Genomic DNA, 57,671 nt, shown 5'->3' on the forward strand with positions numbered 1-57,671 from the left:
CCTTAGAAATACTTGGAATTTCATAAAAAACTACAGCGGATAATCCCAAATATTTTGAAAAAGGAAACCAATATTCCAAGAGTAAAAGCTGTTTAATTTTTCTTTTTAATGATGAGGTGTCTCAGATCACGGCTTTCGGAAATACGGTCCATTTCAGATTCAGAAAGTTCATGGATATCCTCTCTGATCAGGTTATAATTCCTGTTTACCTGCGCATTGTCCAGGATACGAATCGGCTCGATTTCCCTGTAGTTGTTTGTTTCCTGCTGCAGTGCATTATGATCATTTAAAACCTCGCAGTGGAATGTCTTAAGGTCAATTTTACAGTCCGGATTATCGGCAGTCATACCCACAAATTCACCTGAACTTAATGACGCTATTTTTGAGGCCGGGACTGCGTATTCCAATTGTCTGGAACGGCTTATCGAGGTATCGGAGCTATTGATGGAAAGACTTTCACGTTCCTGCATTATTTTTCCAAAACGCTCGGAGAGCTGTTTTGCGGTATCGCCGGTCACCTGTCCTGAAACAATATTTCCGGTAATGTTCATAATCACATCTGCCTGCTCACGGCCGTAATCTTTTTTGAGCTGGCTGAGGTCCTGTATACCTAAAGTTGTACTAACTTTATTGCTTCGGGCAGTGGCAATAAGACTGTCGATATTATTGAGATAAACTGTCGGGAACTCGTCAAAAATAAGGCTGCTTTTAAGTTTATCTTTACGGTTTGCCAGTTTTATCAGTCTGCTGATATAGAGCGACAGCACCGCTCCGTAGGTTTGGATTTTCTGCGGGTTATTTCCCATGCAGACAATTTTAGGGGCATCAGGATTATTGATGTCAAGAGTGAAATCATTTCCGGAAAGTACGTAGTAAAGCTGGGGGGAAGAGAGCCTTGCCATTGAAATTTTAGCAGATGCTATCTGCCCCTCTAACTGCTCTGATGCATTATTTAAAAATGCACTGACAAATGGATTGATCAGCACCTCAATCTCTTTTTCAGAACGCAGTAAAGTAAAAAGAATTTTATAATCCAGCTGCATGAGTTCAATTACATGGGGCAGGGTGCAGAATTCACCGTCATTGAATTTTCTGAGATACCAGATCACTGCGGTGAGGAAATTAATAGGGGACTCAACGAAAAAGTCGCCCTGCTTTTTAATCCATTCGCGGTTAAGTCCCAAGAGAATTGTCCGGGCAGATTCAGCGGCATCGGTAATGTCTGTCATGGAAGCGGGGTCGAGCGGATTACACCTGTGGGTGCGGGTTAGATCGTCAAAATTAATGACATAAAATGCCGGCATAACTTTATACAAATGTCTGTATTTTAAGTAGGTATTGTATACGATTTTGGTCAGGTCATCAAACTTAAAATCATAAACAAACATACTAAAGCCTTTGGCAATATGCTGGGTAATGATATGACGTATAACAAAATAAGATTTCCCGGATCCTGGTGACCCGCAGACCAGAATTCCCCTGAAAGGATTTATGATATTAATCCAGTTTTTTCGGATTTTATCACGCAAATAATACCGGGCTGGAAGATTAACGGAATACTCATTCTCAAGAAGTCTTTCCTCCTGAGGAAAAGTTTCATTTTCCTTGTTGAAAATATCACGAGAGTTTAAACTTCTCCTTATAATTCTTGTCAATAATGTGCCTGCAGTAATGATAAAAAGCAAGCCCAAAGATGTTGTTACTACATAGAGCAGAAAAACAATTTTTATATTATACTGGACCTGCAAAATAAACCAGCTTGCAAAATAAAAAAGCATTCCTGCAATGAGAAAAATCAGAGCTGTTTTCAGTTTCAGCTTTTCGTCTTTTCGTCCTTTTGCACCCAGAAGAGATATAAAAACAAATAGGAGCGCGAGCAGTTTGGATTGGTGAAAAAAACTGAATAATCCCGCTTTATAAATATTTTCAAGAATTTTGTCGCTGAATTGTGACACAAGACCAATCTGCCTGAAAACCTGATAGCCGTAATAATAAAAATGTATTCCTAAAAGTATGATGCTGATAAGGCGTGTCATGTCTAAAATTTTTCTCAGTGCCTGTTCATTTTCCCCTGTGTTCATAACTGTAAATTTTAAATGATTAATTATTAGAGAGTCCTTTTCTTTTTCTGTTTTTCTTTTTTCTTTTGAATTCTTTCGGGATATGTCCGGAGTAAAATTCTTTTTCAGTGAGTATGTGTATGAGCTCCTGCAGACCAGTTCCAGAAATTTTCTTTGAGTCGAGTATTTCCTGTATTTCCAAAAGTGTTTTTATTTCGGGAGAAAGCTGCCTGTTTTTAATTTCATTTTCTGAAACACTGCAATTCTTGGAGATTGCTGCGGCAGAGAATTCTTTTCCAAGCTCACTTCCGTTACAAACATGTTTTGTAATATGGTCAACATAGGTAAGTCCATATAATAACCCGTCTGAAGAAAGTCGTTTTACCATAGAGATACCCATCTTATCCAATTCAGATTCCAGCTGGGACAGCGTAGCTTTATTATCCTGGAAAACGTTCCTGATGACATTTTTAATACGAGTACCGGGGCTGGAATTTTTTAGTTTATTTTCTACAAACTTTTTGTCCAGAAATTTAAGCGTCGGCTTGTTGTAAAAATCACTTGCTTTTATCGGCACTCCAGTATATTTTCCATCGCTGCCCACTATGCGATAAATAAGGCCTCCAGCTTTAAATGTCCTCGATTTTTCCGAACCTCGACTAGCAGAAACATTATAAAGATTAAGCACCGCATTGAGCTGTGCAAGACTTTTAAACTGATAATTGTCCAGTACAAAATCCAGCACTCTTGAAACAGCTTTTTTGGACTGTATTTTGCCATACTGCACACTGGTTGTATCAATTTGTTTCAGCTCATTGTAAATTTCTTTTTCCCTGCCTTGTGCTTTTACAAGATTAAAGTCGTTCTCTATCTTAATCCGCGCTGCTTCAGACTGATTTCTGCCGATATTCTGCATATCAATCCTTTTACCGTCCGGTTTCACTTTTATTGAAACTATATGAATGTGCGGATGTGCGGCATCGAAATGCTGATATACTAAATAGGGCTGCTGGCCAAATCCGATTTCAGACATATAATTTTGGGCAATATTTATTAATTTTTCAGCGTTCAGGTCTTTTTCCGAAGGATGAAAATTGAGTGAAATATGCACACTTCCGCGTTTCACATTTTCGTTTAATTCAAGCTGATTTACCAGTTGATTTATTTTAAATGCCGAGGTCATCTTATCATGATCTGCAGGATAATTTTCAGCGCCGATACATTTTGCTGCACCTTCAGAAACCTTACTTTCATTGTAATGAAAAACGCGGCGGACTGACTGTCCTGTTTTTATTACGGCAACCATTTTTCAATGAGTTTAAGCATAGAAAATTTTATGGATTCAATGGATTCAAACAGCTTGTTTTTATCTTCCTGAGATGATAAAATCCATTTCTGGAATTCAGAAATCTGATGGAGCGAATGCAGTTTTTTTACTGCCTGATTATAATTATTTCCAATAGCATTCAGCTCTGTTCTGAGCTTTGAGATTTCTAAAAGAAGATCGTCCACGGACTGATTGCGGTACTTTAAAACAACAGGTTTTCCAATCAGATTTTTCCGGGCGTAATCACTTAGTTTTGGACAGAGTGATTTCTCAAATCCATTGTGTAAAAGTTTCATTTCATCGGGTGTCAGACGCAGATGAATCCATCTGGTCCGATTGGTGTTTTTCTCTTTCATTTTGTATCCTTTTCATTTCTAACACAGTTTTAAGTCTTCAAAAGTCTCTGCCAGCGAGTTCCGAGCGAATAGGCAGCCAGATATCGGTTGTGATACAACCGGACATCTGGCCGACTGCAAAAAAAACAGCAGTCTTTCAGCTTTCAGGAAAATTTTCAGAACGTTTAAAGTATAAAGCCAGTTTTAAGTTCTATTAAATTTCTAAAAACTTGTAAACCTAAACGAAGTTACCTAACAAGTTTGGAATAAGTCGATGATGAGTATATTATACTTATCAAACTCTTAAGGTGTATTTCTATCTTTATACTATTGATTATTAATTTAAAACGATGAAATTATGAGTGAGAAAAATGTGGCTGCTAAGGTTTTTGATACGATTATGAGTATCCCTGGCATGAATGAAATGGTGAGAGTGGATTTGAAGATTTCACGTAAAAATGTATTATTATTGAGTCATTTAATTGAGAAGGGACTGTTGCTTGAAAATGATAAATCAAGCCTTCTTGGGAACATCACGGCAGATGGATTAGAAGAACTTAAAAATTTGTCGCAAGAGTGTCTACAGAAAGCTGGTCTTGTGGAACTCAATGATAAACTTTTGAGTTTCAGCCAGTCTAGATGATGATAGTTTAAGTGATAAAAAGTTGAAAATGCTTTATGAATGTTGTGCATTTATAAAGCATTTTTTTATAAAAATGTTTCTGAACTAAAATTGCCTGTTTTGGAAACTTATTGGCTTGATTTTGAAACGTTCTGTGTGAAAATTCTGAATTACTTTTGTATTGTTAATTTCTTCTGATTTAACGCGAATGTATAAAAATAAGAAATGAATCATGAACTTAAATTTTAATAAAAAAAGTGTTTTTGTACAAATAGTATGTTTACTATTTATCTTGCTATTTGTTTATGCAGCTGTAAGTAAATTATTGGATTTTGAAAATTTTACTGTGCAACTGGCCCAGTCTCCGCTGCTCAGCGCGCATGCCTCATGGGTATCCATATTTGTTCCGGCAGCAGAACTCTTTACCGTTTTATTGCTGTTAATTCCCAGACACAGGATCAAGGGATTGTATTGCTGCCTTAATCTAATGATTATGTTTACCGTATACATATTTATTGTACTGCATTACAGTTCGTTTGTTCCCTGCTCGTGCGGAGGCGTACTGGCCAAAATGAGCTGGAATGCCCACCTGCTTTTCAATATCCTGTTTGTTGTCTTGGCCATCCTGGCAATAGCGTGGAAAAACTGCCATAGAAAAAGCAAGGCTTTTGCAGAATATGTATATGAGATGAAATGGATTGGAGGCAGTTTTTGTTTCAGTGTACTGACTGTTTTGCTGTTGTTCCTTTCTTCTGAAAAGATTATGCATAATGACAATCCCTTTATCAGGCGTTATCCCATACACCCTGCAGAATTCATTTACGATGTGGATTTAAAGTTCAATTCCTATTATTTTTCAGGCTCGACCGGCAGTACGATTTATCTGGGCAATTTTACTTCTCCATCCCGCATATTGGCAATCAATGAAAATAATAAGAAAGAGAAAATTTTCAATATAACTTTTGATCCTAAAGACATTCCATTCAGGGCAGTCACAATTGCTGTTCGCGATTCCACCTTTTATTTGTCCGATGGAAGTGTTCCGGCCGTCTTCAGCGGCAGGATCAAAGACTGGAAAATAACAAATGAGTTCAAGGGAGTTCCTTATTTTACAAAAGTTGTTCCTCTGGATAGCAAGAGCATCGTATTTAGATCCAACAACGCAAAAAATTCGGCGAATGTACTGGGTATTTTTGATGCTGAATCCAATACTAAAATACAGTACAAAAGAAACTTATTGCAAGGGCAGATTGACGGGATTTTTGATACTGACGGATCACTATTATACAGTTCAGAACAAAAGAAAATTATTTATCTCTATTTATACAGAAATGAATTTATAGTTGCAGACCGAAACGGTGACCTTTCCTACAGAGGCCATACTATCGATACCATTAAACACGTCAAGATAAAAGTTGCCTCCATAAAAAATGATATGGAAAGGATGATTTCATCTCCTTCCTATCCGGTGAATGCAAAGGCTGCAGTCTGCAGCAATCTGCTGTTTGTGAATTCCAAAATAAAGGGCAGATTTGAAAACAGCAGGCTTTGGGAGCAATCTTATATTATTGATGTCTATGACATAAAAAAGAATATTTACCTATTGAGTTTTCCTGTTTACCATACAGGAAAAGAAAAGCTGAGTGGATTTTTGGTTACACCGACAAATTTGTATGCCCTTATCGGGAACCGCATCTCAGTGTATAAATTAAATGAGGCAATCAAGAAGGAAATGCAGCCTAAGTAAAGGCTATATTAAATTGTAAAATATACCGGCCGGTGTCAGGAGCAAGATCGAAAACCTGTAGAAAAAAGTAGATCAAATTATAATTTAAAAATTTATATCATGAAGACTTTATTTTTAAAAAACATGCTGCCAGCAGGTGTAATCGCCTTGGCTGTATCTGGAGCATTTTTCACAACTTCCATGCAGAATGCACCAAAAAACAATGCCGGATTGAGGTTTGGCTATAATGCCATTGCCGGCAAATGCGGAAACATTGAAGTAAACTGTGATGATGTTCCCAGTGATGATATGTGCCATATTTCGGGAACTACCGGACCTCTTGCATATGACAAGCAAGCAGGCAACAACTGTGTAAATGCACTGTGGCACAGAGAAGAATAATCTATTAAAAAGACAATGCAGTTCCATTTAGGAACTGCATTGTTTTATTTTATTTAATTCCTTTGAGGATCCAATCTTCGGACTGTTTTCCTTTTAAGAAGAAATCAAACCACTGTAATGTTCTTTTTGTGATGTCGATCTGGTTGGGTTCACGCAACAAAAGATGGCCTTCTTCAGGGTAGAGCAGCATGATACTTTTTTTTCCGAGCCGCCTTAGTGCCAAGTAATATTCAAAGCTTTGATGCGGATCCACCTGCGTATCATTTTTGCCGCTCCATATCAAAATGGGTGTTCGAATATTTTTGACATATGACAGCGGTGAATTGGAAAAATAAGATTCGGGTGCCTCATAAGGCGTCTTTCCCATTGCCCATTGTTCATTTCCAAACCTCCACATATCGGGCCTTCCTGTAAGGCTGTTTATATTGTGATAAAAACTGTTGAGGTCTGTAATAGCTCCGCTGCTGATTACTGCCGCAAACAGGTCGGTCTGAGTCACGATGAACGAAGTTTCATAACCGCCGAAAGAATGGCCCATAAGACCTATTTTTGCCGGATCTACAAGCCCCATGCCAATCACTTTTTTGGTTGCCGAAACAACACAGTCAACGGCCGAATGTCCAGGGCTCCCAACTTCTAATGACAAATCGGGCTTAAAGACGAAATAATTCTCAGATGTAAATAAAGTTGTGTTGTTTCCGCTTAAGTCATTTAAGGCTGGATTGACATACTTATGCAATTGCTTTGACTGCAGATCATAAATAGTTACAATCATCGGATATTTTATTTTCGGGTCATAATCAGCTGGATAATAAAGGGCACCTTTTAAACACTTTCCTGCAGAATTCTTGTATTCGATCAAAATAGATCTTCCCCAAAAATATTTTTCCTGCTGCGGATTGCTTCTATAAAAGCAGCTAGGGTCAGCGTCTTGCGATTTATATAACAGCCTAGGGGACACATCATATTTCTGCTCCCTGAAAAAGAGTTTTTTCTTATCTATTCCATAATTCAGCTGATTAATAAGGCTTTGTTCGTAGACGATTGGTTTTTCGCCGGTTTCTTCCGTCCACTTGAAATAGCCTGTTTTGCCGTCTTCACCTTCTGCGCGTAAAAATTGCTGCTTTTGGATATCAATATTTCGAACAATCAGGCCATCATATTTCAACTTTACCCCTATCGAATTTGGCATCGCAGCAATACGGAACTTAATTTTTGACTCCCTTCCATGGGTTAATCTTCTGCTGGATTTTCCGTTGGGAGCTACTGCCCAGATATCATATTGATCGTAAAGTAGAATTTCATTATCATTGAGGCTCCAGCCCGGACTGCCGCATACTGATTCAGGATTAAGATCATATTCTTTTGCGGAAAAGCCGACACCAAGCCTGCCAGTAATATTTGTATGTGTGCGGAGTTCAAAGTTGTAGATCCACCAGTTTTTTTCCTTGAAATAAGCAAAGTATTTTCCACCTGGCGACGCTAACAGATTTTCATATTCTAAGGGATGATTCTCAAGCAGTAGTGTCTTCTCGAAAGTCTGAAGGTTCAAAATATAAAAGTCCCTCGGGGCATAATAATCGAATTGCGGCTCGTACTGTTTTGGATTTGAGACTATGGCATTTTTAAAATCTCCAGTCAGCATAACTTTTGGAAATTCAGCTGTAGCCACTGCCCGTATGGAGTCCGATTTAGGGCTCCACATAACAACCTTGGGCAACAGATCAGGGTCACCAAAACTTTTCAGCTGCAGGTAAGTTATCTTGTCATTGGCATTCCATATTTCAACACCAGACTCGAGGGCTGCCAATGGCATTTTTTCATTTTCCCGAACCGAGAAAAATAATTTTTGAAGGTCATCAGAAATAAGAATCTGGTTTGAATTTTCATATACAATGTATGCATTTTTTGGAAAGCCGGGATGTGATGCGCTGCTGAATTGGCTTAGTTTGTCTTCTGTCGGCAAATAGTAGAACAGACCGTTGATTTTCTTATCGGCGGACTCCGAATAAAATGATAATGCCTGCCCGCTTTTATGCCATGTCAATCCCTTAAAATGATCTTTGCTGCTTCGGACAACCCATTTCGAAGAGTGGATTTTTTTAAGGCTAAGATGAAATACTGCCTCTTTTGTATTCTCTGAAATGCAATAGGCAAGACGGCCTGCCTGATCACTGATTTGAAAATCGGAAACATCATTAATTTCGACCTTGTCTGAATTTTTCAGTGATTGTATCTTTAATATTTTTCCAGATGTTCCTGTACCTGTGAGCACAATGAGATGATCTGTTTGTTGGCAGTAAGCATGCTTTTGGACATTGTCGATCTCTTCGCGTTTTCCTGTTTTTAAATTTAGGATCTGAAGGCTGTTTCCAATCTGGCAGATGAAAAAATTTTTCATCGTGAAGCTGCCCTCACCAGCACGCGGGATGCTGTATTTTTTATTGCTTGAAGGATTAAAAATAAATAAAGTGTCGCTGCCGTCTTTATATTCCATTTTGAAGCTTGCCCAATTTTCATCCGGAGACACCTTCTCTAGGTTCAGTTCTCCCCATAAATGATAATCTGCGGCAATGAGTTTCTTTTTTTGAATTACCTGCCCCATTAGGGGGCAGGTTTCCAAAGGAAAAACAAATACTAAAACAAAATATAAAACTAAAATTAAAATCTTGCGTAAAATCAGTGCATTCGTTGCTATTTTACAGGTCTTTTTATTTTTATGCATGTACATATTAATTTAATATCCAGGATTTTGGGGCCTTAGATTTGGGTTTACGGCTAGTTCAGCCTGCGGTAAAGGAAACAGGCGGTCAGCGGTATCCCAGCCGGGCTTAACAGTACTAAGTACTGCATCAAGTTTTCCGAATCGTTTCAGATCGAAAAAGCGGTGGCCGTATTCGCTAAAATATTCCCATCTTCGTTCAGTGAGCACAGCGTCCAAAATTTCCTGCCGGCCAGCTGCCTGTGTATTTCCTAATCCCGAACGGTTTCTGATCTTGTTGAGATCTTCCTTGGCTCCGATCAGGTCGCCCTGCATCGCTCTGGCTTCTGCTCTTATCAGATACAGCTCGGCTGTGCGGAAAACAACAGCATATTCTTTTGAAGCGGGCGTAAAATTTTTCTCATGATACTTAAAGGCATGATAATAGGTCGCGGCTCCCTTTGACACGGCCTTTATCCAATTTACCCTGCGAAGATCTGCTGGGGCAAAGGACGCAACCAGATTATTGTTCAATGAAAGGGAAGGAGGCGGGACAGAGGTAAAAATAAAGTAAGATCCGTCAGCTGTATTTTGGCCTTCGAGTTCCGATTGCAGCTGCCAGATCGTTTCCTTTGAATGTATCAAAAAGACATTGGTGCTGCTTTCCAATCCGTACAGGCTTGTCTGATTCAGGACTGCTGATGCTGCGTTTGAGGCCTGAGGATAAGCTCCGTCATATAGAAAAACTCTTGCCAGTAAAGCCTGTGCGGCAGCAGCATTAGGCAGCGTACGTTCTTCGCTCAGATAGTCGGGAGACAAAAGGGGAATCGCATTCTGGAGATCCAGAATTACTGCCTTGTAAACGTCTTTGATAGAGGTTCTGGAAAGGGTGCTGTTCATTTTATAATCGGTCTGAGCGACATAAGGGATATCCCCAAAGATATTGGCAAGATAAAAGTGCATCAATGCGCGAATAAATAATGACTGACCTATTAATTGATTTTTCTGCTGCAAGGTCAAGTTTTTGCTCGCCTGGGAGCCTTGGATAATATTATTGGCGGCGTATATCTGATTATAAGCTGCATTCCAATATCCGGAAACATAAGTGCTGCTTGGCAGAAGCGAATTGTGGTAGAAAGTATAGCCTTGCTTAGCCGGATTTTCAATAGTAACAAGTTCATCAGCATAATTTCCCAGCTGATTCGAAATGCCCAATGGAGCACCGCATAAAATTCCTTTGTCCCTGACTGTTGAATAAATATTTGTCATTGCGGCATTGGCAGTATTGTAATCCTCAAAAACGGCTTCCGCAGTTAATTGTGATTTTGGCAGATCAACCTCGACAAAGGAGTCACAGGAGAAAAGCAGGCCCAGAAGCATGAACAACAGCAATTGCGCCAATAAGTTATGTATTGTTTTCATCTTATTATGTTTAGAATATTAATTGAACTGCGGCAGTTACCACTTTGAGGGGAGGCAGATAGCCGTAGGAAATAAATTCAGGATCACCGTCATTATATTTGGTGAAAGTCAGCAGATTCTGTCCTTGCAGCATAATTTTGCATTTGGTCTGTTTTAAATTCAATGGAATATCGTAGGACAGGGATATGTTTTTTAACCGGATATAGGATGCATCGACAATAAGGCCTGTACTCTCGGTGTAGAGATAATCTCCATTTAATACATCGTTATTGTAGCCGGTGGTATATATCTGATAGGGGGCGGTATCGTTAGGCTGCCGCCAGCTACCGCTCATTCGTTCCTGCACGTTGAGCATCTGGCCTGCCGCTCCCATAGGATATGACCTGTTTTTCTGCTTGACGAACTGAAACAGGAAATCCAATGCCAGGCCTTTGTAAGCCAGCTGATTCTGAAGGCCACCATAAAATTTTGGATTCAAATCTACTACTGCCTGTTTGTCTTCAGGGAAAGTGATTTTTCCGTCCTTATTCAGATCTTCAAATTCGTAAATTCCAGTCTGCGGATTTACTCCTATAAAATTATAGAGCAGATCAATGTTCAGAGGCTGACCGATTCTGTACTGCTGACCGTAGGTTGAGGATTCCAGATTGGGAAAGTCAAGGAGTTTATTTTTTGCAAAAGTCAAATTCAGGCTGCTTGTCCAATTAAAACTGCCATTGGCAATATTGAGTGCGCGCAGGGTCATTTCCAAGCCGCTGTTTTCCACCACTGCATGCAAATTGGACTGCAGTGTTGTAAAACCGGTTGTTCCGGGAAGAGGTACGCCGGCCAGCTGATTCGAAGAGCGGTTCTGATACCATGCCAGACTTGTGCTGATGCGATCTTTGAGGAAACCAAGTTCAAGTGCGGCCTCAAATTTTTTATTGGTTTCCCAGCCGAAATCGGGATTGAAGAGCCTTGAAGGCGCAAGTCCAGAAACGCCGCTGTAAATTTTACCAGAAGTTGTAAAGGTGTTCATAAACATATAATCTCCGATTTGGTCGCTCCCCGTAATTCCATAGCTCGACCTTAATTTTCCGAAGCTCAGCCATGAGCTGTCCGTAAGGAAACTTTCTTTGGAAAACAGCCATGCGGCCCCAAGGGCTCCGAAATTGGCGAACTGATTTCCCGGGCCGAACCTGCTTGAACCGTCCCTTCTGCCGGTAAGGTTGAAAATATAACGCTGTTTGAAATTGTAGTTTATTCTCCCGAAAAATGCCTGATACTTGTACACTACCTGGTCGTCGGTATAGACGGTAATTCTTTTTGCTGCAGCCAGATTATAGATCAGGCTGTTGGAAACAAATCCAGTTCCGGACTGATAAATTTTATTGGTAGTCTGGCTCTGAAAGGTAGATCCCAAGAGGATTTCGAGTCTTCCCCCGCCCACTGGTTTCTGCCAGCTGATCTGCGGTTCGGCAATCCAGGAATTTCGCTTGGTGTCGTTCAGATAAAGAAAGGAATCCTCGCTGGTGATGCCATAGGAGGGATCGTAGGTAGTCGAGGGAATAATTCTGGTTTCGCTGTTGACTAAATCGGTGAAGCCAAAGCTGCTTTTAAGGATCAGTCCAGGCCAGAGTTCATAGGACAGCAGTGTATTGGCCAGAAGGTCGTTGGTTTTGGATTCGAATTTGCTGTTCAGCTTGCCAAGCGGATTGCTCCACGTTCCGTTCTCCCAGTTCAACTGGCCGTCAGCAGTATAGAGTGCAGGAGCATTCGGGGGAAGGTACCGCGCCTCGTTTGTAAAATCGTAAGCCGGCAGGTCATTATCCTGGATGTTATATCCTGCAGTAAATGATATTTTGAATTTATTATTATCAGAATGATGGTTGAGATTCAGCTGTCCGCCTCCTTTTTTGTAGAGAAAGCTTCCAGGAAATACAGTCGATTCCCTTTGAAAATTTCCGCTGATCAGGAACTGGGTGTTTTCAGAACCTCCCGAGAGGGTACCCTGAATATCGGAAATCTGCGCTTTGCCGCCAAGAAGCTCTTTCTGCCAGTCGGTATTGCGGTTTTGATCCCAGGTGCCATTAATGTCGTAGTCATATATGCCATACTCGGTGAGTCCGTCGTTTATAAATGCCTGCTTTCTCATGGCTAAATACTGCTGGGTATTCATGAGCTTCAGAAATCTGGTTACGGTTCCGACTCCTGTTGACGATACTATGCTGAAGGCAGTCTTTCCAGTTTTGCCTTTTTTGGTTGTGATCAGCACCACGCCGTTTGCACCTCTAGACCCGTAAATAGAAGTAGCGTCGGCATCCTTCAAAACTTCGATGTTCTCAATATTGTCAGGATTGATGCTGTTCAAGGGACTCACCAGGGTGGGATAAACGCCTGTGCCGGTAACATAGGAGCCGACGGGATCAGACGAGTAAGGCACGCCATCGATTATATACAGAGGGGAGTTGCCGTCGCTTCTAAGACTGTTCTGTCCTCTGATTTTGATGTCAAAACCGCCTCCGGGAACACCAGAAGTCTGTATTATATTGACCCCTGCCATGCGGCCCTGCATGGCCGCAAGAACATTGGTGACAGGCTGTGTTTCTATATCTTTGGAGGTAATCCGGGAAATACTCCCCGTACGGTCGCTTTCCTTTACGGAATAATAACCAGCATTTACCCGGACCTCCTGTAATGTTGTAGTATCATACTCCAGTTTAATGTTAATTTCAACTCTATTATTTACAGGTACTACTTTAGTTTTGAATCCTATAAAAGATACGAAAAGAGTATCATTGGGATCGGCTGAAATACTGAATTGTCCATTGTAATCGGTAATGGTACCATTTTTATTGCCTTTTACGACAATTGTAACTCCTGGCAGAGGAAAATTTCCATCCATAACGATCCCTTGTACGCGATGTTGTTGAAAAATAGGACTAAAATGCCGGGAAGAATTTGCGGCAAACGAAGACGAAAAAGTAAACAGAATTGCCGTAAAAATTAGGCAATAAAGAGCTTTTCCATCCTTGTAAAATGAAAAATAATTCATAATATTGGGATTGGTTAGTTAAATAGAAGTTTGATTAGCTAAGGTTCTCTGCTCTAGTTTGGTCGCTGCAGCAGGGAACCATTTTTTATGCATTAAGTAAATAACAAAATGACATGATGAGGTGTTGTTTTTTCGATAGTTTGTTAGTTTTTGTTTAAAGTTATAGAATGGCGAACTAACTTAAAATTTGAAAGAAGTGCTATGAATTACTGAGTTTAGTATAAAAAAAAATGGCATGGAACTCAGCTTAAATCGACTTAAAGGTACTGGTATACCCGCACACGAAATAAGTGAGCCCACGCCAATGACGTGAGCATCTTACTTATCATCCCGTGTGCAAAAATTACCAGTTTTATAAGTCGGGATTCAAAGCGAATGCTTCAAATATTTTAATGAAGTATCGCAAATATATGGATTCAGTTACAAATATAACAAAAAAAAGTAAAACTGGCACTATCGTGCCAATAAAATTGCAGAATAATTTTTTTATTTGTTAATATGTCAGAGAAGTCAGGTATAAATAGCAATTCAAGTACGAACAAAGAGCTAGCAAAAGTTTTTTTGCTAGATAAGTTGGTATGCAATTTTATTAATGACGAATGGATTTTAGAAGAAAAATCAAATCTGTCCCAAAGCCAAGAGCTTGGTATTCACCCACATGTTTTAAGAAAGATTAGAGAAAATGATGGTTACCGTATACCAATGTCAACTTTAGCAATAATGTGTTTTTATAAAAAAGTAAAATTATCAGAATTTTTTACTTTAATCGAAAGTAAGTATGCAGGAAGGATAAATGACGATTTTATTAAAAAGACAAAAAAATAAAAAATCCCATTAATTTAATGGGATTCGCTTTTCTTATCTATTTCTTAGATTCCTCAATAGATACTTTTCTAAACTCTTTCAAAAGCTTTTCAATTTCTAAAGATGATTTACGAGCTCTTGCTCCAGCGGCTTTTACTCCTTTTTCTGATAATGATTCAGATTCTGTTTTAAAAGTTTCAATCTCTGCGTGTATTTTCGCTACTAGATCTTTCATTTTACAATTTTTAAAATTAAGTGGGCAAATATATTACTTTGCCTAAGTTTATAATCCACTTATCATGTTTTTGCTAATTTTTCTTTTTGATTTCTTCAATGAAAAAAGAGGTTGGCATTTCTGTTCTGGCTAAAAAAGCATGAGCAAATCTTTGTGTACTGCTAAATCCAGCAATATCAGCTAGTGCCCCATTGGAATATTTCCGAATTTTTTTATCTGTTTTTAGTAATGAAATCAAGTGGTCGATCTTAAGGTCATTGATATATTTGTTAAAAGTTTTTTCTCTATGGTAACCTATAATGGTTGATAGATATTTTGGATTAGAATTGAACATACCTGCAATCTTAGACAGTGTTAAGTCTTTTTCCAGAAACTTCTTGTCCTTTTCAAATTTCTCAAGTTGCCTTAGAATCGTAGCTGCAGTTTCAGGACTTATTTCTAAAATCGGTTCTTTGTTCGTTTTATTTTTCGGTATATTTGAATGTTCATTATTTAGCTGAACCATAAGTTCATCAAACTTCTTTTTATAAAATCGTCGATTTCGAAAATATTTAAAGGTTAAAACAAAGGACGTTGTAAATAAAATGACCACCGCAACTATGAACATAGTAACATGCTGTTTCTCCCGCATGAACTGAGCATTAATTTCATCCTTTTGATGTATCAGTTCGCTAGTATCGTACTCTTTATGTATTCTTGTAACAAGATATTTATAGCTTTCATTTAGATAGTTGTCTGCTTTCAGCAATTGATCTATGGAATAAAGTTGAGCGTTTAAATCATTTTTTGTTTTATAATATTTAATTAGTAATTCGTAAGTTTCCCTCAGGTACGGGTCAATGTACCCGCTCTTATTATAAATACTATCTACTTTTTTAAAGTATCCGAGAGCCTGATCGTACTTTTTTAACTGCCAGAAACTTTTACCTATATAGAAATTCGCTATGGCAATTGTACCAGAGTCTGTACTTTTTCCAATGACTTTCAGAGCTTCATTAAGATTATCAATAGCAATATGATAATTATTCTGAAAAAACTGATTAACTCCTTCGGAATGCAGGAAGTAAGGTTTCATTTCCAACTTGTGTAGTCGCTCGCTTTCAGCTATGCCTATATTATTTGTCTCAGTGCAAGAACCGTAGTCCCCAATCCTATTGTAACATAGGCCTAATAAATGCAAGGAATTTAAATAAGGTCTTTCGTCTTCATTTTTAAAATGAGCCGTAGTTTCGGAAAGTAGTGCAATTGCCTCGTCATAGAAACCTAAATATACCTTAATATTAGCAATGTTATATTTGACTTTAAATATAAGGTATTGATCATTACTTCTGGATATATATTGGTTTGCTTTAATAAAATTGTCTAATGCGTGCTGAATGTCATTTTTCCAATAGAAAGCAATGCCCTTTGAAAGATATGCAGAACCTATTAAATCATTTTGTTTTGAGGTTTTGGCTGCATAGATCATACTATCTGCATACACTAATCTTAAATTAATTGGGGATTCATGAAGTATACTTTGATAACCATTTAAAATTTCTTTCCAGTTGTTTTCTTTTTTAGCCTTTGCTAAATAAGTATATAGATAAATTGATGCACGAGAACTGTCACCTCTTAGTTCATAAATTCTGTCATCGAGGTAATTGTACGATTTATGTTTTAGTGAATCGGGGATGTTGAAAGTTTTTTTTTGTGAATAAAGCAATTGCAACGAAAATAAAAATAGTAACACATAAGTCTTTTGATTCATGATGGTTTGGGTTAGTAGAATAAAACGCTCTGTGAGATATTGCCTTTTTGCAGTTTATAACAAAGCGACAGCAGCAGTTTATAATAGTTTAACATAAAAGTAATATAATTTTTACATAACTAATTGAATTACAGTTTTGTATTTTAAAAAACAGCCTATGGATTTTCCGAAAATCCATAGGCTAAATTCCGAAAATCCATAACCATTGTGTTGTCGGATAATTTTTATGCCAATAGATTTGCTTCGAATTCAAAAGCAAAATGTCAGGCAAGGTGCCAGATAAAAGTTCTGCTTATCCGGATGAAATGAACTGAGAAAAGATTTCTCATTCACGTTCAAACACCCATATCATGAAAAACTTAATATTATGCAGTTTATTATTATTGATTTTATCTTCCTGTACAAATGAATCAGATTTAACAACATCGGACAATGTTGAATATGGAAAAAGTAATTCCATGAAGAATATTGCTTTTCCTTTAAATCCTAAAAATCCGTATGATCAGAAAGGAAAAAAATATTACGATGCCTTGCAAGAATTTTATGCAAGTAATAATAAACCACAATCCATTGATGAAATAAGTACTCTAATTTATTTTCTAAATGATATCAATAAAAACAAGTTGTACCAAAAAGCACAAAATCTTGGCTACAGTAGTGAAGAAATTGCCGCCATTTTGAGTAATCCCTCGATTAAGTTAATTGAAATTGTGAACAATAGTTCAATCAGTTCTCCGAGCAAAACACAGCTGATATTATTTATTCAATACTTAATTGAACAGCAAAATCTTGAGTATTTAGAAATTCGCGACTATATAATTGCATTCGACTCAACCATTATTTCAGACACAGCGATAAACGAAGAAGAAAAAGAGACAATCTTAACTGTTTCAACTATTACAAGCTATGCTTTATATGCTGAGGCAGAGCGTAAGGATAGAGATTGGGAAACTTCTGTGGGACACAAAAAGACAGCTCCAGTTTCTGGCTATACAAGTACAGTCGTTTCAATAATTGCACAATTACAAAATATAATACACTAATTATCTATCTAATCAATTCAAGAAAGTGAAACGCAGAAAATTGTTATATGCAGGCCTCATTCTCTTAAATATAGTAAGCCTTTATTTCATCGTGACACTTTTTAGTTATGATGAAATAGTGGGCTATGTGCTCGAGGGAGAAAACAGAACCACGGATCCAAGATTGCTGGCTTATTTGTTTTTTATAACAAGTCTTTCAAATCTATATTTCATATCATTTACGATTATGGAAATGATTTTTGATAGCTGATTGTGATTACTAATTTGATTTTATAAAACTTTTCAAACTTCAAAGTATGATTAGAGATTTGATTAATATAGATATTAAGAAGTTACCAATTTCAGGCTTATCCGTTCATATTATAAAAAGATATGAAGTACGGACAAATATTTCGGAAGCATTTGCTGTTCCTAATTTCTCATTGTTGCTCATAAAATCTGGAAAATTTAAAATTCAGCTTCAAGACATAACGCAACAAATGAAGGAAAGGGATTTGCTGGTAATACCAAGTAACTCGTACTGTACTATGGTTGAGGTTCGGGGCAAATTACAATTGTATCTTATTTCTTTCAGCACTGACTATGCCATTAGAAATGGACTGAAAAAAGAACTAATAGAATCTTTTTATTTCGTTATAGGATTAAAAGCAGTTAAAATTGGACTTGAAGAGAAAGAATTTTTAGTTCTTTCACTCATCTATAAGCTGATTTATTTTGTAAACAAGGATGCAAAGCATGGTTCACAGGAATTGGATTTGCAGAAAATTGGTTTTACTCTGTTACTATATGAACTTCGCCTGATCTACACTAAATACACATCAGAACATATCCAGCAATTTAGCCAAAAGGAAAATTTAATTGTGCGGTTTTTTAATATACTTTCTATTCATTACAAAAAGCAGCATAATGCCAAATTCTACGCTGGCGCGCTCTTTGTAACGCCCGGCCATCTAAATAAAGTTGTAAAACAGATAACAGGTAAATCGATAAAAAGATTAATTGTTCAAACTATTATTACTGAAGCGGAAATTTTACTTGATGATCTACATTTAACAATTACAGAAATTGCAGATGAATTAGAATTTCCCAGTGCCAACAGTTTCAGTGTTTTTTTTAAGAAACATTCCTCTATTTCCCCATCTCAGTATCGTTTAAATGCAGCGGAAAAATTCAAAACACAGTAATATTTGTTGGATTATTTGTTAATTAAAACAATAGTACAATGAACAAAATATATCCCTTAGAATGGTTTGATCTAATCATATCTCAGACGTTAGCTCCTGAAAGGCTGATAACTGAAAAAATGTCTAAGCAAGACTTTACTACAATATCAGAGCATATTGAAAAAGAATCAAAGAACATCCAAAACTATCTGAAACGAGAAATTTTCCTTCTCAGAAGAAAAAGAGAAGTAAGGCTGCAAGTGAGAAAGTATCATTCCACCGTAATATATTTATTAGACATAATAATTGAATATCAGAAACCGAACATTCTACATAACTCACAATTGTCGTCTCTATATGAATTATTCCAAACTAAGCTGGAAGAATTGCTCTCGATTATCGAAAGCCGATTTTCAGATTTTTTAAGTCTTGATGAAAGGGTCCCGATTACTTATTTGATGCTTTCAAGAAGTGAATTGGAATTAAAGCTAAAAAAAGTTTCTGCAAAATCTTATGCAGGTTTAAATGGTAGAATAGCACAAATAGTTGTCAAAAATTTATCTCAATTTCTTGAAACATTTTCAGGAAAGAAGATTACATATCGTCAGCTGTTATATCAAAAAGAACTTTTAATGGGCATTAAAAACATCGGTAAAACTGTTGATGTAAATCTCTTTTCAAGTATTGAAAAACTACTGATAGAAAAGAATTTTAATAGCTCTGAATATGTCGATTATATGATTGAACAAATAAATAATGAGATTGATGAAAAAGATTCGATTCCATACAGGATAACGAAGCTTCTCTTTCTTCAGAAGGAGTTTGAACGCATTTATTCCAACGAAAATATATCATTTGATCCAAGTAGAAATAATATAAAAGCTGACTTAGGAAATTGGTTTAAGCAAGAAATCTATTTTCTGGAGAGAAAGTTTGAACTATCAATTAAAGCAGATGTAGAAGGTATCAATGATAGCACCCAAAATGCAGACAAGGATTCTAAAATTGAATGTGACTTATCAGCCGATCAGCTCGCGTTAATCTTGAGAGCTGCTGATGAGTCAAGGATTGTTAAAGCCCGCTCAATGAATTATTTCTTCAGGATGATTATACCATACTTATCCACACCTTATAAGAAAGAACTATCTTATCAGTCGGTTCGAAGTAAATCTTATAGTGCTGAAGACCGAGATAAAGATATTGCTGTCCAGACACTTGAGAAAATCATTAAAAAAATAAACACGTATTAAATTGATTTATCGAATTCATTAAAAGTTGCTACGTAACAAATTTTATTAATTACGACAAATATTAAAAATCAAAGAATTATGACACTTATTGCAATATTTTTTCCGTCAATCTCTTTTCTTTTAAGAGGCAAACTTTTAACAGCATTACTCTGTTTGATTCTACAGATTACTTTGATCGGCTGGATCCCTGCCGCAATATGGGCGGTAGTGTCGTTGCAGAATTCAAGAGCCGAAAGGCGAAATAACAAATTAATTAAGGCTATGAGAAAATAAAAGGCCTAATTTTAAATAATTCAGAGCTCGCAAGAAATAATGAAACCCATTATTTCTTGTGAGCTTTTTTTGTTGTAAAGCTAGTAAATACAAGGGGTACAAAAGGGTACAACAAAAGTTGTACTTGTATAAGCTTTATTCTAATCGTTCCTTTGACCTGTATTTAAAATCACAACGATCCAGATGTGATTTAAAGCAGGAGATGATGTTTAACGATTAATGAAAATGATTATGCTTTCAAATATTTCATGGAGTAACTACGCAATAGCTGTTATAATACTATTATTTCTTTGGTATGTTTTTGTATTACTTAAATTTTATTTCGGTTCGCTGAAAGAACTGCTACACGGAAAGAGAAAATTCAGAGTTTTTAGAACAGGAACGAAAAAGAATAGCACAGAGTCAAGTGATTTATTTTCAGAGTTCAGAGAACCATTCGATACTTTGGAAGATGGAAAAGAACTGTTTTCAAAATTGCAATCAGCAATTATTGAATCAAGCCAGACCAACCTTTCAGCTGTTGAATTCAGAAATTATATCCGATTTATTCTAGAAGCATATCCATATGTAAAGAGATCCTCTCTTCGAGAAAAAATCAATGCCCTTATGGTCTCAGAATGCGAAAAGCACCCACAGCTGATTTTAACTTACCCGGAAATGGATGGGTTGTGGGATGAGGCCATTTCATAAAAACTTACAGAGGAATATTCCCCGTCCGCTCTAGTGCGGTGTTGAACAATGTGACAAGGAGAATAGTTGATGTGACGGCGGTATTCCTCTGTTTTTATTACTATAAAGATAACTTTAAATGTTGCAATGATGAAAAAATGTAAATGGAAATTAAAGAGCTTTTTGTATCGAATTAAAGGTTTATTAACCTGTTTTTTAATATTAATGATAAATGCTTTTAGTTATGCCCAGGACGGAGTAGCCGGAATCAACGAAGCCAATCAAAAAGTAAGGAGCTACTTTGATGCGGGAACTGAGCTGATGTATGCGGTAGGAGCTATCCTTGGTCTAATTGGGGCCGTCAAAGTTTATCAGAAATGGAACGCGGGAGATCCCGATACCGGCAAAGTGGCCGCGGCATGGTTTGGCAGCTGTGTATTTTTGGTAGTTGTAGCTACTGTTATTAAATCTTTTTTCGGTGTGTAATGGCAGTGAGTGTCTATCAAATCAACAAGGGAATAAATAAAAGTATTGAGTTTAAAGGTCTAAAAGCGCAGTATATCTGGTATCTGGGTGGAGGTGTTGTTTCGCTTATGATTGTTTTTGCCGTGTTGTACATTATCGGTATTCCCTCAATTATTTGTATAGGATTTATTGGCATTTCAGGAACCATCCTGGTGGTTAAAATCTATAAAATGAGCAATACATACGGTGAACATGGAATGATGAAATCAATAGCACGCAAACAACTTCCAAAAAATATTAAAGTGCATAGCAGGTATATTTTTATTAAGTGATAGTTGTAGAAAGTTAAATGCTAAAGTGATGAATAATGGATAAGATAATAGAAGGAATTTTACCGATACTCGATGTTGAGCATAACTGTATTTTATCTAAACAAGGTGATGTTACAATTGTATTTAAAGTAGAACTGCCTGCGATTTTCACAATGTCAGATCAGGAATATGAGGCTTTTCACCAGTCATGGATCAAAGCGGTGAAGATACTGCCGAAGTTCTGCGTATTTCACAAGCAGGATTGGTTTTTGGAAAAAGGATATAAAGCTGATTTTACAAATGATGATACCAGCTTTCTCAGCAGGAGCAGTGAAAGGTTTTTCAATGAAAGACCATTTCTTGACCACAGCTGTTATATCATGCTGACCAAAAAACCGGCAGGAAGGAAGAATTCGAGTTCCTTGTTTTCAACGCTGATTAGAAATACTCCGGTACCTGAGGAAACGTTGAGACCGCAGCAGCTTCAGGATTTTATGGATTCGGCAGGACAGTTCAAAAGGATTTTGGAAGACAGTGGATTTGTACAGCTGACCCAGATGAAAAATGATGAACTTCAAAGCCAAAGCAGAAAGATTGGACTTATTGAGCGTTATTGTTTTTTATCAGAGAAGGAAAATGAATTTGTTTTTAATGATATTTCTTTTAAAGACGGGCTTAGAATAGGGGATAAGCACTGCCAGTTATTTACACTTGGCGATGCGGTAGATCTTCCCACACTATGCGGTTCAAGAATTAATTTTGACCGTTATTGCACCGATAAAACGAAGTTCAGTATAGGTTTTGCTTCGACTCTGGGACAGCTTTTATCCTGTAACCACATCTACAACCAATATATTTTTATTGAAGATGCGCAGAAAACAATCCAGAAGCTCGAGAGCAAAAGACTCAGGCTTCAATCCTTATCAGCCTACAGCCGTGAGAATATGATCGCTAGGGATGCAACCAATGATTTTTTGAACGAGGCGATTGCTCAGCAAAGACTTCCTGTAAAAGCGCATTTTAATATACTGGCTTGGACAGATAATGAGGAAACTCTTAAGGAAATTAAAAATAAAGTTTCATCAGCTCTGGCACAGATGGATGCTGCTGCAAAACAGGAGACCGTAGGAGCACCACAGATTTATTGGGCGGGAATGCCGGGCAACGCTGCTGATTTTCCAATGAATGACACCTTTGATACTTTCACGGAGCAGGCAGTTTGTTTCCTGAATATGGAAACAGGGTATCGTTCTTCTTTGAGCCCGATGGGTATCAGACTCGGAGATCGTTTGACAGGGAAACCTGTTCATGTGGATATCAGCGACGAGCCAGTAAAGATGGGAATCTGCACCAACAGAAATAAGTTTATTCTTGGTCCTTCGGGAAGCGGCAAATCGTTTTTTACCAACCATATGGTGAGAAGTTATTACGAGCAGGGGACACATGTTGTTCTGGTTGACGTCGGGCATAGTTATAAAGGTTTATGTGATATGGTGAACGGCTATTATTTCACATATGATGAGAAGAATCCCATACGTTTCAATCCGTTTTATATTTCCGAAGGCGACACTCTGGATACTGAGAAAAAGGAAAGTATCAAAACACTGCTTTTGGCGCTTTGGAAAAAAGATGATGAGACCTTCAACAGGAGTGAGTATGTGGCACTTTCCAATGCGCTGCAATTGTATTTTGAAAAACTTGATAGAGAGAAAGAAATCTTTCCATGTTTTAACAGCTTTTATGAATTTTTAAAAGATGAGTTTGTCAGGATTCTGGAGGGTGATAAAGTAAAAGAGAAAGATTTTGATATCACTAATTTTCTTTATGTACTAAGGCCTTACTACAAGGGAGGTGAGTTTGATTACCTTTTAAATGCAACCGAGAATCTGGAACTTTTAAAAGAACGTTTTATCGTATTTGAGCTTGATAACATCAAAGACCATCCAATACTTTTTCCAGTGGTCACAATTATAATAATGGAAGTTTTTATCAGCAAGATGAGAAAGCTTAAAGGCATCCGCAAAATGATTTTGATTGAGGAGGCATGGAAGGCCATCGCAAAGGAAGGAATGTCGGAATATATTAAGTATTTATTCAAGACCGTTCGGAAATTTTTCGGTGAAGCAATTGTAGTCACTCAGGAAGTGGAAGATATTATTTCATCACCTGTTGTCAAGCAGGCGATTATTAATAACAGCGACTGTAAGATCCTTTTGGACCAAAGCAAGTACCAGAACAAATTTGACCAGATCCAGGAACTGCTTGGACTCACAGACAAAGAAAAGGCACTTGTACTGTCTGTGAACAAAGCCAATGATCCTTCAAAGAAATACAAAGAGGTATTCATATCGCTTGGAAGCATGTCTTCTAAAGTGTATCGCACAGAAGTTTCCCTTGAAGAATATCTGGCCTACACCACTGAGGAAAGTGAGAAATTTAAAATGAACAAATATGCAGCAAAGTTCGGAGGTGACATCAAGAAAGGTATTGCTGCAATGGCTCAGGATATTAGAAGTGGAACTTAATAAAAATGAAAATGAAAGCAAGAATATTTACGTGTTTGATCTGCCTGCTTTTAATAAGTACTTCGGTCAGACCAGCAGAAAAAACAGCCGTTCTTCCGATTCTGGAAATTGTAAAAGCAGTCACTAAAAAAGTCATCAAAGCAATTGACCTTCGAATACAGAAACTGCAGAACAAAACGATATGGTTACAGAATGCACAAAAAAAAGTTGAGAATGTGCTGTCCAAATTAAAACTCGATGAGATATCGGACTGGACCAAAAAACAGAAAGAACTTTATAAAGGCTATTACGAAGAACTGGCTAAGGTAAAATCTTTAATCACCTATTACCAACGGATAAAAGAAATTACAAAAAAGCAGACCAGTCTGGTTCAGGAATATGAAAGGGCGTGGAACCTTTTTAAACAAGATTCTAATTTTAAAGAAATTGAAATTGAGTATATGGAGCGTGTCTATTCAGGTATTCTCGAAGAAAGCGTCAAGAGCATCGACCAAATATTTTTGATACTGGATTCTTTTAGCACCCAGATGAGCGATTTAAAAAGACTTGAAATCATTAATAAAGCGGCTGATGAGATCGATTCCAATTTTGACGACCTGAACCTTTTTAATCAGCAGAATATTATGCTGAGCCTTCAGAGGGCAAAAACGCAGGCAGATGTAAATCAGGTGAAACAATTTTACGGAATTCCGTAACTACTTAAATTAATATGAAAAAAATCATTTTAATAATAACAGCAATAATGCTTCTTTCAAACGCAGTGCAGGGGCAGGCCAAGCAGAGAAAGGAACTACTGCTGCAGATTGCTGCTCTTCATGTCTACATGGATTATGCAAAAAAAGGATATTCTGCCGTTTCCAAGGGATTGAATTTTATCGGGGATGTAAAGAAAGGAGAAGTAAACCTTCATGGTGGCTATTTCAATTCACTTTTAAATGTTAATCCTAAAGTCAGAAACTATTACAAAACAGCTGAAATTATTTCTATGCAGTTTAAGATTATGAAAACATGCAGAAAGACGGTCAGTAATCTAAACGCAGGTGATCTGTTTCATGGTAATGAACTTAAACATGTCGAGCGTTCTTTTAAAAGACTACTTGAAAACTGCGATGACACTTTAAACGAGCTCATAACAATTACGACCGATTCTAAGTTGGAACTTACAGACGACCAGCGTATAGAACGTATTGATGCGCTTCATAAAACGATGCTGGAGGATTATAATTTCAGCATTTCCTTCAGCCGGGAAGCAGCGCTTTTGTCTTTATCAAAAGCACGGACTGTTAAAGATGCTAAGGCATCACTGGCATTGTACGATTTATAAAAATAAAAAACATGAAAAAAATACTCATTACGGCAATGGTAATGGCTGCACTTTTAATGCCTTTTAAAGCAGAGGCGCAGTCTGCAGAAATCCAGCAGCTTATCTTAAATATTGAAAAGCTGTCCCAGTTCAAAAAGATTTTAAGCGATATGAAAAAGGGATATGAGCTACTTTCAGGCGGATACAAAACGGTCAAAGATATGACAGAAGGAAATTTCAATCTCCATAAAACTTTTTTAGATGCCCTGATGCAGGTCAGCCCTGCGGTAAAAAATTACAAACGGGTAGGGGATATTGTAAATCTGCAAATCAAGCTTGTAAAGGAAAGTAAAAAGGGACTCGATCGGTTTGTAAAAAGCGGGAGTTTCAGCCAAAGGGAGCTTAGTTACTTTGAGAAAGTCTATGGAAACCTCTTAAACCAAAGCCTTCGAAATCTCGATGAACTGACGATGGTCATAACAGCAGATAAGCTTAGGATGTCAGATGATGAAAGACTTGAAGCGGTGGATGCTGTTTATCTGGAGATGCAGGACAAGATTGCGTTCCTTCAAAATTTTAACGCTTCGACCAACGTGCTTTTCCTACAGAGATCAAGGGAATCAAAGGAGGCTTATGCTTCTAAGGAACTTTATGAAATAAAAAACTAAGAGCATGCTTACTTTACAAAACTTTACAAAACTGTTTTATTTAATTATCGTCCTGTTTAGTCCTTGTGCTCTTCAGGCGCAGGTACTCGGAGAGGATATGCAGAGCCTGCACGCCGTACTGGAACAGCTTTATGATGAGATGATGCCAATGTGCAGTAATCTACTGGCTGTCGGGCAGGGAATTGCAGGATTTGGCGCCATTTGGTATATCGCATCGCGTGTCTGGCGCCATATTGCTAACGCAGAGCCTATTGATTTTTATCCCCTTTTCAGGCCTTTTGTAATTGGTTTCTGCATTCTGATTTTCCCTTCAGTCCTGGATTTGATTAACGGAGTAATGAAACCTACAGTAACGGCTACAGCTGCAATGGTCAAAGGTTCCAATAATGCTGTTGCAGTCCTTTTAAAAGAAAAAGAAAAGGCGATCAAAGAAACAGATCCATGGAAAATGTATGTCGGCGCAACAGGTAGTGGTGACAGGGACAGATGGTACAAATATACCCACGATGAAGATCCTTCGGATGAAAGTATTCTGGCCGGAATTGGAAACGATGTCAAGTTTGCGATGGAAAAAGCGTCGTATAACTTTCGAAATTCAGTAAAGGAATGGATGAGTGAAGTGCTGAGGGTATTGTTTGAAGCTGCTGCCCTCTGCATAGATACACTAAGGACATTTCAATTGGTTGTATTGTCAATCCTGGGACCTCTTGTTTTCGGAATATCAGTTTTTGATGGATTTCAGCATACCCTTACCGTATGGCTCGCAAGATATATAAATATTTATCTATGGCTTCCGGTAGCTAATATTTTTGGCAGTATCATAGGTAAAATTCAGGAACTCATGCTCAAACTGGATCTCTCGCAGGTTCAGGCTACAGGAGATACCTTTTTCAGCAGGACCGATATGGCTTATTTAATATTTATGATTATTGGTATTATTGGGTATTTCACGGTTCCCTCAGTTGCTAATTATATTGTCCATGCCGCTGGGGGAGGTGCTTTAGGGCAGAAAGTTACCAATCTCTTTGGTAGTTCTACAAACTCAGTAATATCCAGAACAAGCCAAAGTGCAGGGATGGCACTCGATGCGATGGGAGATGCTGATGCCAGGATGAATAGAAGTATGTCCTCCTCAGCGGGCAGCAGTCCCTACTTCGCAGAGAAGAGCAATTATATGGGCGATAAGCTTACAGGAAATTCAAACAAGACTTAAAAGAGGAACTCATGTTTACCAAAATGAAAAATATTGACACTGCATTCAGGTATGTAAGAGGCTTTACTATGCTGGTGATTGTGGGATGTATTATTGTCTGCTGCTACACTGTTTACAAGAGTTTACGATCTGTAACACTAATGCAGGATAAGGTATATATACTGGCTAACGGCAAGGCGCTTGAAGCCTACGCCTCGGATCGCAAGGATAATGTCCCTATAGAAGCACGGGATCATGTGAAGACATTTCACAAGCTGTTTTTTACCCTTGACCCAGATGATAAGGTTATTAAAACAAATACAACAAAAGCACTTTACCTGGCCGACGACAGTGCAAAACGTATTTATGACGACCTGAAGGAGAATGGTTTTTATTCGGGCATTATATCGGGGAACATCAGCCAAACCATTCAGATTGACAGCGTAACGATAGATGTCAAAGAGTATCCTTACCGCTTTAACTGTTATGCAAAACAGCATATCATAAGGACGACCAGTATCGTGAACAGAAATCTTATTACCAGTGGAAGCCTTCGAAATGTATCAAGAAGTGATAATAATCCGCACGGTTTTTTAATCGAACGCTGGGAGACTATTGAAAACAAAGATCTTAGCGTTGAGAACAGAAAATAGGAAATAATGAAAACGCTTTTTAAAAAACGTAATGAACCTTTCGTTTACTCTCATTTTTATCTGCGTCTGCAGAAATGGTGGGCAGGCAGAATGAGTAGTCTTACAGACGGTTTGTCTAAGAAACAGCTAACAGGGCTGCTTATTTTATTTGTGCTTCTGACTGGCAGTTACCTGATTTATAATATCTGCCTAAAAGTTTCAAGGGAAAAACCTTCAACTGCATCTGCAGTATCTACAAGTAAAACAATCCATCCAAAAAATAATTGATTATGGAAAGAAAAACAATATCACCCCAGGAGTCTAAAAAACGAAAATTGTTTTTAGTACTGCCTTTAATAGCGCTTCCTTTTATCAGCATTCTGTTTTATGTTTTAGGAGGGGGCAGGATGGAAACTGCAACTGCGGAAAATGATCCTGTCAAAGGTTTTAATTTTAAACTGCCCATACCAAATTTTAAAGAAGATTCCACTCTCGATAAAATGAGCTATTATGAGAAAGCTGCGACTGACTCTATGAAACTTCTTGAACAAATAAAAAAAGATCCTAACTATTCCAGCAGTCAGTTGTTAAACGATTTAGAGCAGGCGTATAGTGGCGAAGATTTTGAAAGAAAGATTTTTTCACAAGGTAAGTCGGCATTTAATTCCGCTTCGTTTCAGCAGGGAAGTGAAAAGAAAGTCTATGAAAAAATAAAGGCACTTCAAAAGATCATCAGCCAGCCTGCCGGTGTAGACAAGTACGGTCAGGATATGAGTGAATTTGAAAATTATGGCTCGTCGAACGAAATATCAAAAGAGATAAAGAGTTTGGAGCAGATGATGTCTTCAATGGGAACTGCTGAACAGCCTGATCCAGAACTTCAGCAGCTTGGAGGAATGCTTGAGAATATACTGGACATCCAGCATCCTTCCCGTGTAGAGGAAAGATTAAAGCAGTCTTCAGACCAGAAGAAAGGAAAAATATTCAGTGTTGAGCTTAAAAAAGAAATTGACAATTCAACCTCGCTGGAGCAGAAAGAAAAAAGTGCAGGTGTGTCGCCCGTAAACTCTTTTTACGGAGGCAATGACAATTCGCAAGCCGATAATCAGCCCAATGCTATTCAGGCGGTAATCCACGAGACGCAAAGTATTGTAAACGGCTCGATTGTAAAACTCAGGCTCAGCGGTGATATTATGCTGCAGGGCACTGTTATTCCGAAAAATACATTTCTGTATGGTATTGCATTACTGAAAGGAGAGAGGCTGGAACTCAAAGTAAATAATATCCAGTATAGAAACTCAATATATCCCGTCGAATTAACGGTTTACGATTTGGACGGAATTGACGGAATTTATATTCCGGGCGCTATAAACAGGGACGTTGCCAAAGCATCTGCGGACCGTTCCATCCAGACACTCGGACTGAGCGGAGTCACAGATTCCTGGGGGGCGCAGGCGGCAGGTCTGGGCATTGAAGCAGCCAAAAGCCTTATGAGTAAAAAAGTCAAGCTTATCAAAGTCGTAGTCAAAGCAGGATATCAGGTGCTGCTTTATGATGAGAAACAAAAGAATCAGCAATAACTAAAACAATATAGAATGAAAAATAGAAATTGGATTTATCTGCTGTGTTACATTATGACGGCAGTATCAGGTTTTGGGCAGATTAAAAAAGAATCCAGCTACAATGCCGAACAGCTTACAAATCTGCAGATCGGTTATACAAAAACGACAAGTATTGTTTTTCCATATGCCATAAAAAGCATGGATAAAGGAAGTTCTGATGTGCTGATGCAGAAAGCAAAAGGGGTCGAAAATATTTTACTTCTCAAGGCGGCAAAACTCGATTTTACCCAGACCAACCTTACGGTAGTTACCGCGGACAACAGGCTCTATGTATTTGTTTTAAACTTTAATGATGCCTGCCCTGATTTAAGCGTAAATGCCGATAATCTGGCTGTCGTAAATGATGATGTTTTGTTTTCAACGGAAAATGAAAATCAAAAGAAAATAGAACAATTTGCTGCCCTGGCTTTAACAAAAAAGAAAAGAATGTCAGGATTACAGCGTTCAAAATATGGAATAAAACTTTTAGTGAACGGTATTTTTATTCATGAGGATATCATGTATTTCAGGCTCGTAATAGATAATACTTCAAAAATTAATTACGAGATTGACCAGCTCCGTTTTTTTATCCGCGATAAGAAGAAATCACAACGCACGGCATCTCAGGAAATTGAAATAGTTCCGCTGTACGCTGGCAACACTCGAAATGTGATTGCCGATAAATCTGAAGTGACTGCTGTTTATGCCTTGTCAAAGTTTACAATACCCGATAAAAAATATCTGACGATCCAGCTGATTGAAAAAAATGGAGGCAGGCAGCTCGAGGTTGATATAAATAACAACCTGACTGATAAAATATTTCCAATGTAATCATTTAAGAACAATGTCTTTTAACCTTAAAAATTACAATTTAAAATTAAATACCAACGATATAAAATTTGTGTTGTCGGCTGCTAAAGAACTAAGTTTTAACGGATTTACGCATGTTGCCTTTCCAGTGCAATGTATGTGATGCTGATAAGGTTGAATTTTTTAGAAATTCATTGGATGCGAAAGAATACTGTTTTGTAATGACAAGTGACACAGAGTATTTTAAGAGTATGCCGACATCCTCGTTGATTAATGATTTAAGAACAGTCGTGCAGGACGACATGCATAATTTAATCGATGAGGTTGTTGACCTTACCGCAGCAGCCGGGCAAGAAAGAGAAAAAAAATATTTTTTAGAAAATAACTTAAATACAAATACAATGAATCAGAAAAATTTAGAATACCTGAAAGACCAGTTAAAATATACTGGATTTGGAGAGACATTCGATCAGGACCTGAAAGAAAAGATGATGCAGGGGGAGAAAGAATTTAAGATTATAAGGGAAGGTGTTTACGGGACGGACTCTATGAATGCAACGCTGAATTTTAAAAAGTCAGATCAAAGCGATATGTATTTTTTCAATTCTTATCACGTGAATCTTCAAAAAGAAAATTCAAAGGAGGCGTTAGAGCAGACTTTTTACATTAACAGCAACGGTGGTAATATTACACTCAAGGAAGCTTACAACTTAATGGAAGGACGATCTGTTAATAAAGATCTCCGAAATAAAGATGGTGAACTCTACAACGCGTGGATTTCGATTAACTTTAAGGAAACTGACAGCAACGGTTCATTCAAGCTGAATCAGTATCATCAAAATTACGGTTATGACCTGGAGTCCAGCATGACAAAGCATTCAATCAAGGAACTGGGAACTCCAAAGTTCAAAGAGGATTTATTGAATTCCCTCAAAAAAGGCAACCTTCAATCAGTCACTTTTGTCGTAGGAGGTGTTGAAAGCAAAATGTATATCGAAGCCAACCCACAGTTTAAGACTATTAAAGTTTACGACCAGAACATGGAGCGTATAAATCATCGTGAAAGCAAAGAAGAGAAGAAATCAATATTAGAAAACCAGTCAGCTACAAAAGAACAAAAAAAAAGTATTGACTCCGATTCCTATCCTTCTGAGCCCGATAATAAAAAGAATAACAGAAAAAGTAAATCACATTCAATCTGATAATGGAAACTTTGAAACTCCTGTCTGATTTTTTTACTGCTGTAGAAAAGGATTTTCGCATTAGCTCCACACATATTGCAATATATGCGGCGCTGCTTAAATTCAGGTCAGATATGGGGTTTGTAAATCCTATTTCCGCGTCGGCAGATGATATTAAACCGATTGCTAAGCTTTCTTCTTCTAAAGTATATCTTCGTTGTGTGGGAGAACTCAATGAGTACGGTTATTTAGTTTACGTACCGGTTAAGAAAAGAAAACAGAAAAGCAGGATTTATTTTTTAGGAATAAAGGAAGTAGAACAAATTTAATAATCTAGTTATCGAATATAGAAGTGAAATTGAATTAAGTACCAAGAGGCTGTCTCAGTAATAGGAGACAGTCTCTTTTTTTTGGTTTTGATCGATAGCATATTATTTTTTGGCTCTATAGTGCTTTCCTTTTAAAAATAAAATTTCCTTTTGAACTATTAGTATACCTTTAATTACAGGTTATTGAAGTCTCTCGCTGGGACTGTCTAAGATGTGTAAACATATAATGGAACTGTGACAGAACTGTGGCAAAGTTGATTTTTAAAAATTAAATATAAACGATTACTGTTCATTCGACTTATCATCATGTATTTGGACGAGTAAGTTATTCGATTATCCCTTTTGTTGAAATGAAATCATCTCGAATTATGTAAGCGGTTGAAGAAGCACTCTCATCGATCAATTTATCCAATAGCAAAATAAAAGAATTTCTTAGAGCAGCAGATAATGTTACTTCTTTTCTTTTGATACCGTCATAATACGTTTTTATAACGATTTTTTCGAGATAAAAGTTCCAATGTTCATTGTCCGGCCATTCATTTTTAATTCGCTCCGCCAGCCAGATAATACCATCAGGCATTAATTCATTATAGCCAATTCCTGCAATTAATCTGCCAGATGAATTTAGGTCACCGCCTCCTAAAATAACAGTTCCAAAAAAATCTTTTTTCCCTTCTAAAGGTGTCCATTCTTTTTGTGATAGTGCAAGTATCCGATGATCAAGAAGGAGTATTTTATCAAAAATGAATGTTTTATTTGTTAAAATTTTATGGCTTAGATAATTCCATAAAACCCAAAAATTATTGCTTTTAGATTCATCGATCGTAAGTTGATTTATAAGTTCTTCCAGACATTTTTCAACAAAATCATATTTTTTGTTTCCATATGTACGTCTTGATCCCTCTATATAAGCCCAGTCAATTAACATTTTAAAGTGTTCAATTGCAATGTTTTCAGGTTGATTAAGTAAAAATTGGGCAAATTTTTGATGAAAGAGCTGCTGCAAAGAATAATGCAGTCGATCATCAAATGAATCGGAATGTCTTGTAAGATTTTCAAAAATGAAATTCAATAATTGTTTATGATAATCATGCAGGATTTTTAGATTGGTGTCTGGTGGCACAAGTTTTAAAGCTTCAAACAGCCAGTCGCTTCCATTTTTTTCGTAATCAGGAAAATCGATTTGTAAAGGAGCTTCTCCGGTAGCAACTTTATACATTATTTTATTAATTGCACTATTATAGTCATTTAATATTTTGTCATAGTTATTATAGCCGGAGTAATGACGTGTAGCTGTAGAACTGGAATTAATTTTCAGCTTTATTTTGTAATAAATTTCTCTTAGTAGTGAAAAAAGAGATTTTTTAGAATTATTTTCATCTCTTCTAAAATATTGAAGATTCCTTTTCAGAAATGAGATTTTTGAATATTCAATAATTGAACTGATGCAGAGTAAAACGAAGTCAGGATCAGATTTCCACAAATTATGCTTTATTGATTCTATAAGGGAACGGTATTCTGATTTATCAGTAAGATTTATTAAAGAGAATACAATAAATTGTCGTAGTTCTTTTTTTTCAGAATCCTCAGCGTTAGACATTATTAGAGGGATAACTGAAAAAGATGCTTCTGTTTCAAAAACTGTATATTTAGAATTTTGAAAATCTGACTGTTGTCTATTTTCAAAAAGCTCATATTTAAAAAGTTCAATAACTTTATCTGTACACCATTCTTTTTCTGCAGTTGTCAAACAAGAATAAAAATCTCTGATGCCAATTGCAGCAATTAATGCTGGTTGTTTGTATCTGGACGCAATATTTTCATTATTTTCAGCTGCTTTTGAAATCATGTATAATTCAGACCACTTTCCGTAATAATCATCATCAACAGTTTCATTCCTTAATTTTTTCATTGACCATAATGTGGCATGCGATACAGGATGCGAAATTGCCTGTGTCTCCTTATTCTGCTCAACAACTTGTTTTAGATCTTCTTCTAATTCTGTTTCCATTAAATAGCCATCCTCAACTTCTCCGACAATTTTATACTTTCTTTTGTCTATTCTGGTAAGCGTAAAACGCCATGCTTGATCTGTAGGATTCTCAGAATTAAACTGATCTATTATTTGAAAGATCTCAGTTTCGTACCTTCCTAAACTGAGATTCATTACTAAATCCTCAATACTTTTGCTTCTATGTTTCAGGTTTTGAAAATTATGTAACTGCAGATGACGTAGTCGGCTGTGTTTTTTATAACTAATTGGACTGAGAGCTTCTGTTTCATTTATACACCTGTTAAAATCCAATTTATATATTTCTTTGATTTTTAGTAAAGGAAAAATTTTATTGCCAACAAGATCCATGTGTTCATTTGCAATACTTATTAATATTGCATCTGCCATAACATTATTGCTTTCTCTGATCAGAATATCAAAACTATAATCCCAAACTGAATGTAAAAACTTAGCGTATTCTCCTTCCGGGTTCTCTTTTATATCTTTGCCGATGTAAAGCAAATAACATTCTAGAGCCATTAAACTAGCTTGTAAAAGGTCAGGAACACTTACATATGTGCCTCTGAACATCATCCATAATGTCGGGCTTGCATATTGCTTAATCTTAATGCCGTCAGGCATTGTAATGGTTATTTCTGACCGTACATCGGCAGGGAACAAAAATTGATTGTTTTTTCCAAAGTCAGAATTAACATAGGCGCTTGCAGCATGATTAAATAACTTTATTAGAAAATTTAAGGTTTTAAAAGGTGAAACCAATAAAAGATTCAATAGCGGTGTTTCATAAGGACTTGCTGGTGAATAATCCCTTGAGGTACTTTCTTGTATCCCGAAATCATTTTCACTGTGAATCCCTGATCGATAATGTGCTCCAAAAAGTGATTTTTTTGACATTTCGGCAATTTCCTCAGGAGTTGGAGGATAATAAAACCATCTTTTTTCTGCAATTTCTAAAACTAGATCCGGATAATTTTTACAAATTTCTTTGCTCTCATATCCATCCAGAACGTAAGTTATTATTTTATCATATAAATTGCCAATTGCATAATCAGGTGCACTTTTTTTATTTCGAAATGCATTTTCTATGATTGCTTTCAAATCCTCTTTGACAAGATCAGCAAGACTGAAGAGCAACAATATGCCACTATTTAAATCATCAGTATTTGATCTTTTCAGATCTGGCGAAGCTATTGAAGTAAACAAATTGTAATACCATATTAAAATTTTCCCCACATACGCTGCTTCGGCTGGAAACGGATGTTCTTTTTTAAAACCCTTTTCCCATTGTAACATCATAAGTAATATTAATCTCATTTCAGTCTGCAGAACAGTCAAATTTAAAAAGATGAATTCAATGAGATTATGCCAGCCTTCTCCAAACGGAATAAGGTTGATATTATGATATAATTCAATTCTTTTTTCCTGCTCTACAACACTGAGAAGTGTAAAATCAGGTTTTTGGCATGCGACCTGCACTAAAAAGTTTATTCTTTTGAAATACTTAAAATTATTTAAAAATAGAAAGTCTTTATTCTCCCTTAGAAAATCCCTGCTGTATGGAGACTGCATAACTGCAATGAGTATTTCATCTTTCCAGTATTTTTGTATTTTTTGCTCTTTAAGTGTCGCTTTTAAAAAGTGATTGATTTGTTCATTGATAGTTTGTATTTTTTCTGATATCCAAATTCTAAAGGCTCTTCTGATAGCTGGAGTTGATCCAAGATCTTTATAAAAACTATCATAATTTCCTTGATCAGTTACGTGTTTTCCGAAATTAGAATCAATATGACGCGTTAATGCCCAGTCTTCGTAAATGTCGTGTGCGGGAGCAAAACTATTTTTAAAAACAGGTTCAGGATCAATGATGTTGTCGGCAATAAGAGAATGTAATATTTTCTGTGGAGCATCATCAACAGTAGCATATGCACTCATGGCAGCAGTTCTTTGCAAAGCAATTTTCATAAATATGTCTCCACGTAGTTTTCTCAAATCTGCGTCAGTTATTTTGTCGAGGCCTTCAATGACATATTCCCACATAATTTGTTTGAACTTTACTTCAGAATCGACATCAATATTTATTGAATTTTCCGGTAATGTAACCGCCTTATCAAGATTGAACGGTATTTGAAGAACTTTTGAAAGAGAAATATTTTCCAGCAAAGATACTAAGGCTGGATAGGAATCGGCTACAGTGTCAAGCTCAGTCTTATCAAGCAATGGTACTTCAAAGTTGGGAAAGGGAGGGAACTGTCTTAAGAAACGTATTTTTAACTGTTCGACGGCATAGCTTCTGCAGGTAAGTACTAAAGTTATATCATCTCTCATAGAAAGTAATTCAAAGAAATCCAGTATAGTATCAGCATTACTGGTTTCCAGTACTTTCTCTATACTGTCTATTAAAAGTATTTTCCTTTTACGGTATGCAGGCGAATTAATTACATCGGCAAATTTGGTTTTAAAACCAAACGGCGGTTCAGAAAATAGCTGCTCAATATTTTCCCTGTCTAATTGTTCACCCTGCAAAGCTAATATTTCGTACTCAGCCTTCAGATTATTTAAAACATTCATGACTAGGGCTGATTTACCAGTTCCTGGTTTTCCTGTGATAATTGACAGTCGGTTGCTTTTTATAATTGTTGACGCTTGGGCTGTTATTTTGGTGCGTGGCAAATTTACATTTCCAACACTGCATCTTACTCTTGACAAAACCCGCACAGAATTTTCATTAAGCTTTTCAATCGCACTATGAATTGCCTCGTCTGTTTCTATTTCCAGCATTGGTAGAGTTTCTAATTGTTGTGACAGCAGAAGTTCATTTACCAGATTAAGATTAATTCCCAGGATCCTTTTGTTTTTTTTCTCGTAGGCGAGAAATAACCCATAGCAAAAAAAAGTGCTTTTTATTTTTACAAATATTGGACTTCCTGAATATCCTTCAACAAGATTATCATCATTATATTCACCAGTTAGCGGATCAGATACTTCAATCTGTATTTGATTGCTGTAATCCTTATCACTAAGTATTTTTAATTTGTAAAGCGTTCTTTTTAATTCGTTTTGAACTGCTTTAGGATAACCTGTTATCTCCAGATTGTGATCTTTTTCAGGAACTATACACAAAGATGGACATGTACTGTAATCAAGAATTACGGGCAGAGATGACTTTTTGATCACTAAGACCCCAATGTCTTCATGTTCATTATTTTTCCCAAATAGTATAATGTCTTCGGTTTGTAAATTATATTTTGACCATTTGTTTTCAATAAGAAATTCAAGTGAAAGTTCCAGAGAAGTCCATGGAATTTCGTCTGTACTAACAAGAGAATGTCTTGCGACAAGCACATATACCAATTCCCGATCCTGAGATGGAGAATAAACCAGTCCACCGCTGTATCCTACAGGATTCTCAATACGTACTATAAAATCTTTTACTGCTGTCATCCTATTGTGAAATGAAGGTGTTTTTGTCCCTTTTCAGGGAATTTTAAATTGATTGGTGAGTCTTTATCCACTTTGAAAATATTTCGGGTAAGCTCATTTTCCTGGGTTATATGAAATTTTATGTTTTTGTCCGGGTTGGCACGGAGCACTTTTACTAAGGATTCCTTATTTGGTAAATTTGATCGGTTGAATCCATCCGCCGAAATGATATAGTCTTCACAGTCAATGATTTTCAGCAGACTGCTGCTGATATTATATCTGCTTCCATGGTGAGGAATCTGCATATACTTGAGCTTTAATTTTTGATCTTTGCAGATACTTTTAATAGAGTTGTTAAGAGTATCTGAATGGCTGTCCGCTGAGAACAATATGGATTCGCCATTAAATTCCAGAATGAAGGCGATACTCGAGCCATTCTCAATAGAAGCATCTTTTACTTCTTTGCTGATATCGAAGTCCTCAATTTTTGTATTGTAGTCGTTTTTTCTATTGCTTTTTAAAGATGAGGTTTCTGAAACTCTTATTTTAATTTCTTCATTTTGCCAGACTTTCAAAAGTGCGTTATATTTTTTATTATCAGGTGACAAAATGTTAACTTTTGCACCCCATAAGTCAATAATATCATCATCTGTGATGTTTTCTCTGATATTAGAATTTTCAATAAGATAATTTCTTAGTGTAATGCCCTGCTTTACGTTTTTTAGATTGTTTGTACGCATGCCACTGTCATAGTCCCAATTGGAGTAATTGAACCAGAATGTTGTTCGCGATAGATCAACAGTCTCTAATAATTCAGTGTCTTTCAAAAGACGAAGAATGCCGCCAATATGATCGTCATCAATGTGGGTTATGATCCAAATATCGATTATTTCCTTTTTAATGTTGACTATTTCATCTATTCTTTTCCTTAAACCGCTTTCGTATAAATCTCCCTTTTCACTGCCTCCATCAATTATGATATTATGTGGTTTTTTATCATTACCTGTAAAATAAATGTGGATGGCATCTGCACAGCCTGCATCTAGAAAATCTATGTTTATCAAAGTATAATGTTGTTAGTAAGATTCTTTATAAAAATACAATTATTTACAGTAAATGCAACTTACGTAGTATGCAAACTAAACATTATATTTACTAGCACAATAAAAAAAACTATGAGACTAGCAGCAGTTTATATAAACGATCATTTTTTGTTTGACCAGCCCCAAATATTGAACTTTGGAGGCAGATTTATTTATGAATTTGAAAGTATTGATGATAGGACTATTGTGGTGATTTTCAAAGAAAACGCAAGTTTTATGGAAGGTTTCTGGGGGACAGGGATTTCTTCATTGTCAGCGGTTGTTGGTGCCAATGGTGCAGGGAAAACAAGTATACTTAAAGTGATTAATAAAGGGTATCAAGAGTTTACAAAATCCATTTTTATTTATGAAGGTATGGATGGACATTTTTTTCTGGATAATCGGACTGGAGATAGAAATGAATCAGGACAGTTTATAGAAGGAACAGGTTTAAGGGTTTATTTTGCGCCAGGTATAAAGTATTCTAAATATAAGCCTGACGGTTTTACTGAACTATATTTTTCGCCAATTTTTGATCCGAAAATAGAAGATTTTTTTTCACATTTAGGTTTGAATTCAAGCCATCCGGAAAAAATACTTGACGAAATTTTTATGGAGAATATTCGAAAGGATGTAATTTTCCTAAATGCTGATATAAGTAAAACGATTAAGCAGGCATATGCTGATTTTCCAACTTATGAAAATCTGCATATAATACCTAAGAAATTATATAAACGCGATTTTAGAAAAGTATATAATGATACCAATTTAGGAAATCCAAAAAAAAATGAAACTCTAGTGGATACTATTGAAAGAGATTTAAGAGTTAAAAATTATACAAATACAGAATCTCTCTTGAACTCATATCTTGATATATTAAAATCTTCAAATATAGTAGATGCACTAAATGAAATCTGGGATATTCCGTCTTACAGAAATAATTCCGAGCATGATCAGCACCTCGTCCATAGTTCCGGAGATTTTATAAAGGATATTGAAATTAATATCCTGTCTTTTCTTGTTATTAATGACACATTTGCGATAACGGATCTCACTGGTTCTTTTAATTTTGAAAGGATTTTAAACAGCAAAAGTTTTGATGAGTTGTTAAATCAGTTTTTGGTAAAATATATTGTCCAGATTGATAAGAATTTTTACAGGTACGAAGATAAAATCAGAATTGACAATTATACTGAGCTTGTGGATATTGTCATGAAAGAATATGGTCAGTTTGTCCAGCTCTCTGGAGTTAAGACCGAGTCGCTAAAATCAAATATAATGCATCACATAAATGGTTTTATGGCACTAAAAAGCCTTCATGATATATTTGTAGCTCTTTCAGATGATATTGTTTTTGAAAATGGAAGATCTATATTAAAAATTGATGTGAACAGAGAAGACATAGAAGATCTGACAAAGGCTCTTTTTGATGTATATTCAAAAGTGCGTGAGTATTTTTCCAATATTCCAATTGCCTTGAAGGACATTATTGATATAGAATCAAATAAGAATTTATCTTATGGGGAGAAATCAATTTTAAATCTATATTCAACATTCCATGACTTTACCTTAACAAATAACCATGTCAGGGAATCAGAAAATTTTTTGCTAATCCTTGATGAGGCTGACTTGGGATATCATCCAATTTGGAAAAGAAAATTTATAAATACTTTATGCGAAACTCTCCCAATAATTTTTGCTCAATTAAAACCGTATGTATGGGACAGTGTTGTTAAAAGAAAGAAGCCTAGCGATAATGAAAGTCCAATCTTACAAATTGTGATTGCAACTCATGATCCGTTAACATTATCCGATTTTCCAAGCAGTAATATAATTTATCTTAAGAAAGACAGCAACCGTAAAACAGTAATTTTAAATAGCGAGATAGATACCAAGAAATCATTTGGAGCAAACATTACAGATCTCTTAGCAGATTCTTTTTTTGTAGAGGATGGATTAATAGGAGATTTTGCCAGAAAAAAAATTGAGCAGACTATAATGTGGCTCAATGAGCAAAAGAAGAAGAAAGAAGAATTAGGATCATCTTATATAATAAAGCAGGGTGAAATTGAACACCAACAAAGTATTATAAAGATAATTGATGAACCGGTTATTAAAATTAAATTGGCGGAAATGCTAGATGAGCTAAATGATCAAACAGATGTACAGAAGGAAATTATTCAAAGGGAAATAGATCTACTAAACGAAAAGCTGGGGAAATTATGATTTACTTGGATCCCACAAATAAGAAATTTAAAGATGCGCTGGATATCCATTATACTAAATTACTAGGAGAGATCAAAGCCCGTATTGTTGTCCATGCTGATCCCGCAGTTACACTATTTTTAACTGACGATAATTTGAAAGTTATTCTTAAAGGTAGGCCCGATGAATTAATTAATATTCAAATGCTGTTTTTAAGCACCGTTGTTGCAGGTTATAATTTTCCAGAATGGTCCAGCTATTTTAAAATAAAACGAAAACCTGTTGCCTCAAGGTTGGCTAATGAAATAGCCGTCTTAGCGAAATACGGTTCCGTATATAATCAGCTGAACCTAATATTTGATTATGACAAATTTTCGTCAAAGAAGAATAGGATATATTCAACATATGATCTTGCTCATAAATTAAATATAAATACGTGCACCTACTGTAATAGGATGTACACTAAAACGGTAATAAAGCCTCAAAAACTTACACGGCCCGAATTCGATCATTGGTTCGCTAAGAGCCGTTATCCTCTATTGGCTTTATCGTTTTATAATTTGATTCCCAGCTGTAATATATGCAACAGTAGTATAAAAGGTTCAACTGAAATGACTTTAGCAACACATTTGCATCCGTATGTTGATAAACCTGAGTTTAAATTTACTTATTACAATAAAAGTTTTGATACTTATGGTTTTGATATCAGGTCAATCGCGGGATCAAAATCATTTAATACGGTAGCTGCTTTTAAAATGAAAGAAATTTATGAAATGCATGAAGATGAAATAGAGGACCTGCGTAAAATAAAATCTGCTTATTCCGAAAGTTACCTTACGATTCTTGCAAGCCAGTTCAAGGGATTGTCAATTTCCGAAGATGAAATGTATAGGCTTGCTTTTGGTACCTATAATGATGAGGAATTTTTTGATAAAAGGCCGCTGAGCAGAATGAAAAGAGATATATTGTTGGAATTAGGTATTATAAAAAAGAAATAAATTCTATGTAAAGATTAATTTAATGATCTTGACTGCTTCGTCTATAAACTACTAGTGGTAAAATTAATATTCTTATTATGACAAATGAATCAAAAAAACATCATTATTTGCCTCAATCAATTCTAAGGAGATTCAGCATAGATTCAAAGAAAAAGCAAATTTACGTTTTTGATAAGCAGACTGAAAAAAGTTATACTTCTTCAATATTAAACAGTGGCAGTGAAAAAGACTATAATACTGTTTTAACAGATAGGGAAGAGTTTAATTTAGAATTTCTTTTCCAGAAAATAGATAGTTTATATGCAGAGATCACAAAAAAGATAATTGAGCAAGGGTCTTTTCAGAATTTTGAAGCTGATGACTTTGCTTCCTTGGCGGCTGTAACTGTAAACCAGTTGAGAAGGACCAATCTAGAGAGATCAACGCTGGATTACGTTGACAGGGAAATTTACAATACAATTGAAAAAGTAATTAGCGAATCAAAAAGCAATCATCAAAATGGTCATGAAAAGCTTAATCCAGAAGAAATTAAAGCTTTTTCAATTATGAATGCATTCGATATTGAGGAAGAAATTTACCTACTTTTAAAGATGGGGATTTATTTGATTAAAAATGAAACAAAAATCCCATTTATAATATCAGATACTCCCGTAGTTTTTGACAATAACTTTGAATACGGGGGGCTTGGGATTTTTGAAAAAGGTATTGAAATATATTTTCCTATAAGTCCGCAGTTTATGGTTAGTTTTTGCTGTCCAACAATACTAAATAAATTGCAGTTACAAGCAGATTTTGGAATTTTGGATGATGATGCTGCGCAAATATTAAGAGCGGTTCAAGAAGTTTATCCTTTGGTTCTAAACAATGAGGAACATGTTAAATATTATAATAGTCTTCAAATATTACAGTCCTATCGTTTTGTATATGGCAATACTGATAATTCAAGTTTGGTAAAAGCAATAATTTTAGACAATCCAAAAATTAAGTTTAATCAAACAACTGTAACATTAGGGGAGATGGGAAAGGGGCCCCCGCCGAATAAAAATCTGCCTATGGGAGATTTATTGATTATCTTTGGAAATAAGGATCACAACATGTTACCGGTGAAAATTATTACTCAATCGCAAGGGAGAATAGAATTTAAGTGTGAAAAAAGTTTTTTACTTGCAGTTATTTTAAATGATGTACCATATGAAAGGGCTGAGTGGCATTGTAATCAATCTTTGAGATGGGCAGTAGGAAAACCTGAAATAAACATAATTGATCAAGCAAGTGATTTGTACGAGTTAACTTATGCAGATAAAAGAATGTTGCAAATTTTTGAATTGATTAGAAATGAAAAGAAGAAAAATGAAGAGGGTTTTAAGCAAAGTGGATTACGACGTTTTCTAAATTTTATAAAAACAATAAAAATATATCTATTTAACAAAAAAACTTTATGAATATAGACAGAAATAATGAGCGAGGATTTGACAAAGGTTTAATAGTTGAATGGGAAAATAATGATGGCGTAAATTTTGCAATTGCATTGGCTAGAATTACTGGATGGCTCCTTCATGTTGATTGGTTTGGAAAAACTCAGGATGACTTGCCTGAAAACATGAAATCACTGCGTGTTTATGTTGGAACAGATGCTAATTTAGCTATTGATTTTAAGGGCATTCATAACTTACAAGAATTTTACAATAACACAATTACCCCAATAGTAATAAAAAGGGCGAACGGTCAAGGAGGAGTAGTTACTAGATATTATAGTGAGGATGATCTTAAGAGCTTACCTCTTCGGGTAAAAGCAGACGAAAACAAAATTAAAATTGCGGAAAAAGCTATTCTTAATAATTTAGATTTTTTGGAGTCAATACCAAAAAGACTCAATCCTAAAATCCCGGCTCATTTAGCAGGGAAATTTTCATTTGGATGGTGTATGGTATTTGCCCATGCAAAACAAGAATTAGAAAAACTTCCAGCAATGTCCATTATTGCAACTAAATATACAGAAGAATTTAGTGGAACTCCATTAGGATATTGTCATACTGTAAACATACACCCTGATGGTGAGGGCGAAGACGTTTGGGGCAAACAGCCTTTAATAAATATTTTGGCAAGATACGGAGTTGATAAATATTCACTTAGCACTGAGGATCATTTGAAAAACACTGAAAGATTAATGAAAAATTCGCCTGAAAAATACAAATATGCCTATAATTTAGCAGTAGACATGATAAGGAATAGTTAACTTGAGTGTCTATGCAAGCGATAATTAAAACTGATAAAATTGCTTTTCTGAATTATGATTTATCGTTTTTTATAAATAATTTTAAAAGTAATGGACATTTTATATTTTAAAAGAATGCCGATTTAATCGTGGTTGTATCTATGATGGTTTCTATTTAAATATAGTAAAATTCTTGATCTATTTCAGCTTTATTTCTTTTAGCATTTTTTCGAGATCAGAATCAATTTTATCAAACTTTAAATTTTCTTCGTCACTCAAGGGCCTTTCTGTTTCTTGTTTTGTCGATATATAACTTTTTAGACCTTTGTCAGTTCCTAATAGAAACCTCTCAGAATTGAGCAACTGGGAATAATTTGAAGTTAATTTTGAATTTTCGCTCGCAATACCAGACCTTTCACTTCGCGTAATGTTAAGTTTGTTTTCTTCATTCCCGTATGGCATCAGTAAAAGGAGATGCTTGGGGTCTAGTGGCAATTTTAAAATGTTTTCTGCATCAAATGGGGCTAAATTTTTCCCTGAAGGGCCATCGTATGCAACTGGATTATCGCTTGTTATATATTCTGGATCGTCAATAATTTTAACAACCATTATGGTGTCTTTTTGAGTACGCCATTTTATTAAACTTAATGCAGTCTCTAATTGAGTAATGACTTGGGAAGGCCTACTTTCGAATTTGTATTCTTTTTGAAGTTGTTCGAGTGTTTTATTAGCAATTGAAACTTTTTCTTTTTCAAAAATAATATAATCAAATCCATTGTTTTTCGCTAATGCGTAAGCGTTTTCTAAAACTCTGTTAAAAAAGGTATTGTGTTGATTTATCCATTTTGTTGTCCTGTAGAACATTGTAACAACAGTAGAAATAATTAATTCTCGCTCTGCTTCTGTAATCGTTTTTCGCGTTGGGTTTGTTAGAATTTGATAAACTTCATCATAATAAGCTTCGTAATTATCCGAGTAAAACTTTTCAATTAACATTCTTTGTTGTTCTGTTTCTCCAGGCAGGGTATATAATCCTGTCTGCAAACATATATTTAAAGTGCTGGATTCATAAATGGCTTCTTCGATACAATTTGCGGACGGTAGTGCTTTTATAAAGTATTTGTCACCTCTTTCACTTGAAAAGTTTTTTAAATAAGTTCGAGGAACATAATGTTGTCTTTTCACTTCCACCATAATTGAAGAGTAATTTAATTATACAATTTTTTAATTTATTTGATCAGTTTTAATCTCTACTTATACTAATGAGTTTTATTAACTGATTTTCTAGGCATTTTTCACAGCCTCTAATATTTTTAAATATTCGATTCTAAATTCGAAATACCAATTTTGGAAATCGTCTTTTTTTTCAGGTAATCTCTTTTGGTAAAAAGTAATAAATGATAACAATAATAAATTTAGTGTGTCTGCAGCAACAGCTGTAGAATCTTTGGCGTACCTGATTTGAATAATATCAACAGTACCATCACCGTTATCATAAAGTTTGCCTTTGTGAACATTTGTTGAATGGATGTTTGCAGAATAAGATCTATAATGAATTTGATATAAAGCATTTAGATTTACTCTTGCTGCCAGTTGCTCAATATCCTCAGGCCCGTTAAATAATGTAAACCAGTTTGGATTTTTTTTCTTGGCATGAGTTTTTTGAAACTCCAGTTCGATATCAATATAGTCGGGCAATTTTAAAAGTTCTTCAGCATTTTTCTTTTGGTCTAAATATTTTGCGCTATCAGTAAATACTGTGTTTTTTGCAAACCTGTCTTTTGCAAAATCTGATTTTAATTGCTTGCCCGTTTCAGTTGAAAAATCAATTTTTTCTATAAACTTCAACGTTTTATGTGCATCCCAAACAAAGTATGCCAATGCACGACTTTTAGTGTTTTCTTGAAGTAAGTATTCTAATGCAAAGACATTTTCCATTAGCACTCTGTATAGTGGTTTCGAGGCTTCTATTGATGAGTTTTTAATTAAAATTGAAATTCCATCAGCGGTAGAAAGAATATTTCTAAAAAATAACAAATGAACTAAATTCGCATCACCTTCCAGTTTTTTGCCTGCTTCCCATTTCAAGAGATTTGTTCCAAAATCAATTGCTTCATCTATTATTTTTGATAAATATTGAAGATGTGCAGAATTATTGTTATCAAAGCGTGGAAGAATGTCGTCAATTACTTTGTATTTCATTATATCTTTCTGAAATTTACTTATTATTTTTTTGCAAATGGTGATTTTTACTAATTAATTATAAAAATAAAAAAATGTGTTAAAGATTTTCCGCTTACGAATAACTAATGAAAGTATAGTCAAATATTAAATAAAGAAAATCTTAAGATCTATCTTTTTTGTAATCATCATGTGTCAACTTAATTCTTTTTATTATTTCACTTTTGCTTGTGAAATTGCATAGGAAATTGAGAGAAAAAATGAACCTTCCAATACTTTTTCAGTAACATTGTTTAGATCAATATTGGCCGATTCATATTCCGTATCAGCCTTAAATTCGTCACTTTTTATTCTGTTGACATTTAAGTAACTTATTCCGAGACTTGCAATGATTTTTTCTCTTTTGCCCAGTATTACAGATACACCAGCATAAAAACTAAGATCGGCATCCTCTACTCCCTGAAATCCGGCTCCAACGCCAAACATTCCACCATAAGCAACATTTCCAGCTCTGCGAGGATAGAAGTGCATCATAGCAGCAAGTCCGGGGCTAATAGCGTTATTATTATCTCTGTTACGTAAAATGACATTCCCAGGGGTAGTCGTTGATTCTTCTAAATAGTATTTTTCATCTTTAGCCTTATCGCCAAAAGAAAATGTAGGTCCAACACTAAAATCAGCTTTCCAGCCACCTTTTACAGGAACATCAAAATCAAACGCTATATTGTTTTTATGCGGTCCCAAAGTGTTTGTTTGACTTGGAGTTATTTTTATTTCATAATTAATCAGATCGGCATCGGCTTGAACAGGAGGAGCAATCGCTACAAAATTTCTTTGATTTGATAATTCAGATTTCAAAAACTCAATATCTGAGTAAAGTGTTTCGGGATGCTCATTTTCTATAGCTTTAAGAGCTGTCGTTATTCTGCTAATTGACTTGTCGACAGCTGTAATAATCTCATCGTCATCTGTTAAATTGCGTACTGCTTGATAGGCGGACTCAACAGCACTGTAATTTGTTAGCATTGTTTGATGTTGACTAGTAAAGTCTGCCGGGTATCTGACAGCACTAATTTCTGTTTGCATTCTATCATAAGAAACATCCATTTGAGCACAATTTACAAATTTCACTCTTGCTTGTTTTAATGAAGAAATACTACTTGCAACTATTCGAATCTGTGATAAGTATATATCAGAAACCCGTTCTAATTCAATTTTTGCCTCTTCTAGTTCTGAGGTGTCTGTTCCAGCTGCAAACGCGGCAGAAATTTGAGTTGCTAATACCGTGTTCAAATTTTTTATTTGTTTATCAGTAGTAATAGCTGCATTATCGACGTTTTGATTATTGGTGGTTGCGGCTAGAGAACTACTAGGTAATCTAAATAATGTTTGTAGTTCGGTAGGAATTGGAGTATTGAGGTCTATACTACTGCCTGAAATTGTAACACTATATAAGAACTTGTTTATATTTTTTATCTTAAATGACGTCATTGTTCCGTAATCGGCCCCTTTTTGTTTCTGCTCTTTTTCGCTAAAAGTACCAGATTGCCAATCTAATTCTTGCGAATAATTAATTTGAGTTAAAAATATAGTTAAAACAAAGGATAGTAATTTTATTTTCATAATACGTTGATTTGTTGTTATAAACATATCAAAACTTAATTATAATATTGCAGGTATAATTACCTGTTTTTATTTTATCAATTATTATATTAATGATATTGAAAAATCATTATTAAAAACCTTTAATATATCTAACTAGATTTAGTCTTAGTAGTGGTTGAGTTTCTCCTTTATAAAAGACAGACATGAAAAATTTCAGTAGTAATTCTTTAAACAAGTAGTATTACCTTTAAGGATTTCTATGAAATAAAAAATTTAGATGTTGAGATTTAAAATAATCGATCGAAGATATAAAGTTTGGAAAATTTAATTTTTATAAGCTAATATAAAAAAACTTTTCAAGCATTTTATGAAGTTAGTTCTTTATTAGTATTTGTTTCTTATAAAAATTGAAAATAGATTTTTAAAAACAGATTGTTGTTAACAATGCCGCAATATTATATAGTTCGAATTAAAGATGTTGGATAATTAATCTTTCCTTAAAGGTTCGAATTTTCTCTGATTATTTACAGATGAAGGGATAAATCATTTTTTTAATAATTTAAATTTACTCACTATATTATAGAGAGTAGTCATAATTTTTTGTACCTTATTTGTACCATTGCCATGTGAAGGTTTGCTATATAAGGGTTGTTACTTTTGAAGAAGTAAAATAATTTACTACGTAAAGACGCACTGCGGTGCGTCTCTACAATTGAATATAAAAACCGAGTCAGAAATGACTCGGTTTTTTTGTGTCTATATATTAAATTGTTGTGTTTCAGTTATATGAAAATTAAGATTGATTTAATTGAAAAAAACTTCGCAAAATGAGGTTTCCCTCAATTTAATTATCAGGTTTTAGCTTAGTTTTGGGAAAAATAACCTAAAACAAAAAATACCATGAAAAAAATCTTAAGCCTCGGGTTTATCTTCCTGACTATTCTATTTACGGGATGCAGCAGTGATAACGATGATAATGCTGTTGACAATGAAAACTCAGTTTCTGCTGTTATAAATGGAGCAGACTGGAAACCTACAAAAATCAATAGTGTGACTTTAATTAAAGTACCAGGAATGAACCAGCGTTTTGATATAAACATTCAAGATGATTCTAAAATGCTTATGCTTGCATGTGAAAACGCTACTACTGCTGAAGATGCAATGCCATTAAAAGAATATAATTTTTACGAAGAGATAGATGAAGAAGATAAAAAATTACAGGTTAGTGATGCATTATTTATTAATTCTTATTTAATCGATGGAAATACTTATACAGAACACATTCCTGTTTCTGGAAAAATAACAATAACCGCAATGGATCCAAATAAAAAGACGGTTTCGGGAACATTTAGTTTTAAAGCTGTAAAAGGTGGTGTGTTACAAACTAAAATTGTAACTCCAGAAGTCTTTGAAGTAAAAAATGGAGTTTTTACTAATTTGTCATATACGGTTTACAAACAATAAATTACATCAAAAATTATATCAAACCGGGTTAGAAATGACTCGGTTTTTTTTATGGATTTATGTTTTGCATGTATGTTAAACCCGGCAGGTTTTTAAAACCTGTCGGGTTTAATTATAAAAAGTAGTAAAAATACTATAAACTTAATTGTTCTGGTTTTTTACAAAATGATAATTGTCATTTCCCATTCAGATTCTTTTTCGTAATATTACTATTGTAAATTTTTTTGAATGAGAAAGATTAAATACAAAAAAGGAAGAAAGCTCCAACACATTACTTTAGAATATACAGGCTCGCATAAAGAACAGGAAGCCGAAATGCAGCTTTTTGTTTATGATGATGCCGATGTTATTGAATATGAAAAGTTTACAGTTCTTGCTTTAAATTCCTGTTTTGATTATTCTAAAAATAACTGGCTGAATATTCATGGCCTAAATGACATCAATCTTATTAAAACAATTGGTGCACATTTTAAGCTGGATGATTTTTTACTTGCCGATATTTTAAATACTACCAAAAGAACCAAGCTAGAGGAACAGCAAAATGTTTTATTCTTTAATATAAAATCACTTTTGCCTTCTGAATATTCAGATAGTATCAGCGTAGAACAAATTAGTTTTATTTTAAAATACGGAATTTTAATCTCATTTCAGGAAAAACGAAGTGATTTCTTTACACACATTCGCGAGCGTCTTCGTACACATGCAGGAATTGTAAGGACTAAAAAAGTAGATTATTTGCTGTATTTGCTTTTAGATGCCGTTATGGAAAACTTCTACATTACAATTGAAGATGAAGAAGAGAAGATCGAAGAATTAATCAATTTGACTAAAAAAGGAGCTGATCCTGTAATTTTAGAAAAAATTGAGAACCACAGGGATAATTTTAATTTTTTAAAACGTTCAATAGTTCCGCTTCGGGATTCTTTATATTATCTAAAAACAATTAAAGATGACGATGAAAATAACGGTCTGATTCAGAAAGAAACGTTTAATTTCTTTATCAGACTTCATCAAAAAAGTTTAGAACTTTTGGAACAAATAGAATCAGATATGAGCGCGCTCGAAAGTGCCTCTAATTTTTATTTTTCGGAACAAAGCCGAAAAATGAATGAAATCATGAAAACTTTAACCATAATTTCAGCCATATTTATTCCGCTGACTTTTATTGTTGGAGTGTATGGAATGAACTTTGAAAACATGCCGGAACTCAAAACAGAAAACGGCTACTTTGTAGTAATGGGCATCATGTTTTTGTTAGTGTTGGCATTAATCATTTATTTCAAGAAAAGACGTTGGTTTTAATGTTTATTTCAATTTAGAAAAAAATGATTTTGTGTGGATTTAATATTAGAATAATATAAATAATTATGAGTAAAGCGATATATATAGCCACAAGCGATCAAAACAGCGGGAAGTCGATAATTACACTCGGCTTAATGAGTATTTTGATTGGTAAAACGGCTAAAGTAGGTTATTTCAGGCCTATAATCGAAGATTTTGTGGATGGTGAAGTAGATAATCATATCGAAACAGTTTTGTCTTATTTTAACCTTGATATTCATTTTGAAGATGCGTATGCCATTACAAAAAGCAAACTGATCAAAAAGAAAAACAAAGGTAAAATAGGAGAGGTTCTGGATTTGATTATCGAGAAATATAAAAAACTGGAAGAACGATTTGATTTTGTTTTGGTTGAAGGAACGAGTTTTACCGGTGAAGGAACTTCTATTGAATTAGATTTGAATGTTTTAATTGCAAAAAACCTCGGAATTCCAACCATAATTATTGGTTCAGGAATTGGTAAAACTTTAGAAGAACTGGTTGATAGTTTGTATCTGGTTTACGATTCTTTTAAAGTAAAAGAGGTTGAAGTTTTATCTGTTTTTGCCAATAAAGTACAGCCCGAAAATATTGAATTAGTTACCAAAAGCCTGCAAAAAAGCCTTCCTCCAAATGTTTTAGTAAATACAATTCCGCTGGTTTCAAGTTTAAACAATCCTACCATGCAGGAAATTGTAAATGAACTTAACGCAAAAGTGTTATTTGGAGAAAATTACCTGAATAATGAAATTGGCCATTTTAGTGTGGGAGCTATGCAATTGCATAACTATTTGGTTCATTTAAATAATAACGCGCTCGTAATTACGCCAGGAGATCGATCTGATATTATTCTGGGAGCTTTACAGGCAAATGAATCTGCAAATTACCCAACTATTTCAGGAATCATTCTAACCGGAAATATTGTTCCGGAAGAAAGTATTTTAAAGCTTATAGAAGGACTTTCGGCCATTGTTCCAATTATTGCTGTTGATGGCGGAACGTATCACATTACAAACAAAATAGGATCTATTAAATCTGAAATCTACGCTAACAATACACACAAGATTGAAACCTCGATAACTACATTTGAGAAATACGTTGATAACGACGCTTTATCCGAAAGATTAATCACTTTTGAAGCAGAAGGCATGACGCCAAAAATGTTTCAATACAACATGGTTAAAAGAGCCAGACAGCATCGCAAACACATCGTTCTTCCGGAAGGAAATGATGACAGGATTATTATCGCAGCTTCAAGGCTTTTGGCAATGGATGTAGTTGATATTTCGATTATTGGAGATAAAAAGCAGATTGAAAGCAAGGTTGCAGAATTAGGAATCACCCTTGATTTTTCAAAAGTAAATATTATAAATCCTAAAGAATCTGAACTTTACGAAGATTACGCCAATACGTATTATGAGCTTAGAAAAGCTAAAAATGTAAGTATTACAATGGCAAGGGATTTAATGGAAGATGTTTCGTATTTCGGAACGATGATGGTGTACAAAGGCCACGCAGACGGAATGGTTTCGGGAGCGGCACATACAACACAGCATACTATTTTACCGGCGCTTCAATTCATCAAAACAAAACCAAATTCTTCTGTAGTTTCATCCGTATTTTTTATGTGTTTAGAAGACAGAGTTTCTGTTTTTGGAGATTGTGCCATTAATCCAAACCCAACTGCTGAACAATTGGCAGAAATCGCCATTTCATCAGCAGAATCAAGTTCAGCTTTCGGAATTGAACCAAAGATTGCGATGCTTTCCTATTCTTCTGGAGCTTCAGGAAAAGGAGATGAAGTGGATAAAGTAAGAACGGCAACCGAAATCGTAAAACAAAAACGTCCAGATCTAAAAATAGAAGGGCCAATTCAATACGATGCTGCAGTCGATCGCGCGGTTGGAAAAAGCAAAATGCCGGATTCTGAAGTAGCAGGACAGGCGAGCGTACTTATTTTCCCTGATTTAAATACCGGAAATAATACCTATAAAGCCGTACAAAGAGAAACAGGAGCGTTGGCAATAGGTCCAATGTTACAAGGTTTAAATAAGCCCGTAAACGATTTAAGCCGTGGTTGTACAGTTGATGATATTATCAATACGGTTGTAATTACGGCGATACAAGCGCAGGGATTATAATCAATTAAAAATTTGGAATTAAAAATTAAAAAATAGAACGCGGATGAGACTGATTCGCTACCGCGAAAACGCAGATTTATACGGATTTTATTTTTGATAGAATAAAAAATCCGTTTTAATCCGCGTCTTTACGGAGTAAATCAGAATCATCCGCTTGCTAATCTCAACAACAAGAAATAAAAAATAAAAAAATAGAACGCAGATGAGACTGATTCGCTACCGCGAAAACGCAGATTTACACGGATTTTATTTTTGATCGAATAAAAATCTGTTTTAATCCGCGTCTTTACGAAGTAAATCAGCGTTATCCGCGTGCTAATCTCGACAATAAAAAAGTAAAAATTTCTGTCTTCAGAATTAAAATAAACTTAGTGACTTAGCGCCTTTGTGGCAAAAACATAAAAAATGAAAATACTAATTATAAACTCAGGAAGTTCATCAATAAAATATCAATTAATGGTTATGCCGGAAAACGAAGTAATTTGTACCGGAATGATCGATAGAATTGGTTTAGAAACATCAAATATTACGTTTAAAACAGCTTCAAATTCTTATGAAGAAATACTGCCTGTTCAAACCCATAAAATTGGTTTGCAAAAGGTAGCAGATATGCTTTTAGATGCTGAAAAAGGAGTTATAAAAACAACTTCAGAAATTGCAGCTGTTGGTCACAGAGTAGTGCATGGTGGAAGTTATTTCTCCAATACAACCATAATTACCGAAGAAGTTAAAGAGAAAATAAAAGAGCTCTCAGAGCTGGCTCCGCTTCATAATCCAGCCCATTTAGTAGGTATAAATGTAGCCGAAGAAATTTTTTCCGGAGCAAAACAAGTTGCGGTTTTTGATACCGCTTTCCATCAGACGATTCCGGTTGAAGCTTATAAATATGCTATTCCAAATTTCCTTTTAACAGAACATAAAGTTCGTGTTTACGGTTTTCATGGAACAAGCCATAAATATGTTTCAGAAAAGGCTATTGGTTATTTAGAAAAAGGTTCGAGAATAATTACAATCCATTTAGGAAACGGCTGCAGTATGACAGCTGTAAAAGATGGAAAAAGTATCGATACAACAATGGGATTTTCTCCGGCAAATGGCTTGGTTATGGGGACCCGCGCCGGCGACATAGATCAATCGGTTATTTTTTATATGGTTAAAAATTTAGGTTATACACCAGATGAAGTAAATTCTATTTTGCTGAAACAAAGCGGAATGCTTGGTTTAACAGGCTATAGCGACCTTCGCGATATCGAAGCAAAAGCCGAAGAAGGAAATAAAGATTGTCAATTGGCTTTATTAATGAATGCCTACAGAATTAGAAAAACTATAGGTTCATATACCGCCGCATTAAACGGATTAGACGCTATCATTTTTACGGCAGGAATCGGTGAGAATTCTTCATACATGCGTAAATTGATTTGTACTGATATGGATTATTTTGGAATTGAAATTGATCCCGAAAAAAATCAAATTAGTTCAAAAGAAATAAGAGAAATTAGTACATCAAATTCAAAAACTAAAGTTTTAGTTGTTCCAACTGATGAAGAATACGAAATCGCAAATCAGGTTTATCAGTTATTAGAAAATTAGAAAAATAAATTTAAATATAAAGAAAGCTTCTCGATCGAGAAGCTTTTTTTGATCCAAAAAATCAATATTTGTCAGTATCTTTGAATTTAAAACCGAATATCTTGAAATCGATACTTTTAAAATCAATTTTCTTGTTTTTCGCTGCTTTTCAAATTCAAGCACAAGAACTTCTTCCTTTCGTAGAAAATTATAATAAATCAGATTATCAGGGCGACAATCAAATCTGGAATGTTGCTCAGGGTAAAGATAAAGCCATGTATTTTGCCAATAACCATTATTTATTGCGTTATGACGGCGTTATCTGGGAAAAATATGCTCTGCCAAACAAAACTATTATTCGCTCAATTTTAATTGAAGGAGACCGAATTTATTCGGGTTCATACAAGGAATTTGGATATTGGTACAGAGAAAATGGTAAAATGCGTTATGTTTCTATTACCAAAAATCTCCGCTTATTTGCTGAAAAAGACAATGAAGAAATCTGGAAAATTTTCAGGTTTAATGGTTCGTTGTATTTTCAGTCTTTCAATGATGTTTTTATTTACGATGGAAAACACATTAAAAAAATTAAATTTCCTTTTTTAATTTCTTACTGTTTTGTTGTTGATCAAGATCTATATGTCGCTTCGGTAGAAAAAGGACTTTTTAAAATGAAAGGTTCCAAAATTGCAAACCCGAAAGGCTGGGACATTTTAAAAAACACGGTTGTTCATGCCATAGAAAAAGATAAAAACAAAACTTATATTTTTACACAAAAAAAAGGAATTTTCATTGTTGAAAATGGAGGTTTAAAAACTTGGAATAATCCATTAAATGAGACTTTAAAATCTAACGGAATTAATGTAGCCAAATTTATTAAAAACAATAAACTTGTTATTGGTACAGGAAATAAAGGAGTTTTTATTTACGATTTCAGCAATAATACTTTTAAAAATATTGATCGAAATAATGTTTTGATGAATAATTCGGTTTTAAGTATTGGTTTTGATAAAGAAGAAGATTTATGGCTGGGTCTTGATAACGGACTTGCACATGTTGAGGTTAATTCTCCTATTTCATTCTTTTATGATAATTCCGGAATTCTGGGATCTGTATATTCAGTTGCGACAATTGATAAAGGTTATCTAATAGCTTCAAATCACGGAATTTTTGAATTTGATTCGGGTAATTTTAAAATGCTCCCAAACACGCAAGGACAAGGTTGGAATATTACTAAAATTGGCAGTAAATATGTTATAGGTCATAATGACGGAACTTTTTGTTATGAAAACGGAGCTTTAGCAAAAATAAATAATGTTAGCGGAGGCTGGAACTTATCAAAAAGTACTATTAACGATACTTACTTTCAGTCTACTTACAGCGGAGTTTTAGTTTATGATGATGCGTCAAAACTATCTCAGAATATAAGGATAAATGATCTTTCGAAACCCATTAAATATGTAGCCCAAAATAAAAAAAATGAAATTTGGGCAGCTGATAATTACCGCGGATTATATAGAGTTTTTCTCGATGATAACTTTAAAACTATAAAGGTTGAAAATATCACGCAGCAAAGTAAAATCAAAAATGATTTTGGTGTTAAGATTTTTGAATTTAGAAACGAAATACTTTTTCTAATCAATAACGTTTGGTATACGTTTAATTCTATTTCGAATAAATTAGAAGAAAATGAATTGTTCAATACCAATTTCAAAAACATCTCTGACGTTGTAGCAATCGATAAGGATCATTTTATAGTGCTTCAGGACGGAATTCTATATCACATTTATTCGCACGACAATAAATTTATCTGGAATATTATTCAGGAGAAATATTATAAAGGAAAATTGATTAACGAAAACCTGAGAATTTTTAGAAGTCAGAATCATTATTTACTCAATCTTGATGATGGTTTTATTTCACTTCAGTTAGGATATCAAAATGAACAAAACAAAGGCGTTAAAGTTGAAGCTTACAATGATAATGAACTACTGGAGAATGACGGAAAAATAAAACACAATACAGAACTCCGAATAAATGTTATTTCCGGAATTTACGGTGCAAGCAAACCCAATTTATTTTATCAGATAAATAAAGGCAAAAATTATATTCCAATTTCAAATGGGGCAATAGTTTTAAATAACTTAAGCACCGGTTCGCATTCCATTGTAATTTTTAAACATGACGGAGCCAATTATGATAAAGTTTCCAGTTTTGATTTTAAAGTTGCTCAGCCTTGGTATTTCTCTTTTTGGATGATTCTTCTTTATCTGTTATTAATAGGGGCAGTATTGTTTTTCTATTATAAATGGAATAAACTTCGTTATACGCAAAAATTAAAATTACAGGCCGAAGAATTAAAACACCAGCGTGAAATTCTGGAAATGGAATTAAAAAAAGAAAACGAATTAAATATTCAGGAATACGAAAAACATATTTTAGAGCTGGAACTTCAGACAAAATCTTCTGAGGTTGCGGGGAAATCACTTTCGATTGCTAAGCAAAGCGAAATGATTGAAAATATCCAAAGCATTTTAGATTCTGAAAAAGATTTCAATAAACTTAAAAGCGAAATTAAAAAAGCCATCAAGATAAATGAAGTTAATAAACACGAATGGGAAATATTTGAAACCAATTTAAATCAAATCCATAATGAGTTTATTATAAACCTTTCTAAAAAATATCCTCATTTAACTCCAAAGGATATAAAACTGTGTGTTTACCTTAAAATGAACCTTTCTTCGAAGGAAATTGCGCCTATGATGAACATCTCTTTTAGAGGTGTAGAACTACACAGATATCGACTCAGAAAGAAATTAAATCTGACTCAGGACGAAAACCTGTCTAAGTTTTTATTAACTCTGTAAGATTTGAGTTTGTTTTTTACAGAATTTATATTTTTCTACATCAAAATTTACATAATTACAACACATCATTACTACATCATAAGGTTATGTTAATGAAATTAATTTAACATTTATGATGCTGATAATCATTAGGATACACTTGCGTTTTAACACAATGATGTAGCTATGCTGTAGTGGTATTTGATGTACTACAACGTTGTAATTGCTTAATTTGGCTCTACTAACTTAAACGAATACAAACTGTATGAAAAATTTTATTTTTAGCTTATTTGTGCTCTTATTATTGCCAGTCTATATGTCTGGACAAGCACAAGCAATTAAAGGGAAAGTAGTTGACAGCAGCGGAATGGGAATTCCCGGAGCGGTTATCGCTTCATCTGATGCCAGAGCAACTGCTGATGCAGATTTCGACGGAAACTTTACCATCAATGCTAAACCTGGAGACATTTTAAAAGTCTCTATGTTAGGTTTTGATCCAGTTTCTGTACCGGCAACTACCGCACCAATGACAATTACTTTAAAAGAATCAGCTGACACTGCTTTAAAAGAAGTTGTTGTAATTGGATACGGTACTAGAAAAAAGATTGATAATACTTCAGCAGTAAGTTCAATCAAATCTGAGGAAATTACTAAAATGAAGGTTCTTAATGCTTCGCAAGCTATTCAGGGTAAAGCTGCGGGGGTACAAGTAGCAACTTCGGATGCTCCAGGAAGTAAACCTTCTGTTATTATTAGAGGTGTAGGTACAGCATTAGGA

Annotated in this window: 46 protein-coding genes (2 of these 46 cut by a window edge); 33 read left to right on the forward strand and 13 right to left on the reverse strand. The window is 35.1% G+C overall.

The window, feature by feature from the left end; genetic code table 11:
* Nucleotides 1–26, forward strand: partial view of a DUF1810 domain-containing protein gene (locus FLAPXU55_RS10525; protein ID WP_180857614.1) — the end only. Its footprint begins 403 nt before the window's first position; 26 of the gene's 429 nt are visible here — the last part of the coding sequence; its start codon lies beyond the left edge, outside the window; its stop codon occupies nt 24–26.
* A gap of 66 nt (nt 27–92) precedes the next feature.
* On the opposite strand, the gene mobC is transcribed toward FLAPXU55_RS10525, so the two are convergent.
* The 3 genes from mobC to FLAPXU55_RS10540 are packed head-to-tail and all read right to left on the reverse strand — an operon-like array spanning nt 93 to nt 3,743.
* Nucleotides 93–2,081, reverse strand: a complete 1,989-nt coding sequence (mobC, locus tag FLAPXU55_RS10530) for a conjugal transfer protein MobC (RefSeq protein WP_180857615.1) — start codon at nt 2,079–2,081, stop codon at nt 93–95.
* Nucleotides 2,082–2,100: 19 nt separating this feature from the next.
* Nucleotides 2,101–3,366 carry a relaxase/mobilization nuclease domain-containing protein gene (locus FLAPXU55_RS10535; RefSeq protein ID WP_180857616.1) on the reverse strand — a complete coding sequence of 422 codons (1,266 nt, stop codon included), beginning with the start codon at nt 3,364–3,366 and terminating at the stop codon, nt 2,101–2,103.
* A complete protein-coding gene (locus tag FLAPXU55_RS10540) occupies nt 3,354–3,743 on the reverse strand; it encodes a plasmid mobilization protein (protein WP_180857617.1) in 390 nt (129 codons plus the stop codon). The genes FLAPXU55_RS10535 and FLAPXU55_RS10540 overlap by 13 nt, the downstream gene beginning before the upstream one ends.
* Nucleotides 3,744–4,080: 337 nt before the next feature.
* Between FLAPXU55_RS10540 and FLAPXU55_RS10545 the strand changes: the two genes are divergently transcribed.
* The 3 genes from FLAPXU55_RS10545 to FLAPXU55_RS10555 all read left to right on the forward strand — a co-directional run bounded on the left by FLAPXU55_RS10545 (nt 4,081) and on the right by FLAPXU55_RS10555 (nt 6,472).
* Nucleotides 4,081–4,365, forward strand: a complete 285-nt coding sequence (locus tag FLAPXU55_RS10545) for a hypothetical protein (protein ID WP_180857618.1) — start codon at nt 4,081–4,083, stop codon at nt 4,363–4,365.
* Nucleotides 4,366–4,576: 211 nt separating this feature from the next.
* Entirely contained in the window at nt 4,577–6,091 is a 1,515-nt protein-coding gene (locus FLAPXU55_RS10550) for a MauE/DoxX family redox-associated membrane protein (RefSeq protein WP_180857619.1), read from the forward strand.
* Nucleotides 6,092–6,214: 123 nt separating this feature from the next.
* Nucleotides 6,215–6,472, forward strand: coding sequence for a hypothetical protein (locus FLAPXU55_RS10555; RefSeq protein ID WP_180857620.1), 258 nt, complete (start codon nt 6,215–6,217; stop codon nt 6,470–6,472).
* 49 nt (nt 6,473–6,521) lie between these two features.
* On the opposite strand, the gene FLAPXU55_RS10560 is transcribed toward FLAPXU55_RS10555, so the two are convergent.
* From FLAPXU55_RS10560 to FLAPXU55_RS10570, 3 genes are read right to left on the reverse strand one after another with little or no spacing between them, the layout of a single operon-like run.
* Nucleotides 6,522–9,197, reverse strand: coding sequence for an alpha/beta hydrolase family protein (locus FLAPXU55_RS10560; protein WP_180857621.1), 2,676 nt, complete (start codon nt 9,195–9,197; stop codon nt 6,522–6,524).
* 12 nt (nt 9,198–9,209) lie between these two features.
* A complete protein-coding gene (locus tag FLAPXU55_RS10565; protein WP_235992023.1) occupies nt 9,210–10,595 on the reverse strand; it encodes a RagB/SusD family nutrient uptake outer membrane protein in 1,386 nt (461 codons plus the stop codon).
* Nucleotides 10,596–10,605: 10 nt separating this feature from the next.
* Nucleotides 10,606–13,629, reverse strand: a complete 3,024-nt coding sequence (locus FLAPXU55_RS10570) for a SusC/RagA family TonB-linked outer membrane protein (RefSeq protein WP_180857622.1) — start codon at nt 13,627–13,629, stop codon at nt 10,606–10,608.
* A 498-nt stretch (nt 13,630–14,127) separates the two neighbouring features.
* On the opposite strand from FLAPXU55_RS10570, the gene FLAPXU55_RS10575 reads away from it, so the two are divergent.
* Nucleotides 14,128–14,454: a hypothetical protein gene (locus FLAPXU55_RS10575; protein ID WP_180857623.1), complete on the forward strand. Its 327-nt coding sequence runs from the start codon at nt 14,128–14,130 to the stop codon at nt 14,452–14,454.
* Nucleotides 14,455–14,491: 37 nt separating this feature from the next.
* Here the strand turns inward: FLAPXU55_RS10575 and FLAPXU55_RS10580 are convergent, their stop codons facing one another.
* Together FLAPXU55_RS10580 and FLAPXU55_RS10585 are read right to left on the reverse strand one after the other, a co-directional pair.
* Nucleotides 14,492–14,668: a histone H1 gene (locus FLAPXU55_RS10580; protein ID WP_180857624.1), complete on the reverse strand. Its 177-nt coding sequence runs from the start codon at nt 14,666–14,668 to the stop codon at nt 14,492–14,494.
* A gap of 73 nt (nt 14,669–14,741) precedes the next feature.
* Complete coding sequence (locus FLAPXU55_RS10585) at nt 14,742–16,418, reverse strand: AraC family transcriptional regulator (protein WP_180857625.1); 1,677 nt, start codon at nt 16,416–16,418, stop codon at nt 14,742–14,744.
* Nucleotides 16,419–16,768: 350 nt separating this feature from the next.
* Here FLAPXU55_RS10585 and FLAPXU55_RS10590 point away from each other — a divergent pair, with 350 nt between their 5' ends.
* The 18 genes from FLAPXU55_RS10590 to FLAPXU55_RS10675 all read left to right on the forward strand — a co-directional run bounded on the left by FLAPXU55_RS10590 (nt 16,769) and on the right by FLAPXU55_RS10675 (nt 31,833).
* Nucleotides 16,769–17,461 carry a hypothetical protein gene (locus FLAPXU55_RS10590; protein ID WP_180857626.1) on the forward strand — a complete coding sequence of 231 codons (693 nt, stop codon included), beginning with the start codon at nt 16,769–16,771 and terminating at the stop codon, nt 17,459–17,461.
* Between the two features lie 296 nt (nt 17,462–17,757).
* A complete protein-coding gene (locus FLAPXU55_RS10595) occupies nt 17,758–18,645 on the forward strand; it encodes a helix-turn-helix domain-containing protein (protein WP_180857627.1) in 888 nt (295 codons plus the stop codon).
* A 38-nt stretch (nt 18,646–18,683) separates the two neighbouring features.
* On the forward strand, nt 18,684–19,874 hold the full coding sequence (locus tag FLAPXU55_RS10600; RefSeq protein ID WP_180857628.1) for a hypothetical protein: 1,191 nt from the start codon (nt 18,684–18,686) through the stop codon (nt 19,872–19,874).
* A 78-nt stretch (nt 19,875–19,952) separates the two neighbouring features.
* The gene (locus tag FLAPXU55_RS10605) at nt 19,953–20,147 is read left to right on the forward strand and encodes a YqaE/Pmp3 family membrane protein (protein WP_180857629.1); all 195 of its coding nucleotides are present in this window, start codon (nt 19,953–19,955) and stop codon (nt 20,145–20,147) included.
* 231 nt (nt 20,148–20,378) lie between these two features.
* Complete coding sequence (locus FLAPXU55_RS10610) at nt 20,379–20,837, forward strand: hypothetical protein (protein ID WP_180857630.1); 459 nt, start codon at nt 20,379–20,381, stop codon at nt 20,835–20,837.
* A 129-nt stretch (nt 20,838–20,966) separates the two neighbouring features.
* Nucleotides 20,967–21,302 (forward strand): DUF4134 domain-containing protein, encoded by a 336-nt coding sequence (locus FLAPXU55_RS10615; RefSeq protein ID WP_180857690.1) that lies wholly within the window; start codon nt 20,967–20,969, stop codon nt 21,300–21,302.
* On the forward strand, nt 21,302–21,613 hold the full coding sequence (locus tag FLAPXU55_RS10620; protein WP_180857631.1) for a DUF4133 domain-containing protein: 312 nt from the start codon (nt 21,302–21,304) through the stop codon (nt 21,611–21,613). The genes FLAPXU55_RS10615 and FLAPXU55_RS10620 overlap by 1 nt, the downstream gene beginning before the upstream one ends.
* Before the next feature lie 35 nt (nt 21,614–21,648).
* Entirely contained in the window at nt 21,649–24,117 is a 2,469-nt protein-coding gene (locus tag FLAPXU55_RS10625) for a TraG family conjugative transposon ATPase (RefSeq protein WP_180857632.1), read from the forward strand.
* Between the two features lie 5 nt (nt 24,118–24,122).
* Nucleotides 24,123–24,812, forward strand: a complete 690-nt coding sequence (locus FLAPXU55_RS10630) for a conjugal transfer protein TraI (protein WP_379704147.1) — start codon at nt 24,123–24,125, stop codon at nt 24,810–24,812.
* Nucleotides 24,813–24,826: 14 nt separating this feature from the next.
* Nucleotides 24,827–25,441 carry a hypothetical protein gene (locus FLAPXU55_RS10635; RefSeq protein WP_180857634.1) on the forward strand — a complete coding sequence of 205 codons (615 nt, stop codon included), beginning with the start codon at nt 24,827–24,829 and terminating at the stop codon, nt 25,439–25,441.
* A gap of 11 nt (nt 25,442–25,452) precedes the next feature.
* Nucleotides 25,453–26,088, forward strand: a complete 636-nt coding sequence (locus FLAPXU55_RS10640; RefSeq protein WP_180857635.1) for a TerB family tellurite resistance protein — start codon at nt 25,453–25,455, stop codon at nt 26,086–26,088.
* A 4-nt stretch (nt 26,089–26,092) separates the two neighbouring features.
* Nucleotides 26,093–27,301 carry a conjugative transposon protein TraJ gene (gene traJ / locus FLAPXU55_RS10645; protein ID WP_180857636.1) on the forward strand — a complete coding sequence of 403 codons (1,209 nt, stop codon included), beginning with the start codon at nt 26,093–26,095 and terminating at the stop codon, nt 27,299–27,301.
* Between the two features lie 11 nt (nt 27,302–27,312).
* Nucleotides 27,313–27,933: a conjugative transposon protein TraK gene (gene traK / locus FLAPXU55_RS10650; RefSeq protein ID WP_180857637.1), complete on the forward strand. Its 621-nt coding sequence runs from the start codon at nt 27,313–27,315 to the stop codon at nt 27,931–27,933.
* Nucleotides 27,934–27,939: 6 nt separating this feature from the next.
* Entirely contained in the window at nt 27,940–28,200 is a 261-nt protein-coding gene (locus FLAPXU55_RS10655; RefSeq protein ID WP_180857638.1) for a hypothetical protein, read from the forward strand.
* A 2-nt stretch (nt 28,201–28,202) separates the two neighbouring features.
* Entirely contained in the window at nt 28,203–29,492 is a 1,290-nt protein-coding gene (traM, locus tag FLAPXU55_RS10660; protein WP_180857639.1) for a conjugative transposon protein TraM, read from the forward strand.
* A gap of 15 nt (nt 29,493–29,507) precedes the next feature.
* Nucleotides 29,508–30,344, forward strand: a complete 837-nt coding sequence (traN, locus tag FLAPXU55_RS10665; protein ID WP_180857640.1) for a conjugative transposon protein TraN — start codon at nt 29,508–29,510, stop codon at nt 30,342–30,344.
* Nucleotides 30,345–30,457: 113 nt separating this feature from the next.
* Complete coding sequence (locus tag FLAPXU55_RS10670) at nt 30,458–31,525, forward strand: hypothetical protein (protein ID WP_235992024.1); 1,068 nt, start codon at nt 30,458–30,460, stop codon at nt 31,523–31,525.
* 2 nt (nt 31,526–31,527) lie between these two features.
* A complete protein-coding gene (locus FLAPXU55_RS10675; RefSeq protein WP_180857641.1) occupies nt 31,528–31,833 on the forward strand; it encodes a hypothetical protein in 306 nt (101 codons plus the stop codon).
* A 325-nt stretch (nt 31,834–32,158) separates the two neighbouring features.
* Here FLAPXU55_RS10675 and FLAPXU55_RS10680 read toward each other — a convergent pair whose 3' ends face one another.
* Together FLAPXU55_RS10680 and FLAPXU55_RS10685 are read right to left on the reverse strand one after the other, a co-directional pair.
* On the reverse strand, nt 32,159–37,288 hold the full coding sequence (locus tag FLAPXU55_RS10680; RefSeq protein WP_180857642.1) for an ATP-binding protein: 5,130 nt from the start codon (nt 37,286–37,288) through the stop codon (nt 32,159–32,161).
* The gene (locus tag FLAPXU55_RS10685) at nt 37,285–38,331 is read right to left on the reverse strand and encodes a ComEC/Rec2 family competence protein (RefSeq protein WP_235992025.1); all 1,047 of its coding nucleotides are present in this window, start codon (nt 38,329–38,331) and stop codon (nt 37,285–37,287) included. The genes FLAPXU55_RS10680 and FLAPXU55_RS10685 overlap by 4 nt, the downstream gene beginning before the upstream one ends.
* 111 nt (nt 38,332–38,442) lie before the next feature.
* Between FLAPXU55_RS10685 and FLAPXU55_RS10690 the strand changes: the two genes are divergently transcribed.
* From FLAPXU55_RS10690 to FLAPXU55_RS10705, 4 genes are all read left to right on the forward strand, one after another.
* A complete protein-coding gene (locus FLAPXU55_RS10690; RefSeq protein ID WP_180857643.1) occupies nt 38,443–40,575 on the forward strand; it encodes an OLD family protein in 2,133 nt (710 codons plus the stop codon).
* Entirely contained in the window at nt 40,572–41,552 is a 981-nt protein-coding gene (locus FLAPXU55_RS10695) for a hypothetical protein (RefSeq protein ID WP_180857644.1), read from the forward strand. Before FLAPXU55_RS10690 ends, FLAPXU55_RS10695 begins: the two co-directional genes overlap by 4 nt.
* 77 nt (nt 41,553–41,629) lie before the next feature.
* Nucleotides 41,630–42,994, forward strand: coding sequence for a DUF4238 domain-containing protein (locus FLAPXU55_RS10700; RefSeq protein WP_180857645.1), 1,365 nt, complete (start codon nt 41,630–41,632; stop codon nt 42,992–42,994).
* Nucleotides 42,991–43,788, forward strand: a complete 798-nt coding sequence (locus FLAPXU55_RS10705) for a hypothetical protein (protein ID WP_180857646.1) — start codon at nt 42,991–42,993, stop codon at nt 43,786–43,788. The genes FLAPXU55_RS10700 and FLAPXU55_RS10705 overlap by 4 nt, the downstream gene beginning before the upstream one ends.
* A gap of 177 nt (nt 43,789–43,965) precedes the next feature.
* On the opposite strand, the gene FLAPXU55_RS10710 is transcribed toward FLAPXU55_RS10705, so the two are convergent.
* The 3 genes from FLAPXU55_RS10710 to FLAPXU55_RS10720 form a co-directional block, all read right to left on the reverse strand.
* Nucleotides 43,966–44,961 (reverse strand): DUF4238 domain-containing protein, encoded by a 996-nt coding sequence (locus FLAPXU55_RS10710; protein WP_180857647.1) that lies wholly within the window; start codon nt 44,959–44,961, stop codon nt 43,966–43,968.
* 90 nt (nt 44,962–45,051) lie between these two features.
* Complete coding sequence (locus FLAPXU55_RS10715; RefSeq protein ID WP_180857648.1) at nt 45,052–45,969, reverse strand: DUF5677 domain-containing protein; 918 nt, start codon at nt 45,967–45,969, stop codon at nt 45,052–45,054.
* Between the two features lie 192 nt (nt 45,970–46,161).
* A complete protein-coding gene (locus tag FLAPXU55_RS10720) occupies nt 46,162–47,571 on the reverse strand; it encodes a hypothetical protein (RefSeq protein WP_180857649.1) in 1,410 nt (469 codons plus the stop codon).
* An 882-nt stretch (nt 47,572–48,453) separates the two neighbouring features.
* Here FLAPXU55_RS10720 and FLAPXU55_RS10725 point away from each other — a divergent pair.
* The 6 genes from FLAPXU55_RS10725 to FLAPXU55_RS10750 form a co-directional block, all read left to right on the forward strand.
* On the forward strand, nt 48,454–49,017 hold the full coding sequence (locus FLAPXU55_RS10725) for a DUF6252 family protein (protein WP_053473506.1): 564 nt from the start codon (nt 48,454–48,456) through the stop codon (nt 49,015–49,017).
* Between the two features lie 228 nt (nt 49,018–49,245).
* Nucleotides 49,246–50,319, forward strand: a complete 1,074-nt coding sequence (gene corA / locus FLAPXU55_RS10730) for a magnesium/cobalt transporter CorA (RefSeq protein ID WP_180857650.1) — start codon at nt 49,246–49,248, stop codon at nt 50,317–50,319.
* 65 nt (nt 50,320–50,384) lie between these two features.
* A complete protein-coding gene (pta, locus tag FLAPXU55_RS10735; protein WP_180857651.1) occupies nt 50,385–52,478 on the forward strand; it encodes a phosphate acetyltransferase in 2,094 nt (697 codons plus the stop codon).
* Between the two features lie 405 nt (nt 52,479–52,883).
* Nucleotides 52,884–54,068, forward strand: coding sequence for an acetate/propionate family kinase (locus FLAPXU55_RS10740; RefSeq protein WP_180857652.1), 1,185 nt, complete (start codon nt 52,884–52,886; stop codon nt 54,066–54,068).
* A gap of 101 nt (nt 54,069–54,169) precedes the next feature.
* Nucleotides 54,170–56,914, forward strand: coding sequence for a helix-turn-helix and ligand-binding sensor domain-containing protein (locus tag FLAPXU55_RS10745; RefSeq protein WP_180857653.1), 2,745 nt, complete (start codon nt 54,170–54,172; stop codon nt 56,912–56,914).
* 244 nt (nt 56,915–57,158) lie between these two features.
* Nucleotides 57,159–57,671, forward strand: the start of a protein-coding gene (locus FLAPXU55_RS10750; RefSeq protein ID WP_180857654.1) for a SusC/RagA family TonB-linked outer membrane protein. The gene runs 2,496 nt beyond the window's last position; the window shows 513 of its 3,009 coding nt (coding positions 1–513); its start codon is at nt 57,159–57,161; its stop codon lies off the right edge, out of view.

Origin of the sequence: Flavobacterium panici, assembly GCF_903819335.1 — a bacterium.
GTDB classification, from domain to species: domain Bacteria; phylum Bacteroidota; class Bacteroidia; order Flavobacteriales; family Flavobacteriaceae; genus Flavobacterium; species Flavobacterium panici.

What these genes read in the sequence shown, in the direction of transcription:
- FLAPXU55_RS10725 (WP_053473506.1), top strand. Translation starts at nt 48,454, where the DNA reads ATGAAAAAAATCTTAAGCCTCGGGTTTATCTTCCTGACTATTCTATTT.
- FLAPXU55_RS10580 (WP_180857624.1), bottom strand. Translation starts at nt 14,668, where the DNA reads ATGAAAGATCTAGTAGCGAAAATACACGCAGAGATTGAAACTTTTAAA.
- FLAPXU55_RS10550 (WP_180857619.1), top strand. Translation starts at nt 4,577, where the DNA reads ATGAACTTAAATTTTAATAAAAAAAGTGTTTTTGTACAAATAGTATGT.
- FLAPXU55_RS10600 (WP_180857628.1), top strand. Translation starts at nt 18,684, where the DNA reads ATGAACAAAATATATCCCTTAGAATGGTTTGATCTAATCATATCTCAG.
- pta (WP_180857651.1), top strand. Translation starts at nt 50,385, where the DNA reads ATGAGTAAAGCGATATATATAGCCACAAGCGATCAAAACAGCGGGAAG.
- FLAPXU55_RS10675 (WP_180857641.1), top strand. Translation starts at nt 31,528, where the DNA reads ATGGAAACTTTGAAACTCCTGTCTGATTTTTTTACTGCTGTAGAAAAG.
- FLAPXU55_RS10635 (WP_180857634.1), top strand. Translation starts at nt 24,827, where the DNA reads ATGAAAAAAATCATTTTAATAATAACAGCAATAATGCTTCTTTCAAAC.
- FLAPXU55_RS10640 (WP_180857635.1), top strand. Translation starts at nt 25,453, where the DNA reads ATGAAAAAAATACTCATTACGGCAATGGTAATGGCTGCACTTTTAATG.
- FLAPXU55_RS10690 (WP_180857643.1), top strand. Translation starts at nt 38,443, where the DNA reads ATGAGACTAGCAGCAGTTTATATAAACGATCATTTTTTGTTTGACCAG.
- FLAPXU55_RS10540 (WP_180857617.1), bottom strand. Translation starts at nt 3,743, where the DNA reads ATGAAAGAGAAAAACACCAATCGGACCAGATGGATTCATCTGCGTCTG.
- corA (WP_180857650.1), top strand. Translation starts at nt 49,246, where the DNA reads ATGAGAAAGATTAAATACAAAAAAGGAAGAAAGCTCCAACACATTACT.
- FLAPXU55_RS10595 (WP_180857627.1), top strand. Translation starts at nt 17,758, where the DNA reads ATGATTAGAGATTTGATTAATATAGATATTAAGAAGTTACCAATTTCA.
- FLAPXU55_RS10625 (WP_180857632.1), top strand. Translation starts at nt 21,649, where the DNA reads ATGGATAAGATAATAGAAGGAATTTTACCGATACTCGATGTTGAGCAT.
- FLAPXU55_RS10615 (WP_180857690.1), top strand. Translation starts at nt 20,967, where the DNA reads ATGAAAAAATGTAAATGGAAATTAAAGAGCTTTTTGTATCGAATTAAA.
- FLAPXU55_RS10620 (WP_180857631.1), top strand. Translation starts at nt 21,302, where the DNA reads ATGGCAGTGAGTGTCTATCAAATCAACAAGGGAATAAATAAAAGTATT.
- FLAPXU55_RS10720 (WP_180857649.1), bottom strand. Translation starts at nt 47,571, where the DNA reads ATGAAAATAAAATTACTATCCTTTGTTTTAACTATATTTTTAACTCAA.
- FLAPXU55_RS10710 (WP_180857647.1), bottom strand. Translation starts at nt 44,961, where the DNA reads ATGGTGGAAGTGAAAAGACAACATTATGTTCCTCGAACTTATTTAAAA.
- traK (WP_180857637.1), top strand. Translation starts at nt 27,313, where the DNA reads ATGTTTACCAAAATGAAAAATATTGACACTGCATTCAGGTATGTAAGA.
- FLAPXU55_RS10610 (WP_180857630.1), top strand. Translation starts at nt 20,379, where the DNA reads ATGCTTTCAAATATTTCATGGAGTAACTACGCAATAGCTGTTATAATA.
- FLAPXU55_RS10545 (WP_180857618.1), top strand. Translation starts at nt 4,081, where the DNA reads ATGAGTGAGAAAAATGTGGCTGCTAAGGTTTTTGATACGATTATGAGT.
- FLAPXU55_RS10740 (WP_180857652.1), top strand. Translation starts at nt 52,884, where the DNA reads ATGAAAATACTAATTATAAACTCAGGAAGTTCATCAATAAAATATCAA.
- FLAPXU55_RS10605 (WP_180857629.1), top strand. Translation starts at nt 19,953, where the DNA reads ATGACACTTATTGCAATATTTTTTCCGTCAATCTCTTTTCTTTTAAGA.
- FLAPXU55_RS10715 (WP_180857648.1), bottom strand. Translation starts at nt 45,969, where the DNA reads ATGAAATACAAAGTAATTGACGACATTCTTCCACGCTTTGATAACAAT.
- FLAPXU55_RS10535 (WP_180857616.1), bottom strand. Translation starts at nt 3,366, where the DNA reads ATGGTTGCCGTAATAAAAACAGGACAGTCAGTCCGCCGCGTTTTTCAT.
- FLAPXU55_RS10705 (WP_180857646.1), top strand. Translation starts at nt 42,991, where the DNA reads ATGAATATAGACAGAAATAATGAGCGAGGATTTGACAAAGGTTTAATA.
- traN (WP_180857640.1), top strand. Translation starts at nt 29,508, where the DNA reads ATGAAAAATAGAAATTGGATTTATCTGCTGTGTTACATTATGACGGCA.
- FLAPXU55_RS10555 (WP_180857620.1), top strand. Translation starts at nt 6,215, where the DNA reads ATGCTGCCAGCAGGTGTAATCGCCTTGGCTGTATCTGGAGCATTTTTC.
- FLAPXU55_RS10575 (WP_180857623.1), top strand. Translation starts at nt 14,128, where the DNA reads ATGTCAGAGAAGTCAGGTATAAATAGCAATTCAAGTACGAACAAAGAG.
- FLAPXU55_RS10565 (WP_235992023.1), bottom strand. Translation starts at nt 10,595, where the DNA reads ATGAAAACAATACATAACTTATTGGCGCAATTGCTGTTGTTCATGCTT.
- mobC (WP_180857615.1), bottom strand. Translation starts at nt 2,081, where the DNA reads ATGAACACAGGGGAAAATGAACAGGCACTGAGAAAAATTTTAGACATG.
- traM (WP_180857639.1), top strand. Translation starts at nt 28,203, where the DNA reads ATGGAAAGAAAAACAATATCACCCCAGGAGTCTAAAAAACGAAAATTG.
- FLAPXU55_RS10680 (WP_180857642.1), bottom strand. Translation starts at nt 37,288, where the DNA reads ATGACAGCAGTAAAAGATTTTATAGTACGTATTGAGAATCCTGTAGGA.
- FLAPXU55_RS10630 (WP_379704147.1), top strand. Translation starts at nt 24,123, where the DNA reads ATGAAAATGAAAGCAAGAATATTTACGTGTTTGATCTGCCTGCTTTTA.
- FLAPXU55_RS10700 (WP_180857645.1), top strand. Translation starts at nt 41,630, where the DNA reads ATGACAAATGAATCAAAAAAACATCATTATTTGCCTCAATCAATTCTA.
- FLAPXU55_RS10695 (WP_180857644.1), top strand. Translation starts at nt 40,572, where the DNA reads ATGATTTACTTGGATCCCACAAATAAGAAATTTAAAGATGCGCTGGAT.
- FLAPXU55_RS10590 (WP_180857626.1), top strand. Translation starts at nt 16,769, where the DNA reads ATGAAAAACTTAATATTATGCAGTTTATTATTATTGATTTTATCTTCC.
- FLAPXU55_RS10570 (WP_180857622.1), bottom strand. Translation starts at nt 13,629, where the DNA reads ATGAATTATTTTTCATTTTACAAGGATGGAAAAGCTCTTTATTGCCTA.
- traJ (WP_180857636.1), top strand. Translation starts at nt 26,093, where the DNA reads ATGCTTACTTTACAAAACTTTACAAAACTGTTTTATTTAATTATCGTC.
- FLAPXU55_RS10560 (WP_180857621.1), bottom strand. Translation starts at nt 9,197, where the DNA reads ATGCATAAAAATAAAAAGACCTGTAAAATAGCAACGAATGCACTGATT.
- FLAPXU55_RS10670 (WP_235992024.1), top strand. Translation starts at nt 30,458, where the DNA reads ATGTTGCCTTTCCAGTGCAATGTATGTGATGCTGATAAGGTTGAATTT.
- FLAPXU55_RS10655 (WP_180857638.1), top strand. Translation starts at nt 27,940, where the DNA reads ATGAAAACGCTTTTTAAAAAACGTAATGAACCTTTCGTTTACTCTCAT.
- FLAPXU55_RS10585 (WP_180857625.1), bottom strand. Translation starts at nt 16,418, where the DNA reads ATGAATCAAAAGACTTATGTGTTACTATTTTTATTTTCGTTGCAATTG.